The following is a 45,690-nucleotide window of genomic DNA, read 5'->3' on the forward strand; positions in this document are numbered from 1 at the left end:
GTCCGTGGGGGCGGGGTGGGCGGCCAGGGCCGCATCCAGATCGGGGTACCAGCGGATGGCGGGGTCGCCCTGGCGCGGCGGCAGCGGGGTCCGGTCCGCGGGCAGTCCGGCCAGTTCGAGTGAGCGCCCCTGTTCGGCCAGTCTCCAGGCGGCGGCGACCACGGTGTCGTGGCCCCAGGGGGACCATCCCTGCAAAGCGGACAGGTCCACGATCAGGACCCCCTCGCCGCGGGCCAGGGCCCAGCCGACCGCCCCGGAGAAGCGGGCGGCGGCCTCGCCGCCCAGGTATCCGGACAGCGACAGGACCCCCACGCCGGGTCGCTTTTCGTAGTGCCACTGGATGGTCATCCGCTTTGAGTTCTTCGCAGGAAGGAATTGAGGTGCAGGTCTGAGGGCCGGTCAGTGGTTGCGGCCGCCGAAGTAGAACAGCAGCATCACGAAGGCGGCGAAGACGTGGAAGCCGACGACGTAGATGAACGCCCGGATCCACACGCCCCGGTTGGCGCGCCGCCCGCCGCCCTCACTGCCGTCGTCGGCGTCCTGCCGGGCTGCCTCGGCTTCGGCGGCGGCAGCGATCGCTGCCAGGACCGTGGCGGCGTCCGGTGGCGGGACGACGGCGCGGACGCGCCTGGTGGCTTTGGTCGGGCTCCCGCCGACCGACTCGGGGGCCGTTTCCGCCGTGTCAATGGGGTCGGTCATGGTTGCGGGTCTCCTTCCGGTGCGTACCTGGCCCCTCAGGGCCCGGGGTCGGGGTGTGGGGGCGGATGTGCAGGCGCCCGCCGGTCGTTTCGGCCCTGGCCAGCAAGGCGGTGACTCCGGCCGCGTCGGTCACGGTGCGCACCGGGATGTCGTGGCCGGGCTGGTGCTGGGTGACCTCGAAGCGCACGGGCGTCTCCTCGGATCGTGGTGGACAGGGCTCAGTCGGGGGTGCGGGGCAGGGCTGCGTGGATCGTCTTGCCGGGGCCGGTGAAGTTCGGTTGCAGGTCCAGGTGGCGGCCGCACTCGTGCACCAGGTTCGCCACTGCCCGCAGCCCGCTGGGAGCGCTCGGCTGGGCGATCGGCACATGCTGCAGCACCACCCGCGCGGAGCCCGGCGCCGGCGCGCCGGCCGCGGCCCGGTGCGGACGTCGGGGGCGCGTCACCGGACCGTCCCTGCCGACACCGCTGTGTTCTGCGAGCTCATGCGCTCTTTGCCACCGCGTCCCGGTCGGCTTCCTGCAGTTCGGCCAGCAGGTCCTGCTGGCCTGCGAGCAGCTCGGTCAGGATCCGTCGGGCCGCCCGCATCAGGTCCGCCACATCCCCGCCGGCCAGGGCGTAGACCACGGTGTCGCCCTCACGGGTGGCCGTCACGATGCCCGAACGCCGCAGCACCGCCAGCTGCTGGGACAGGTTGGAGCGCTCCACCTCGATCTGCGCGAGCAGGTCGCGTACCGGCATGGGCCCGTCCTGCAGAAGCTCCAGCACCCGGATCCGAACCGGATGCCCCAGCATGCGGAAGAACTCCGCCTTCGCCTGATACAGCGGAACCGGTGCCACCATCAACCCCACTCCTGCTCGATCGCCACGTCCGTCTGCTCTGCGGGCACATCCACACCCTGCTGCCGTGCCGCCCGCAGTGCGTCCTCCAACTCGTCGACCGCCAGCGACACCGCGGCGGGATCATGGGCGGCAACCGCCGCCACCACCCCGGCCCGGGCCGTGCGCACCCTTTGAACGAGCGCACTCATGGACACGTCCATCCCAGCACCTCCCGCCGATCCCACAGATCCAGCATGTAGCAACATGAAGAATTCTTCAATTCTACAGGGCGAGGAGTCCAAACCGGGCGGCGCACTCGGGCCACGCCTCCACTTGGCGGTCGCGCCACGGGCCGAGGATCTGATTGCGCGCCGCCTTGCGTTGCCATGGCTCGTCCGCCGGCCTCGACTGGTCCGGCGGGATCGACTCGGGCGCCCGGAGCGCAGACGGCGCGATGGCGTCGTCTGAGGCTTCGGGTGTCGTCACAGCTCGAAATTCACGGTCACCGGGGCGTGGTCGGACCAGCGCTCGGGGTGGGTGGCGGCGCGTTCGACGTGGGCGGTGAGGGCTCGGGCGGCGAGGCCGGGGGTGGCCATCTGGTAGTCGATCCGCCAGCCGGTGTCGTTGTCGAAGGCCCGCCCGCGGTAGGACCACCAGGAGTACGGGCCGTCGACGTCCGGGTGCAGGCGGCGGACGGTGTCGACGTAGCCGGCCTCGTCGATGACGCGGGTCATCCAGGCGCGCTCCTCCGGGAGGAAGCCGGAGTTCTTCCTGTTGCTCCTCCAGTTCCTCAGGTCCGCCTCATGATGCGCGATGTTCCAGTCGCCGCAGACCAGGACCTCGCGGCCGCCCGCCGCGGTGCGCTCGCGCAGGGCCTTGAGGTGGTCCAGGAACTCGACCTGGAAGCGCTCCTTCTCCTCCTGGCGCGGAGTGCCCACCTCGCCGGAGGGGAGGTAGAGGCTGGCGACGGTCAGGCCGGGGAGGTCGATCTCGGCGTAGCGGCCGGTTCCGTCGAACTCGGCGGAGCCGAAGCCGATGCGGGAGTCCTGCGGTTCGGCGCGGGAGAGGACCGCGACGCCGGCCCGGCCCCTGGCGGCGGACGGCGCCCACAGCACGTGCCAGCCCTCGGGCTCGCGTACGTGCTCGGCCAACTGCGCGGGCTCGGCGCGGACCTCCTGCAGGCAGACCACGTCGGCCTCGGTCGCGGCCAGCCACTCGACATAGCCCTTGCCGGTGGCTGCGCGCAGGCCGTTGACGTTGGCCGTGGAGACGGTGAGCGTGCTCATGGTGCCGGTGTTCCCTGCTGGCTCGGGGTCGGAGGTCCGGTCCATTGTCCCCTACGGCTCGCACCGTCCAGCGCTGCGCGCCCAGTCGGCGACGAGCGTGAGCAGGCCGAGGCGCCGGTGCAGGGTCTCGGCGGGGGACCGGCGGTCGTAGGCGCGGGCCGTGCCGTCCTCGTCGAGGCGGCACAGCATCGCGGGGGCGAGCCAGCTGTACTTGGCCGCGCCGGTGGCGGCGACGGCGGTGCGGACGGCGGCCTCGGACCCGTGCCAGCCTCCGGCGCGCAGACCGCGCAGATAGGCCTCGGGGAGTTCGGCGGCGATCTCGGGCAGCAGGGAGGCGTCGATCAGACCGTCGGCGACCGAGTCCACGATCAGGTTGGAGATGTCCTCGCCGATCGCCCCGGCGCCGGTGAACGACCAGTCCAGCAGGACGGTCCGGTCGTCCGCCGCGATCAGGTTCATTGGCCAGAGGTCCAGGTGGCAGAGGGTCTGCGGGGCGGCTTCGGCGATCGTCAGCAGATGGCCGTGGTCGGCAGCGAGCGTGGCCAGCTCGGCGCGAAGTGGTGCGGGCCAGGCGGCGACGGCCTCCGGGCGCGACCAGTCGGCCCGGCAGCCGTCGCCGCCCGGTTGCGGTACGGCGGCCAGGTACTGGCGCAACCAGCGCTGGGAAAGCCAGGGCTGGTCGGGAGGCCGGGCCGCGCAGGCAGCCTGGGCGATGCCGAGGCGGTGGGCGAGATCCGCGAGTTCTGCGACGCCCCACTGCGGGCCCGGCGCACCCCGGACGTCCTCCAGCCAGAGCGTCAGCGCGCCGTCGGGGTGCTCCTCGGCGGCGATCAGGGCCGGGGCGCCGAGGCCCGCGTCGGCGTACACGGTGGCGGCGAACCCCGTGCTGTAGGCGAGGTACTCGCGGCGCCAGTGGTTCCAGTGCCGCGGATCGACGCTGGTGGACCAGCGGTCGGTGCCGCTGCCCGAGGGGGTGAGCCGCTTGCGGACGGCGCTGCCGTCCGGCCCCCGAACGCGATCGATGCCGGCTGTGGCCCTGTTGTTCTGATTGTGGGTCAGCGGGACTGTTGTGTAGGGGCCCGGGCCCAGCACGGCGGCAACGGCGGACGGGGGCGGGGCGGATGCCATCTGTCCCACGGTGTCTCAGGCCGCCTCAGGCCGGGGTGACGAAGAGGGTCTGGGCGGCGTGGCCGATCGTGGACTTCTCGTCGAGGAGCAGGGTGTGGGTGAGGCCGATGCCGGCCGGGTCGAGGGTGGTGCGGGAGCTGAGGCCGACCCAGTCGCCGACCGGGGGGCGGCGCAGATGTAGCGTCAGGTCGGCGTTGGTGTAGCGGTAGCGGGCCATGTCGAGCTCGCAACACATTCGCAGATGTAACCCTAGGGATGGCAGCAATCAATGCACCTACCAGGGCATATGTCGTTCGGTCTGGGCCGGACCGGCTCTCAGCCGCGTCCTCAGACCTGGGATCGATAGAAGATCTTCCCCTCGTGGGGCACCACGCCGAGTGCTTCGTAGAGGGCTACGGCTGCTGGGTTGTCGCGGTCGGCCGTCCACTCGACGCGTGAGCAGCCTGCGGACCGTGCCTCTCCGTTCACGGCCGTCATCAGCTCCCGTGCGACGCCGCGTAGACGGTGCGCCTCCCGCACGTACAGCTCCTTGAGGTAGAGGCTCGTCTCTGCCCCTGCGGCAGGCCACAGGAAGCACACGGAGGCCAGACCGACCACCTGTGCGCCGTCGCGGGCGAGCAGCACGGTAGCGGCTGGTTGCGGGCCGAACAGGGCATCGCGTACCTGCTTGACGTCGGGAACCAGGTAGGTGCCGCCGTAGTAGCGTTCGATCTCGCCGAGCATCTGCGCGATGGTCTCCGCGTCGCCTTCGGTCGCTTGCTCGATGGTCAGCCCCACGGGGGCCCCTTTCATCCGGCCGAGGGCAGCGCCAGCACGTTCCGCAGGTTCTGCACCTCGGGTAGCTGTGTACCCGTCCCGGTCACGCTATCTGCAAGATCACGCGCACGGTAGAGGATCAACGCGCTGCGGTATTCGACCGGCAGGGCCAGCACGCTGTCTGTCGCGAGTTGCACCCCGGCTGCGGCGTCGCCGTCCCAGGACAGGCAGGCGGCTCTGTCGAGAAGGATCAGGGTGCGGTCGGTGCGGTTCTCTTCGGGATACAGGTCCAGCGCTCGCTGTTGCTGCTCCCATGCCCGCTCGCTCTCGTGGAGCGATGTCCACGCGTTGCCTGAGTGGAAGGCAAGTTGCGCCTCGTCGTAGCCGAGAGCGGACGGCTGACGATCTTCTGGCGACAGGCGGAGGATGGCTCTCTCGGCTCGGCCGAGTGCGCTTTCGGCTTCGTCCCGACGGCCAGCCAAGGCATGGGCTCTGGCCTCCAATGGAGCGGCGAGAGCATCGGCCACGCAGGGGAGGCCGCCTGCAAGTTGCTGGGCGCGTACAGCCAGTTCAACGGCTCCGTCCCGATCTCCACCGTAGTAGAGCTGGTAGGACTCCTGGGCGTAGATCCATGCCAGGGTGGGCCGGTCCTCGGCTTGGGTGGCTGCTGCCCGTCCGGTGCGCCACCAGTCGCGTGCCCCTGGGTCGTCGAGCTTCAGCAAGGTGAGCGCCACCAGGCCGGAGAGGCAGGCGCACGCAGCCAGGAGCGCCTTGCGTGTGCTCGGCGGGTGGCGGTGGTTCAGCAGCGTTCGTAAGTCGCGGAAGTCTGCTAACAGGTCGGCGAGAAGCTCCCGCTCGGGGCGGTACCGGGTCGCGCGGCCGTGTCGGGCAACGGTGAACTGCCACTCGTCCAAGGAAGCTGATGTCATCGGCCCCGCTGCCAGCTGATCGGCGAATCCCGCCTGAAGGGCTGCGGCCTGCGCGGTCAACGACGCGCCTGGTGGGTGCGCGGCGAGGGTGATCAACAGGCCGTGGCAAGCGAGCGCTTCGTCAAGTGCCTTTGCTGTAGCGGCAGTTGGATGCCGCTTGCCGTTCTCAAGATCGGACACGACGGTCTTGCCGCAGTTGGCCAGCCGGGCAACATCGCGTATCGACAGGGTTCCGCGTAGGCGTCGCAGGGCCTGCCCGAATGTCTCCTCGTCCATGGAAAGCCCCCCGGTGTCCGCGCTGTCCGCAGCAGAGCGGACAGGGGCGGACACGAGTCCTATACCGCTGGCAGCTCCGTACATCGAGGCTACTCGTATCACAGCATTTCCGGTCAGCCGATCACGAGAGGCGTCACTCCGATGACTCAACAGTCTCCGTTGCCAACCGAAGTCCACTGGGACCGTGCGGCGTTGCGCTGGCGAGTCACCATCAACGGCGAACCGATGCTCGGCGACGACGGGAAACCGCTTGGGTGGGGCCGGTTCAACGATGCCTACGACGTGATGTCGATGGCCAAGGCGGGCACGCCGGAGAGTGCGATGGCTGTTCAGCGTCCGCCGGACCCGGAGATCGGCACGTGCGTGGTGGACACCCGCACCGAGCGCACGGCCGTGGTGACGGACGTCCGGGACGGCCGGTTGTACCTGCGTCCTCCGGGGTGGGGTGAGGAGTGGGAGGCCATGCCTGCGCATGTGCGTCTTGCGACGGAGCCGGAGCGGCTGTCTTCCCGCTTGGCGGAGCAGAACCTCAGGAGCCGGATGCGGGGAGTGTCATGACGGCGCGTGCTTCAGCTGCCGCCATGCGGATTGCGGCGCGGGGCTCAGTGTTCCGCTGCGGGTACTGCCGGGGGTGGGTGCGAGTGACTGCGGGGCGGGTGGCGACCGTGCGCAATGAGGTGCGCTTCGTCCACGCCTGGCACCCGATACGCCCCGGTGAGGGGCGGCTGATCCGCTGAGACTCCCGCGCGGGGCGGGAACAGAGCCTCTGCCTCGCGCGGGTCAACGTCCCCGGTCTCGGTCCTCCCGTCTGGGGTCGGGGACCTGTACGTCGATCAACAACCGAATGAGGTGCCGGACCACCCCCGACCTTGACGGGAGAGAGGGTGGTCCGGTGGGTGTTAACCCGGTGCCAATGGTACCCGGGTGCGCACGCATGTTCGTAGGCATCCCGCTTCCCAACGGCACCGTGACGGATGGTCTGATGCCTGGAAGGGGCTGGTACGGCAATGCGGGATGAAGACGCTGAGCTGTGGGAGCGTCAGTTCGATGACACGGATGCGGACTCCTGGGCGCTGCTGCCGGGGGCGGACTGTACGGCCGGTTCGTGGTGGGCGCGTGCGGCGGCGGCCCGGCTGAACGATGCCCTGGCGGAGTGCGGGTTCGAGATCTGGGAGATCGAGGCGGCGGGCAGCGTCACTGCGGACGGGCGGGGCCTGGTGCGGGTGGTCGGCTCGCCGCTGGCCGTGCGCCGCCTGGTGCGCATGCTGGAGCTGCTGGGCCCGTCCGGTGACGCGGACTGGAGGCGCGGCGCGGCATAGCGGCTCTGGCCTGGGCTTGGGCGGCGGTGGGCAATCGGCCGGCGGGGAGGCTCCGCAGGTACCACGACGGTGCCCGCTGCCGTCCCGGCTGCCGTCGACCCACACGTCAGTGGAGCGGGCTTGCCCCCGGGTGTCCAGGTGGAGCGCCCCACTGGACGACCGACCTGGACACCCGGGGGCAAGCCCGCTCGGCTCCGCTTGGGTCGACGGCAGACGGGACGGCAGCACCACGCCAGCCACCCACTACCGGGGCCCGCAGTCTGGGCCGTGGCCATCCCGGAGCCTGAGCGCCCCCGCCGGAGGCGTCCTCAGGGGCTGGCGGCGTACTTTGAAAGCGGCTCTGGCCGCGATTCCGCGAAAGTTATGGCTGGCTGCGACGGTTCGGTGTCCTGTTGGATGACCTGGTGGAATACATAGCTGCTGAGCTGTTCACCGATGCTGGCAATGGCGCTGTCGTGCGCCTGCCCCCGCGCAAGTTTCCGGGTGTGCTCATCCAGGGCGACTCACTGTCGATCATCCGCGCCGACGTGGCCGAGATCATGAGAGCCTGCGACCAGGGTGACATCGACGAGGCCCGCGAGGCTGCGGCAATTCTCCTCGTCGGCCTGGACGGCTTGCTGGCCCGCTATACCGCAGCATTGAAGGACCACGGCATCACCCGGCCCTACTGACCCCCGGTCCTACTCTCTGGTCCCGGAGCGCCTCGCCGAAGGGCTGGCTGGCACGTGTCCGTCCCTGGGGCTCCACTTGGGCCGTGCCGGGTGCGTGCCGGTGCTTCTGACGTTCATGGGGTGTGCGCGCCGCCCTTGAGTAAGTACAGAAGAGTTCCGCCACGCATGATCCAGGGGAGGGCTGTGATGGTGCGCATGTTGACGGGGTCGCGGGGCTGTGGCTTCGGCGCGGGCAGAGGGGTACGGTCCCTGCATGCTTGATCCGCGTGGGGGCGCAATGCGCAGTCGCATCGTGACTGGTGGCACCGTGGGGCTGATTGTCCTGGTGGTGGTCGTTCCACCGCTGGTCGTCGGGCGGCCGTTTGCTCAGTCGGTGGTGCTGCTGGTTCCTGGCTTGGCCACGGTTTTCGGTTGGGCTCTGCTGATGCAGTCCAAGACCGGCAGGTATTCCGACCGAGAGGTCAACGGTGATTGGCTCACGGTTCGGACCTGGACGGGCCCCCGGTCGATCAACCTGGTCTCGTTGGCGCGCGTGCGCTGCTGGGTGATGCACTCCAGGAACGGGCACCGCACCGTCATGTACTCGCTGGCTGACACGTTCGGCAACCACTTGTACTTCGACGAGGCTTTCAGTCGGATTGTCCGGGCAGCGATAGAGGAGACACGCGCTCAGCATGGCGTCCACAGCGTCCTGGTATCGGAGCGCAGCTCGTCCGAACTGGGCTTTGAGAGCCTGCCGAAGTCGGCTGCCCTACTCGGAGGCCTGCTGCTGGTCCTGTGGATTGTCGCCTTGTTTCTTTGCCCGATGATTGCCGCCGCGATCATCGCGCAGCGTTGACCCGAGTCGGTGTCTCTGTAGGTGATGCTCTGGCATGGCGGCAGCGGGCATCGACTGGGCCGCAGGCGATTGGGCCCTCTGTGCTGCAACCGTCAAGGGTCATGTGAGCTGCGGTCCTTGAAGATCTCAGGGTCCCGTCAGGGTCGGAATTTGTAGCGCACGATCGTGCGATTTGAGAGAATGTCAGTTGTCAGGACGTCTGTCGTCCGAACGGAAAACCGCCCGTGCCGGTGACCATGCCGGTGAAGCGGACTGCTGGGTGACTCCTCCCGGGTGGCACCGGTGAGCGCGTGGGTTATGGGCGTACCCGCCCCAAGGCTTCGCCAGCCGGCCAACATCAACTTCCTCGTATCCCTGGGCGCTCTGTGCCCGCATCCCTGCTCCGGCCGACCGCCGGTGATCTTGAGAGGTCTCGTCATGAGCACACCCCGAACCAGTGCACCGCAGTACGTCCCCCTGTTCCTGCTGCATGCCTGGAGGCTGCATCATGCCCGCCAACCCTGGCGGCGACTTGGGCCCCGCCCCGGTCACCCGTACCGAAAATCCAAACCCCGCTGTGGCAGCCCGCCGCGCGTGGCTGACCCGTAACGCCCGCCTGCGCTCCCTGTCGGACGTGGACCGCGACATCATCCGCCTGGCCAACAACCCCGGCTTCAAGCGGTGGCTGGAGCAGATCCACGACATCGGCGGCTGCGCCAACCCGATCTACCTGTCCGGCTGGACCCGCACCGTGGACCCGTCCACCGGTGAAGTCCTGCTCTCCTACTCGACGTCCGGCGAACCCGGGGAGCGGCTGGCGCTGCGCTGCGGCAACCGGCGTGCCACCCGCTGCGGCCCATGCTCGCGCCTGTACCAGGGCGACACGTTCCAGCTGGTGCGCTCCGGCCTGCTCGGCGGCAAGAGCGTCCCTGAGCACGTCGGCGCGCACCCGAGGCTGTTCGTCACGCTGACCGCCCCGTCATTCGGCGCGGTGCACCACACGACGCCACCAGCGCAGGGGCCCTGTCGGCGTCGGCGCGGGATCTGCCAGCACGGGGCCCGGCTCGGGTGCGGCCTGGTCCACTCCGAGGACGACCCGCTCATAGGCACGCCGCTGTGTGTGGCCTGCTACGACTACACCGAGCATGTCCTGTGGCACGCGCACGCGGGGCGGCTGTGGGACCGCTTCACCACCGGTGTGCGCCGCCACCTCGCCTCTGCCGTGGGCATCGCCCGCACCCGGCTGCGTGACCACCTGGTCGTCTCCTTCGCGAAGGTCGCCGAGTACCAGAAGCGCGGAGCCATCCACTTCCACGCCGTGGTGCGGCTCGACGGGCCGGAACCCTACGCGCCTCCCCCCGGCTGGGCTACCCCGGAGCTGCTGGACGCCTGCGTGCGGGCGGTGGCGGCCTCGGCCTGGGTGGATGCTTCGGACTGCGACGCGTACGGCTCCTACCGGCTGCGCTTCGGCGATCAGCTGTACGTGCGGGAGATTGCGGCGTTCGGCTCCGACGGGCAGGCGCTGACCGATGACGCGGTAGCCGGGTACGTGGCCAAGTACGTGACCAAGAGCGCGGAAGTCGCCGGTGCCATCGACTACCCGATCACCTCGGCCGAGAGCATCGCTCACCTGCCGGTGTCCACGCACGTGCGGGCCCTGATCGGGGCCTGCTGGAAGCTGGGCGCTCTGCCGGAGTCGGAGCCGCTGCGGCTGCGGGCCTGGGCGCACATGCTGGGCTACCGGGGCCACTGCCTGACCAAGACCCGGGCCTACTCCACCACCTACGGCGAACTACGCGCCGTGCGTGCCCGGCACCGCTGCGGGCCCCCGCTCCCCGGCGACCTGGAGACCGTCACCGAGTCCGCGTGGCGCTACATCGGACACGGCTACACCCCCGGCGAAGCAGAACTTGCCGCAGGCATCGCCGACAACATCACTCAGAACCGCGAGATCGCCCGTGAAGCCCTCGCCGACGAGAACGCCGGGGGGTGGTCGGATGGCGAAGCGTCGCGCTGATCCTCGCAAGGAGGAGGATGAGGATTGGGCCTGGGCCCGGAACTTTGCCCGGCGTTCCCCCCGATGGTCCGATGTCCGCTGGCGTCGGATGAACGAAGCCCTCGGGCTGAGGGTCACGACCAATGGGCAGGATTCCGAGGACTGAGAACCCTACGGGCCCGCTCAGTCTCGCTCTCAGTCTTCTTCGCGGGGGATCGGGGTCAGTCGGTTGCGGAGAGGCTGGTTTCGACCAACGGCGGGAGCGACTATGACCGCCGTCAAAGCTCGCTCGACGTAGGTGCGCTGGTCGATGAACTCCAGCTCCTTCCACGTGGAGCGCAGATCGACGGGCTTCCCACGCAAGGCGGCCTGCTTGCGTTGGAAAGCCGCGCGTTCGCGGTTCAACCGGCGCTCGGTCGCCTCGGCCTTGCCGAGGAATTCGAAGAACCGTTCCTTGGTCACCTGGCGGTCGGCGCGGGCCTGTGTCCACTCCGCGATGTCCTCCCGGACGCGAGCGAGTTCGTCCTCCTTGTCCCACTTGCCGGGGGCCTGCTGCGCCTCGCGATTGGCGGCCTCTTCCTCGTATTTGGCAATCACCATCTTGGCAATGAGTGCATCGGTGTCCGGGCCAGGGATCCTCACTCCGCCGCAGCCGCCGCCGCTGGAGTTCTTCCCTGGGCAGGTGTAGTAGAAGAACCCCTCCGGCTTACCCCGGGACGCCGGTGCCTTGCTGGCTCGAAGGTAGGCGTTGCAGCCGGCCTTTCCGCATCGCAGGGTGCCGGAGCAGAGGTACTTGCGCGCATTGACGCCGTCACCACGTCCCTGGGCCGTGCCGATCAATTCCACGACTGCTCGCCAGTCGTCTACCGACAGAATGGGGGTCCAGGTGCCTTTCACGAGTTCGCCGGACGCGTCGTCGGTGACGATTTCCATACGCCGGTTCTCTGCCCTGGTAGCGGGGTCGAATTCTGAGACATGGCGTGACCTGTAGCCGCACAGACGCGGGTTGCGCAGGACCTGCTTGAGCGTCTGCGGCTTCCACTGGTTGCCCAGGGTGCTGGTCAGGCCCTGACTGTTCCAGTCGGCAACAATGCTGCGCAGGGAGGCCCCGGCGAGTAGGCGCTTTGCGGCGGCGCGAATCGCCTTCGCTTCAGGGGGGTTGAGCGTGCGCTTGTCGTCCTGCCAGCCGAACGGGCGTCGGCTGCCGGTGGGTATCCCCGCCTGCTCCATCGCGCGGTGCTTGCGAGTTACACGACGCGCTGTGTCGGCTGACTGTTTGTTCGAAGTGGCGACCAGGATCCGGGCGACGGTGCGCCCGTTGTCGGTCAGCAGGTCGAGGGTGCCCGTGATGTCGATGATCGGGTGACGGAAGTTCTCCACTACCTCGATGGCGTCCTCAAGGTGACGATTGTCGCGCGTCAGTCGGTCCACGTCGGAGACGATCAGGCCGTCCATTCGGACCCCGTCCGGCGTGCGGCCTGCCTTGAGGTCGTTGAGTGCCCCCTCAAACACGGGGCGGACCACGCGATACGTCACGCGGCCGTCAGGTAGCCGTACGCGCTTGCGCTTCCACGCGGATGTGTCCGGCTCCTCGTAGGTGTGGACGTAGATGCCGCCCCGGGACTCCACGTAGCGGCGGTTGTCCTTCTCCTGCTCGTCGCGGCTCTTGATGTCCCGCCCGGTCAAGGGGTGGAACTGTCGATGACCGGAGGCTGTGTCAGGGACGGATCCGCCGGTCGTCAGTGGCTTCTCTTCGGTCTCGAACGAGAGCCGCGTGAGACCTGCCCAGTTCTGCCCGCTCAGATCACCTAAGTGGGCCCGCTGTACCAAGTCGTCTGCCATGCCTGGAGGTTACATCTGTTGATGTGCTGCTCGCCGGAGATGCCGTTGCCGGAGTCGGCGGCGATCAGGGTGCGGCACAGGCCGGAGGTCTCCTCGTCGGCGACCAGCGGGTGGCGGGGGCGGAACCAGCAGGTGGCCGGGCCGCGCTCGGTGAAGGAACCGGCCACGAAGCGGACCTCGACGGCGGTGTGGTAGCCCTCGTCCCAGCGGACCGGGAAGCTGCCCTCCGGAGCCTCCTGCGGGCCGGGGCAGGGGAGCGGCTGGTCCACGCCCGGGGCCGCGCCCTCCTCGGCGCGCATGAGCAGGGCGGTGGCGCGCATGGCCACCCGGCCGTCGGTGAGTCGGAGTTCGGCCTCGACCCGGCCGACGTTGCGACCCGACTCGGCGGCCCGGACCGCCACCTCGACCTCCGCGAGCGGGACCGGGCGCAGGATCTCGAAGGTCATCCGGACCACCCTCGCGCCGGGCCGCTGCTCGGCGGCGAACCGCTCGGCGGCACGCCCCAGCAGTGCCGCCGGGGGTCCCGCGTGCTGGGCGCCGGGGTCCCAGGGGCCGCGGGTGAGGGCGGTCGCGGTGAAGCGGCCCCCGGGGCCGGGGAGGTAGAAGGCGTGGGCGGAGGTCATTACCGAACAGTAATGCGTCGTGCACGCCGAAGTCCGCTTGAACCTGCGTCAGGTGGCTCTTCCGGACCGGCGGGGAGTTCGGCCATGCTGTCGTCTGACGCCTCGGGCGGGGTTGGACAGCCGGGGTGCGCGGAGGGCAGCAGGAAGGGAGTGAACGGCGTTGTTGACACGTACCCGTCTGTTCGGTGGACGGACCAGGGTGACGTTCCGGTTGGGCTCGGAGGAGCCGAACGGGACGGTGAGTGTGGTGGGAGACTTCAACGGATGGCAGCCCGGCGCGGCCGAGCTGGTCCGTCGCCGCAACGGGACCAGGACGGTCACGCTGACCTTCTCCCCGGGTGAGCACCGGTTCCGGTACCTCGCCACCGGCGGGCTGTGGTTCGACGACGACACTGCGGACCGGATCGACCCGCAGGGGAGTCTCATCAAGGTCGGTTGACGAATCAGCTCCGTTGGAATCAGCTCGGTCGACGGAGGACGGAGCCGTCGGTCAGCCGCTGGCCTCGCCGCCCGTGGCGGGACGGCGTCCGTGGCGCATGAGCACGGCCACCACCAGGCCGACCGCTCCCGCGCCCGCCGCGAACAGCAGGCCGTCGCGGTAGCCGTTGTCGGTGTAGAGCTGTGGAAGGGTGTTGTATCCGCCGGTCAGGGAGGCGGGCACACCGGGGATGGTGACCTTGAACTCGGCCGGGTTCGCGGCCAGGAATGCCGTCAGGACGGCGGTGCCCACTGACGTGGCAAGGCTGTTGACCACCCCCAGCATTCCCGCGCTGATGCCCTGTTGGCGGGCCGGGACGGCTTCGACGATCAGGTTGGGCGCGGCCGCGTAGAAGGAGCCGAAGCCGAGGCCGAAGACCACCGCGATCACCGCGTACTGCCAGGCCGAGTGCGAGAAGAACGCGTAGAGCAGGCAGGACAGGGTGAAGGTGCCCATCGCCACGATCAGCGGATACCGTGGCCCGACCTTGCGCGCCCACTCGCCCGCGCCGCCGCCGGCCAGCATCCCGGTGCCGCCCGAGAAGACCGCCGAGTGCAGTCCGTAGCCGAGCAGTGAGGCGCCCAGCCCGTAGGCCATCAGTCCGTTGAAGTTGAGGTGCACCATCGGCACCAGCGCCGGGGTGAGTCGGCCGTGCGAGGCGGCGACGACCTGGGCGGTGACCATCTGGGTCAGATGCGCCTTGTCGGGGGTCTGCAGCATGTAGGGGATCGAGTAGCCCTGGATGCCGATCACCATGCTGCCGAGCAGGGCGGCCAGCAGCACCATGATGACCTTGGGGGAGAACAGCAGCTCCAGGTCCATGATCGGCTGGGCACTGCGTCTCTCCACCGCGACGAAGGCGAGCAGCAGCGCGATGCCGCCGGCCAGCCAGCCCCAGGCGGTGGGGCGGCCCCAGCCCCAGGTCGCGCCGTTGGACAGGTAGAGCAGCACCAGCCCGACGCCGACCGCGAGCAGCACCGCGCCGCCCAGGTCCAACCGCTGGTGGGTGCGCAGCGGGGTCTCCGGGACGACCAGCACCAGCAGCGGGACCACCACGGCGACGAAGATCAGCAGGAACCAGAACAGCGAGCGCCAGGAGTAGTTGTCCAGCAGCCATCCGCCGAGCAGCGGCGCGACCAGCGCGGACATTCCCAGCCCGGTGGCGATCACGCCGATGGAGGCGGGGATGTAGCGGCGCGGCAGGATGTCGCGGAACAGCCCGTACGCCACGGTGGGCGCGCTGATGGCGACCGCCTCCAGGGCCCGGCCCACCAGGAACAGTGCCCAGGAGGAGGTGAGGGCGCAGATCAGGGTGCCGATGGCGAAGGAGGCCCCGGAGATCAGCATCATCCGGCGCTTGCCCCAGAGGTCGGACATCTTGCCGAAGATCGGGGTGGTGGCTCCGCCGACCAGGCCGAAGATGATGACCATCCAGCTGATGTTGGCGCCGACCCCCGGAAAGGTGGGGGCGATGTCACGGGCGGCCGAGGCGACCATCGTGTACTGCAGCGCGGCTATCTCGGCGAAGAGCACGACGACGCCGATGACGGCGAAGACGCGCAGACGGGAGGCCCCTTCGAGGCGAGCCGCGGGTGGCTCGGGGTCGGGGGCGGCGGTGTCGGGGACCTGTGCTTGGGTCACGGTGCGGCTCCTCGCGGCTGGTGGCGGAGGGCCCCTCACGGTCGTCCGCAGCATTTTCTAACAGACCGTCAGAAAGAAGGGAAGCCACAGGATGGGGCGGGTATCGGCGGAGGTGGCGAGGGGACGGCGAACGGCGCGGAGAGGGGCACTGCGGGCGGCGCGGCGGGCGGCACGGGGAGGGGACGGCGAGGGCCTTGGTGGGCAGCTGGCCGGGAGACGCTGTCCAGCCGGTCACGGTGTCTGGTTGAATGGTGCCCATGGAGCCGTATGCAGAGGACGCAGCCCGGAGCGGGGGGACGAGGCGCCATGCCCTCGACCTTGAGCCGTTCTGGCCGTCCCGGCAGCCGTTCCACTTCGACGAGACCTGTCGCCGCTCGACCGGCGCGCAGGTCCGTATCGAGACAGTAGGCCTCTGACCAGGCAGTACCCGACCCGGTGACCGGGTCGCGCTGATGCACTGATCAGGCATCTCGACCGCACCGCCGCGCGCAGACGACCGCCCATGTCGCTGTCCCCCTGCTTGCGCGAAAGCGAGTCCTGCCATGTCGAACGTCTCCCCGCTGGCCACTCCGCACCTCCGCACGGTCACCTCGGTGATCCCGGCCCCCGGCACCGCGCCCGATCCCCACGCCGGGGGACTGCTGCGGCTCCCCGAGGGGGCCGTCGTCACGCCCTGGCCGCAGACGGCGCTGGCGGCGCTGGCGGCCGCCCTGCCCGGGATCGAGGGGATCACCGGCGCTGACACCCCGATGGTCGGCTACCTGGTCCTTGTCCCGGCCGAGTCGGCGTCCGTGGCCGCCCGGACGGCGGCGGTCGCACCGGTCACCCAACTGCGGTCGGTGCAGCGCTCCGTCGCCCCCGATCCCGATGCGCAGCCGGCTGCGCAGCCTGACGCGGATCCTGATAGGGAGCCCTTCGCTGCGGAGGCGGCCGTCGCCGCTGACGCGACGGCACCCGCGGCAACAACCCCGGCGCAGCCGGTTCCGGCCCAGGGGCTGCACCTGGACGCGGACCGCCGGGTCGCCCACATCGACGGCGAGCCGCTGGAACTCACCTACCTGGAGTTCGAGTTGCTCACCCACCTCACCGCCAACCCGCACCGGGTGCACACCCGGGACCACCTGGTCACCGTGGTCTGGGGCTACGGGCACATCGGCGACGGCCGCACCGTGGACGTCCACATCGCCAGGCTGCGGCGCAAGTTGGGGGCCGACTACCGCCGGCGGATCGTGACGGTCCGCCGGGTCGGCTACAAGTACCTTCCGCCCAAGCAGGGCTGACGGGGCGTCACTGTCCCTGTGGACAGCGGCACCCCGCCGCCGGGCGGGTCAGCTCTCGCTGACCCGCCCGGCCTCGACCACGACCCGCCGGGTCGTGTCGACGGCCTCCAGCATCCGCCGGTCGTGCGTCACCAGCAGCAGGGTGCCGGTGTAGGAGGCCAGCGCCGACTCCAACTGTTCGATGGCGGCCAGGTCCAGGTGGTTCGTCGGCTCGTCCAGGACCAGCAGGTTCACCCCGCGGCCCTGGAGCAGCGCCAGCGCCGCGCGGGTGCGCTCGCCGGGGGAGAGGGTCGCCGCGGGGCGCAGCACATGGGCCGCCCGCAGGCCGAACTTGGCCAGCAGGGTGCGGACTTCGGCCGGCGGAAGATCGGGGACGGATGCGCCGAAGGCCTCCAGCAGCGGCTGCTCGCCGAAGAACAGGCCGCGGGCCTGGTCCACTTCGCCGACCACCACGCCGGGTCCCAGGGAGGCCTGGCCGGAGTCCAGCGGCAGCCGTCCCAGCAGCGCCGCCAGCAGGGTCGACTTGCCCGAGCCGTTGGCGCCGGTGATGGCGACCCGGTCGGCCCAGTCGATCTGCAGGTCCACCGGGCCGAGGGTGAAGTCCCCCCGCCGCACCCGGGCCTGGCCCAGGGTGGCCACCACCGAGCCTGAGCGCGGCGCGGCGGCGATCTCCATCCGCAGCTCCCACTCCTTGCGGGGCTCGTCGACCACGTCCAGCCGCTCGATCAGCCGCTGGGTCTGCCGGGCCTTGGCCGCCTGCTTCTCGGTGGACTCGGTGCGGAAGGCCTTGCCGATCTTGTCGTTGTCGGGGGCCTTGCGGCGGGCGTTCTTGACGCCCTTCTCCATCCACGCACGCTGGGTGCGGGCGCGCGCCTCCAGCGAGGAGACGGTGTCGGCGTACTCCTCGAACTCGGCGCGGGCGTGGCGGCGGGCCCGCTCGCGCTCCTCCAGGTAGGCCGCGTAGCCGCCGCCGTAGTGGTTGACCTGCTGCTGGGCCAGGTCGAGCTCCAGGACGCGGGTGACCGTACGGGTCAGGAACTCACGGTCGTGGCTGATCAGCACGGTGCCGGCGCGGAGACTGGAGACGAAGGACTCCAGCCGCTCCAGGCCGTCCAGATCCAGGTCGTTGGTGGGCTCGTCGAGCAGGAAGACGTCGTAGCGGCTGAGCAGCAGCGAGGCCAGGCCGGCCCGGGCGGCCTGGCCGCCGGAGAGGGCGGCCATCTCCAGGTCGAGGCCGACGGTCAGGCCCAGGTCGGCGGCGACCTCCTCGGCGCGCTCGTCCAGGTCGGCGCCGCCGAGGTCCAGCCAGCGGTCCAGCGCGACCGAGTAGGCGTCGTCGGCGCCGGGGGCCCCGTCCACCAGCCCTTGGGTGGCGGCGTCCAGAGCGGCCTGGGCGGCGGTGACGCCGGTGCGGCGGCCGAGGAAGGAGCGGACGGATTCGCCGGGACGCCGCTCCGGCTCCTGCGGCAGGTGGCCGACGGACGCGGTCGGCGGGCTGAGCCGCAGTGAGCCCGACTCGGGGGTGTCCAGTCCGGCGAGCAGCCGGAGCAGGGTGGACTTGCCCGCTCCGTTCACCCCGACCAGCCCGATCACGTCGCCGGGGGCGACGACCAGGTCGAGGTCGGAGAAGAGGACACGGTCACCGTGCCCGGCGGTGAGGTCTTTGGCGACGAGGGTGGCAGTCATCAGGCGCTGATCCTATCGGGGCGACGCGCGCTGAACGATTGTGTTTGGCTCTGACCGGTTGTCTGACCGGGTGCGGCATGATCTGAGCATGGAGACGACGACATCGACATCCGAATCGACATCCGCGGGCGCAGCCGCCGCCGCCCTCCGCGGCGAGGAGGCGGTGCGCTTCACCTCCGAGCTGATTCGCATCGACACCACCAACCGTGGCGGCGGCGACTGCCGCGAGCGGCCCGCCGCCGAGTACGCGGCCGAGCGGCTGGCCGAGGCGGGACTCTCACCGGTGGTGCTGGAATCGGCGCCGGGGCGGGCCAATGTGGTCACCAGGATCCGCGGCAGTGAGCCCGGCCTGCCGGCGCTGCTGGTCCACGGGCACCTGGATGTCGTCCCGGCCGAGGCCGCCGACTGGACCGTCCCCCCGTTCAGCGGCGAGATCCGTGACGGGGTGGTCTGGGGTCGCGGGGCGCTCGACATGAAGGGCATGGACGCGATGATGCTCGCGGTCGCCCGTGCCTGGGGGCGCGAGGGTCGCGCCCCGCGCCGGGACATCGTGCTCTGCTTCACCGCCGACGAGGAGGACAGTGCCGAGGCGGGCGCCGACTGGCTGGTCAAGCAGCACGCGGAGCTGTTCGAGGGCTGCACCGAGGCGATCGGCGAGTCCGGCGGCTACACCGTGCACACCGCGGCCGGGCAGCGGCTCTATCCGGTGGCCGCGGGGGAGCGCGGCACCGGCTGGCTGCGGCTGAGCGCGCACGGAACCGCGGGACACGGCTCCAAGCCCAACCCGGCCAACGCCGTGACCAGGCTCTCCGCCGCCATGGCCCGCATCGGCGAGCACCGCTGGCCGGCCAGGATCACCCCGACCGTGCGGGCCTCGCTACTCGCGCTGGGCGCCGCCACCGGCGTGCCGCTGACCGGGCCGGAGCTGGACGACCCGGCGTTCGACGTGGACGCGTTCGTGGCCCGGCTGGACCCGGCCGCCGCGCGGCTGGTGGCCGGGACGCTGCGCAACAGCGCCAACCCGACCGTGCTGCGGGCCGGTTACAAGACCAATGTCATCCCCGGCCTGGCCGAGGGCGAGGTCGACGGGCGGATCCTGCCGGGGCCCGGCCTGGCCGGCGAGTTCGAGGCCGCACTGGACCAGCTCACCGGTCCCGACGTCGAGTGGAGCTATCGGCACCGCTCGCCGGCGCTGATGGCACCGGTCGACGCCCCGCTGTTCACCGCGATCAGCACGGCGATGCTGGCGCACGATCCAGGCGCCCATGTCGTCCCCTTCTCCATGACCGGCGGTACCGACGCCAAGTCGTTCTCCGAGCTCGGCGTGCAGGCGTACGGCTTCTCGCCGCTGCGGCTGCCGCCCGGCTTCGACTTCCAAGGGCTGTTCCACGGGGTCGACGAGCGGGTGCCGGCCGAGGCGCTGGCCTTCGGCGCCACGGTGCTGGACGACTTGCTGAGCACGGTGGGGTAGGGAAGGCAGCGCGGCCGGGTCCGCCAGCCGGAACCTTCGCTACCGGTCGACCGTTTGCCCGACAGCGGAGCCGTGTGTCGGCAGCCGCCGTTGTACGCGTGGCACGGACGAGCAGGGCGCAGGAGAGGCGGCAGATTCATGGGGCGGACGCGGAAGCGAACGGCGGGTGCCGCGCTGGGGGCGGTCGCGCTCGGTGCGGTCGGGGCACTCGCCTGGGCCGCGCGCGACATGCCGGCCGCCTTCGGAGGTGATCCGACCAAGGGCGCGCGCGGCGACCGGATGCGCCTGTCGCCGCGCTACCGGGACGGGGTCTTCCACAATGTGCACGAGCCGGAGCCGGGCGTGCAGCAGGGCCCCGACGCCGCCGAGGGCCGGAAGATCGTCAAGGAGATGCTGTTCGGCGAGCAGAAGGACGCCAGGCGTCCGTCGCTGCCGATCCCTCTGGTCCACGGCGACATCCCGACCGGTCCTTCGGACGGGCAGCTGGCCGTCACCTGGCTCGGGCACTCGACCGCCCTGCTGGAGATCGAGGGGCAGCGCATCCTGCTGGACCCGGTGTGGGGCGAGCGCTGCTCGCCGTCCCCGTCGGTGGGGCCGCGCCGGATGCACGAACCGCCGGTCCCGCTGAGCGAGCTGCCCCGGGTGGACGCGGTGGTGATCTCGCACGACCACTACGACCACCTGGACATGCGCAGCGTCCGCGAGCTCGCCCGGGCCTGGCCCGAGCTGCGCTTCGTGGTGCCGCTGGGCGTGGGTGCGCACCTGGAGCGCTGGGGCGTCGGACCCGAGCGCTTCGACGAGCTGGACTGGGAGGAGGAGGTGCACCTCGGCGGCGTCCGGGTGGTCTCCACCTCGGCCCAGCACTTCTCCGGCCGCGGCTTCAGCAACGACGGGACGCTGTGGAGCTCCTGGGCCTTCCTCGGTGCGGAGCAGCGCGCCTTCTACAGCGGCGACACCGGCTACTTCGAGGGCTTCGCCGAGACCGGCGAGAAGTACGGCCCGTTCGATGTGTCGCTGGTTCAGATCGGCGCCTACAGCGACCACTGGCGTTCGGTGCACATGACCCCGGAGGAGGGCGTGAGCACCCATCTGGACGTCAACAGGCTCAGTGGTGACGCCGGGTCAGGACTGCTGGTGCCGGTGCACTGGTGCACCTTTGTGCTCGGGCTGCACCCCTGGTCGGAGCCGGTGGAGCGGCTCTGCGCGGACGCCGACGAGCGCCGGGTGCGGGTGGCGGTGCCGATGCCGGGCGAGCGGATCGAGGTGGCCCGGCCGCCGAAGCTGGACCACTGGTGGCGGACGGTCGCGTAGGGTCTGCGCGCCTCTGGCCTGGGCGCCTAGAGCCTGCCGACGGGCAGGGGCAGGGAGGCCCAGACCACCTTGCCGCCGCCCGCGGTCCGTTCGACGTCGCACACCCCGCCGGCCTCGGTGGTGATCGCCTTCACCAGCAGCAGTCCACGGCCGCCGGTGCGGCCGAAGTCGTTCTGCAGTGCCTTGGGCCGGTAGGGGTGGCTGTCCTCGACCGACAGCCGCACCCATCCGGAGCCGATCACGACCTCCACCACGATCTGCGGCGACAGCAGCGCCGCGTGCTTGACGGCGTTGGTGACCAGCTCCGAGATGATCAGCAGCATCCCCTGCAGCAGATCGTCGTAGCGCGCGTCCCCCAGCCCCTGCGCCTTCAGCAGGTCCCGGACGGCGTGCCTGGCCTGCGGGACGGAGGCGTCCACGGCGGGAGCGGCGAACCGCCAGACCCCTTCGACCCCGAGGATGTCAGGGGCCGAGCCGTAGCCGGGATCGGACGCAGGGGCAGTTTCGGAGCCGGAGTGGGATTCGGAGTCGGGAGGGACGTCTCCTCGGACATGCATGCTGTGCCGCCATCCTCTGCACTCTGCCGAGCGCCGACGCCTCCGGCCGGTCGCCGGCTGCCGACAGGGACTCGGTCGGCTCTTCCGATATGAGACCGCGCTGGAGCGGACCACGTCGGGCTCCAACCAGAAACTGTCGTTTTATCGCCGAAACATGATTGGCTCCGACCGAAGCCCTGTCTTTCCGCGTCACATCCCGACGTCGACCGGTCGCTCCGTTACCCGCCGGAACCCGGCCCACAGCCGGCCCCGGCCGCCGGATCGGGCGGTCAGAAGCACGTTGTTTTCTTGGTATTGTTTTCCCTGTCAGCGCGACGTAGACGGCGCGATGACCACCCGGTCCGGGTGGCGGAATGGCAGACGCGCTAGCTTGAGGTGCTAGTGCCCTTCGGGGCGTGGGGGTTCAAGTCCCCCCTCGGACACCACGGAGCACCGATGGAACCGGTTGTTCCGCACCGACGGAACTCGGTGCGGGGCGGCCGGTTCCTTCGGTTTCCCGGAAGAGGGACCATTCCTGCAGACGCCGGGGCAGGAACGGGTAGCGGCCAGCGGTCACCGCACCGCACCGCACCGCACCTCGTCGCCCTCGTCCTAGCCCGCGACCGCGTCGAGAACGGCCTCCTGGTCGAGCGCGACGAGACCGGCGCAGCCTGATCGCACGTCACCCGAAGCACACCGATGGACCGGCCACGCTCGCGTTCAGCGGCATGATCAGATCCAGCGCCTGGCCGTCGCCGATGGTGGCCACCTGGTGAATACCTACCCAATTGGCTAGGTTGCCCTCACCTCGTCCGATTCCCACAGGGGAGTGGCAGCCGTGCGGCATCAGCACAAGACCTTCCAGGCGATCGAGGTCGGCGACGGTGGCGACGGGCGGTGGGCCGCCTACGCCCGGGTCCTGTGGCAGGAGATGGCGGGCCTGCTGACCGCGGAGGGCCGGACTCCCAAGGGCGCGAACCGTGTTCTCGCGCTGTTCCGTGCGCACATGCCGGAACTGGTCCCGGTTCTGAACCGCCTGGCCGGCCAACTCGACCGGCCCGAGGCGGATGCCTTCCTCACCCACGCCGCACTGCGGCCGTTCTCCCCGGCCTGCACCCAGATCGGCCAGAACGGCACTCTGCTGCGCAACTACGACTTGCCGCCCGATCAGTGCGAGGGGACCATCGTCTCCTCCTGCTTCCTGCGCCCCGTAATCGGGATGCAGGACGTGCTGTGGGGCTTGCTGGACGGGATGAACGACGCCGGTCTCGCCATCTCGATCACCTGGGGCGGACGTTCCGTCTACGGACGAGGCTTCGCCATTCTCATAGTTGTGCGCTACCTGCTGGAGACGTGCGACAGTGTCGATGAGGCGGTCGGCAAGCTGCATTCCCTGCCGATCGCCGTCCCACAGAACCTCACCCTCGTCGATCCCGCGAAGGCGGTGACGGTGTTCGTGGGACCGGACATGTCACCGACGGTGGCGCCGGACGCCTGCGCCGCCAATCACCAGCACCTGCCGGTGACCGACGAGCAGGAGCGGGCCCTGCAGACGCAGGAGCGGCTGCGCGCGATTCGCGCCGCGGGTGCCGACGTGGCGGCGATGCTGAAGCCGCCGCTGTATCGATCCGTCGACGAGCAGGGGTCGAGAACGCTCTACACAGCCCACTACCGGCCCGTCGAGGGCCGTGTGACGTACTACTGGCCCGGCGAGTCCTGGCAGCAGTCCTTCGGTGACTTCACACCCGGATCCCGCACCGTCACCTTGGCCCGGGCCAACTGAGAGGTTTTCCGGACCCCCGCCCACCCCTGCACGAAGATCTTGCAGGAACGTGATGTCACCCGCCGCCGACAGGCCCCCACGCGCCGCGAGCCTCGCCCGTCGTCGGCACAAGGTACGGCCGTTGCTCACCCGGGCTCCTGCCGGTAGCGGGAGTCTCCGGCGATCATGAGGCGACGCCCTGCCCCGGGTTGAAGCTGTGCGGTCGCTATGAAGCTTTCAGCCCCGCGCCACCCCGCCGGGACCCGAAACCGCCGGTCATGCGGCGGACCGGGTCGCCTGGGACAGGGGCTGCTTGACCCGCTCGGCGGCCCCTGCGGAGCGTGGTGCTGACAACCCTCCGAGCGAAGGGATCCACGGATGTCCCAGCAGCGCTCCAGCAGACATCGGTTCCACGGCCGCCGCCTTCCCGGACCACGACCCCGCGGGCCACTGGGCCGGCCCGGCCGGGTGGCCGCCTGGAGCGCAGCCGCTGCCCTCGGCCTCGGCCTGGTGGTCAGCACGGACACCTCCGCGCGGGCCACGACCGGGTGCCAGGCGAGCTACACCATCTCCTCGCAGTGGTCGGGCGGCTTCACCGCCAACGTCTCGATCACCGATCTGGGCAGCGCCGTGACCTCGTGGCAGGTCGCCTGGACGTTCCCGGGCAACCAGCAGATCACCCAGATCTGGAACGCGACCGACAGCCAGTCGGGGCAGAACGTCACTGCCGCCAACGTCGCGTACAACGGGTCCGTCGCCACCGGCGGCAGTGTGTCGTTCGGCTTCAACGGCTCGTTCTCCGGGACCGATGCCGTCCCCGCACAGCTCTCGTTCAACGGAGTCCCCTGCACCGGCAGCGTTACGACGCCCACGCCCACGCCCACGCCCACGCCCACGCCCACGCCCACGCCGACCCCGACCCCGACACCGACACCGAGCCCCACGTCCACGACGCCGACGCCCGGCCAGGGCACCTGGCAGGCGGCGCCGGTCAACCCGTACACCGGCGGCCCGGCGACGTTCCTGTGGCTGATGACGGACGGTTCGATCCTGTCGAACGGCTCAAGTCTCAACCAGTGGGTACGCCTGGTCCCCGACGCGCACGGGAGTTACGCGAACGGCAGCTGGCAGCAACTGGCTTCGAGTCCCTACGCGATGGGTGCAGCGGAGGAGCACATCCTGCCGGACGGCCGCTTCTACCAGGCAGGCGGCGAGTACATCTACAGCTACCCCTCCGGCAGTTCGGCGAACGACCACAACGCGGTGCAGCTCTACGACCCGCTGACCAACAGCTGGTCGCTGGGGCAGGAGGGCCTCTACGGCAGTCTCGACGACAGCGGCAGCGCCACCCTCGCCGACGGCAGCATCCTGGCCGGGGACATCTCCGCCGCGCAGACCCAGCGCTTCAGCCCGAGCACCAACACCTGGACCGCAGCCGGCTCCAGGCCGTCGTCCGCGGGCGAGGACGGCTGGGTGACCCTGCCGGACGGCTCCGTCGTGTCCATGAGCGGCTACGGCCAGTACCGCTACAACCCGGCCACCAAGACGTGGATCACGCTGCCCGCCGCACCGTCCGGCTACCAGAACGGCAACGTGGACTCGGCGATGGTGACGCAGATGTACAACGGCAAGATCCTGGCCATGGGCAGCAACGCCTCCGGCGTCTACACGCCCGGCGCGACCGCGGGCTCGGCCGGCAGTTGGGCGCAGGGCCCCGGCCTGCCCCAGGGCAGCTATGTCGACGACTCCTACACCGATCCGGAACCGAACGGCAAGGTCCTGTTCGACACCATCAAGTGCAGCTGGATCACCAACGCCTGCGGCTCCGCCGCGGGCCCCGAACTCGTCGAGTACGACCCGTCAACGAACACGATGGCGCAGATCAGCGAGCCCCCGGACGGATCCGGACAGGCAGTGAACTTCATCAACCTCCCCAACGGCCAAGTCCTCGCCGCGGCCGGCGACCAGGACTGGATCTACACGCCGGTGGGCAGCCCGCAGAGCTCCTGGCGGCCGACGGTCACCGGAGTGAGCGCCAACGGCAACGGCTCCTATCACCTGACGGGCACTCAACTCACCGGTCTGGTGAGCGTCGGTGAGGACGACTACCAGGACCCGCAGAACTTCCCCGTCGTCTTCCTCAAGGACTCCGCGGGAGACGTGTACTACGCGCGCTCCTCCGGCTTCAGCACCATGGCGCCGAGCACGCCCGGCGAAGCCGAGTCGGCCGACTTCTCGCTCCCGTCGGGCCTGCCGCACGGAACCTACAGCCTGTACGTCTCCAGTTGCGGAGTCTCCTCCGCCGCCGGCTTCTCGTTCACCTATTGACCGGCCCGGTCACGGACACCGGTGGCGCCGGGGCCGGCCCCGGCGCCACCGGCACGTGAAGCACAGGCGGGCGGCCACGGCCCTCCGGCCGTCCGCCCGCACCCCCTTCGACCAGGCCCTCGCCCCCGTCGGCTGAGACCGTACGAGCCGCACCGGATGAGTTGGAGGGCTCTTCAGTGGTTCCTCCGCCGGGGATCGCGGGTGCCGTCGAGGAACACCGAGATGGCCGCCGCGCTGGCCCTCTCCACCCCGAGGCCTCCCTGCGTCGCCGTCACAAGCGCCGCCTCGATCAGACCGACGAACAGCGCGAGCAGCACCTCGGGTGGAAGGTCCTCGCGCAGGCTGCCGTCCGCTGCGCCGCGCCGGAACAGCTCACGGAGGGGTTCGCCGAGTCGGCGGTCCACCTCGGCGGGCTCGATCGGCTTGTGCCCGGATCGCATGAAGGCGATGTACTTGCTTCCGGTGGCGACGAAGGCGCGGGTCAGCCGGGCGAGGGCCTCGGGGTACGGGGCGGTGTCGAGACCGGCCTCGGCGAGCCGGTCGTCCAACTCCTGGACCGCGGCCCGGGCCAGGGCCTGGAGCAGTGCCTCGCGGTTGGGGAAGCGGCGGTAGAGGGTGGCCCGCCCGACCCCGGCCGCCGCGGCGATGTCGGCCATGCTCGCCGCCTCGCCGCGTTCGGCCAGGACGGCCGCTGCGGCGTCGAGGATGCCGGCCGCGATGTGGTCCTTGAGTGCTGGATTCCCGCTCACCGGGCCAGCCTACCCGGCGTCTCGGAGTGGTACATTGAAGTCCTGTTCCGAGACATGAGTGTCTCACTGGAGGTGTCATGGGAAGGTCCCGTGCGGTACTGGTGACCGGTTGCTCGTCGGGGATCGGCCGGGCGACGGCGCTGGCCCTGGTCCGGGCAGGACTGCCGACCTGGGCGTCGGCCCGCGACCCGGCATCCCTCGCCGACCTGGAGGACGCGGGCTGCCGCACCCTGCGTCTGGACGTCACCGACGAGGAGTCCCGACTGCGGGCCGTCGAAGCGGTGCAGGCCGAGCACGGCGCCGTCGCAGCCCTGGTCAACAACGCCGGGTACGCGCAGGTGGGTGCTGTTGAAGAGGTACCCCTGGAGGCCCTGCGGCGGCAGTTCGAGACCAATGTCTTCGGGCTGGTGAGGTTGTGCCAACTGGTGCTTCCCGGCATGCGTGAGCAGCACTACGGGACCATCGTGAACGTGGGATCGGCCGCCGGGCTGGTCACTCCGCCCGCGTCCAGTGCCTATGCGATGACCAAGTACGCCCTGGAATCGCTCAGCGACGCGCTACGCCTGGAGACGCGCGCTTTCGGGGTGCGGGTCGCCCTGCTGGAACCGGGCGCGGTCCGGACCCGGTTCACGTCCACCCTCGCCGCCGGTGCGCCACGGCGCGACCTGCCCGGCCCGTACGACACGCTGATTCGCAACGCCCTCGCGCTGGCCCAGCGAGAGGGCGCCGAGGGCCGCGGCCTCGCCCCGGAGCACATCGCCGAGGCCGTGGTCCACGCGGTGACCTCACGCCGCCCGAGGACCCGCTACCGCATCGGCGCCCAGGCCCGCCTCGGCCCGCCGGCCCGCCGCGCGATGGGCGACCGGCTCTGGGACCAGGTCCTCGGACGGGTCTGCCCATCGCAGTGACACACCTCGGGGCCCCTCTCCCAGGGCGTCGTCCGGATGACGTGACCAGTTTGATCACGTGATGCCGAGGGCGGGCAGCCCAGCCCGGCCACCGGCTGGTCATTCTGGGCAGTGACGTGACCAGGTGGTGAAGGGACGTAGGTCGGGAAAACAGGTCTTGCGTATCGTCAGACCGCGTTGCCGAGGTCCTCATCGAGTCCTGCGGCCAGGTCCTTCGTGCGCGCTGACCGATTCCTGGTGAGCCGGGTCAAGTGCGCTTCGAGGGCGTCGAGTTGTTCGGCTCCGATCTGGGCCGCCCAGCGGTTGCGCACCTCGGTGAACAGCGCCGCGCCTTGGGCCATCATGTCGTGGCCGCGGGCTGTGACGTGCAGTCGCTTGAGGCGTGCGTCCGTGGGGTCGGGCTCGCGTTCCACATATCCGAGTCGTTCGAGTGCGACGATCACTTTGGCTGCCGCCTGCTTGGACACCGAAAGGCTGCGGCCGAGTTCCGTGGCGGTGTCCGCACCCTCGTCGATGGCGCGGAGGGCGAACTCGTGGGATGCGCGCACGCCTTCGTGTCCGCGGCTGGCCAGTTCGCCGTGCACCTCGTCCACCATCGACTGGAAGCCGCCGAGCAGCAGGAGCGCGAGCTCGGCACCTGGTGAGCGTGCCATGGGACACATCATACGAGAGCCCTCCAGCGGGGGTCGACAACTGGGTTGTCGACCCGTAGATTGACAACCAGGTTGTCGATCAGATGGAGGAGAACACATGGATCCCACGACCCGCGGTGCCACCATCGCTGGTGTTGAACACCACCGCGTCAGTCTCAACGGCACCGAGTTGCACTACGTCTCGGCGGGAACCTCCGGAACTCCCGTCATGCTGGTCCACGGCTTCCCGGAGACCTGGTGGGTCTTCCACAAGCTGATCCCGCTGCTCAGCGCGCACCATCGGGTGTTCGCCCCGGACCTCCGGGGTTTCGGCGACTCCGCCACTGCGTCCGCGGAGCACGACAGCGCGACCGCGGCCCGGGACCTGAGCGAACTGATCAGCCGGCTCGACCTCGGCCCGGTCCACCTGACGGGCCAGGATGTCAGCGGTCCCACCACGTTCCGGGTCGCCGCCACCCGCCCCGACCTGGTGCGAAGCTATGCGGCGATCGAGACCGGCCTGCCCGGGTTCGGCGTCGAAAGGCTCGCGGACGTCACCCGCGGCGGCGCCTGGCACATCGGCGTCCTCATCGCCCCCGGCATCCCCGAGCTGCTGCTCGCCGGCCGAGAACGCGCATTCCTCGCCGAATACGCCCTGCCCTCCCTCTGCGCGACCCCTGACGCGTTCGCCGACCAGGACATCGACGAGCTCACCCGCTCCTATGCGCGGCCCGACGCATTCAGGGGTGCGGCCGGGCTCTACCGGTCGATGCTCCGCGAAGGCGAGGAAATCCGAGAACTGGCATCCCAGCCCCTCGCCACGCCCGTGCTCGCCGTCGGGGGCAGGTCGGGGGACTTCACGCCGGCGACGATGCGTCAGGTCGCCAAGGACATGACCTCCGCCTCGATCGACGGCATCGGCCACTATGTGGCGATGGAGGCACCCGACCGGCTCGCGGAGGCCCTTCTCTCCTTCTATCGGCAGATCGACTTCTATCGGCGAATCGACGGCCCGGAACAGCACGGGGCCGGCCGAGCGCAGAAAAGTGCGCCTCCGGAGGCGGCGGGCGGGGTGACCCTTTGAACTCCGCAGGACGGGAGTTCAGGCGTCCGGCTCCGGCTGGTTCGGCGGGCGGAGGCCGGCGATCGCCCGAGGGAAGTAGGACGCCAACGGCTCGCCATCGCCGTGCAGCCGCTGGATGAAGGCGCGGGCGTCGTCGACCACGGCCCGAGCGCTGTGACGGGTGGCGCCGTCCAGCTGCCCCTGGTCCGTGTAGTGGACCTCGTAAGCCACCTCCCTTCCGAGGACGACCACATCGGGCAGCGGCGCTGTGACGCCGAGAGCTGCGAGTCGGTCGGTGGTGAGGATGGACACGCCTTCGCCGTACTGGTCCTTGGTCTGGAGCAGGTGCAATTCCCACTGCAGGTAGGGCGTTACCGGCTCCTCGACGACCCGGGCCCGGTGATGCAGGAAGCCGACCGCTGAGATTCTGGCGTAGTAGGCCTCGAACTCCGACCGTTGCTCATGGAACAGGCGGAGGGAGCCGCTCCAGTCGCCCCGGCGAAACGCCTCCCAGCTCGCTGACTTGGTTTCCTGGTAGTCCTGGCGGCATTCGAGCTTCCAGAACCCCGCACTTCCAATGCGCCAGAATGCCCTGTCGAACTCGACAAAATATGTGGGGATGTCCACCTTCATCCCCTGGCTCTGCTCCAGGATTTCACGCATACCGAGGACACCTTCCCGGTGGGGATCCATCAGTTTCTTTATTTGCGTGGGAGTTGACATTGTCGTGACGGTGATGATGATTGGCAAGGGCAGGTCAAGGTGTGAACGAAGCTTCAGGGAGAATGCATATGGAACGCTCGGTCAAGGGCGCAAGCGCGTTGGCGGCAGCGGCGGCCATTCTGTCCGCGGGGGCCACCTCGGCCTCCGCCGCAACGGCCTCGCCCCACGTGTTCTGCCGGACCGGGGCAGCCAAGGCGTCGCTCGTCAAGATAAGCGATGAAGCCCTGGCCGTCGGTGCCGCTGCCTGCAGCGGTGAGTCGAACAGCTGATAACGGCTTGGGCTCCGAGGGGACGCGGGAGAACGGGGAACAAGGGGCAGTGGTTCTTGTATGCGTGAAGTAGATCTGCTTCAGTGGCGGCCCCGGCTCCGAGCCGGCCTGGTGGTCGAACGGGACGAGGCAGAACTCCTGTTCATCTCCACCTACGACCGTCGGGTCAAGCGGTTCGCGGCCACGGAGAGCGTGCTCCGGCTGATTCCGCTCCTCGACGGAGAAAACACGGTGGCGGAACTGGTCGAGTCACTGTGCGACGAGTCGGAGGAACTGGTCGGAGAGGTCTGCGGCGCTCTGCTCACACTCCGCGAGGAACGACTGCTGAGCAAGGTCGCCATCCCTGGAGGCGAGAGGCCGAACCGTGGACTGACGGATGCCCAGATTGGGCGTTACGACCGACAGATAGGACTCTTCCAGGAGTTCTGCGACTCGGAACTGGTCGACTACGACGAGGGGCTGGCCGCGCAGGAGCGGCTCGCCTCAGCCACCGTTCTCGTCTGCGGAGTCGGCGGACTGGGAAGCGTCGTAGCCTCGTCGCTGGCAGCGGCAGGCGTGGGCACGCTCATACTCTGCGACGACGACGTCATCGAAGAGAGCAACCTCAACCGCCAGTTGATGTACTCGGTCGACGACGTGGGGCGGAGCAAGGCGGACGTGCTGGCGGAGCGGCTGGCCGGCGTCAACCCGCAGGCCTGCCTGGTGCCCGAGCGGCGTCGGATCGGGCAGGCGTACGACATAGCAGACCTGGTCGAGAAGTCCGACCTGGTGATCGGCTGCGCGGATGAGCCCAGCGTGACCGTCATGGCCGAGATCACGACCACGGCATGCTGGCCCGACACCCCGCACATCATCGGGGGCAGCTACTCCTACCACGTAGGGATCCTGGGTCTGCTCGTCATCCCGGGGGTGACGGCCTGTTGGCACTGCCTGCTCGCGACCGTCGCGGGGGACCACGGTCGAGACCGGACCGAGCCGTTCCTTCGCAAGAACCGGCATACCGGAATCCTCGGCGCGCAGTCGGGAGTGATCGGGAACCTCATAGCCTGGGAAGCCATCCGCTTCATCATCGGAATGGCGACGGCACTCAGCAACCGATGGGTCGAACTCGACTACGGTCCGGTCTCGTTCAGCGAGCGGGTGATCTCCCGTCGTCCCGACTGCGACCGGTGCGGCGGAGGCTGACGGCAGGCCGACCGAGGACACGGTCCCTCTGCCGGGAAATCCGGTCGCCCGGTGAGTGCTGTCACCCTAGGGTTCCGCCATGGACTGGCGGAGCTGGCACGATCAGTACGACCGACCCGACTCGTCGCTGGTGCGGCGGTTGCGTGCCGTCCAGGCGCAGATCAGGGCCGCCTTGGACCGGAGTCCCGCCGGTCCCCTGCGGGTGGTCAGTCTGTGCGCCGGGCAGGGGCGCGACCTGCTGGAGGTGCTGGCCGACCATCCGCGCCGCGACGACGTCCGGGCCAGGCTGGTCGAGCTGGATCCGCGGAACACCGCGTTCGCGGAGGAACTGGTGCGGGCCGCCGGGCTGCACCAGGTGGAGGTGGTGACGGCTGACGCCTCCCTCACCGACCAGTACCGCGACATGGCGCCGGCGGACCTGGTGCTGGTCTGCGGCGTGTTCGGCAATGTCACCGACGCGGACATCGAGCGCACCGTCGACGCCTGCACCGCGCTGTGCCGGAACGGGGGCACCGTCGTCTGGACACGCCATCGCGGTGCTCCCGACCGGGTTCCGCTGGTCTGTGAGTGGTTCAGGACGCGCGGGTTCGAGTTGGAGTGGCTGTCGGAACCTGACGCGGGCTTCGGCGTCGGAGCGCACCGCTTCATCGGCGCACCCCAGCCGGTCGCCCCGGCCGCGCGTCTGTTCACCTTCGTCGGGTACGACGTGCTCAGGCGGACGGAGGAGCCGGCCGGGGACGGCTGACGTACGGCTGACGTCCACCGGGCCGCCGGCGTCGCGGCCGGGGCGCAGCCTCAGCGCACCGGGTTCCAGCCGTCCGCCCCGGCCAGGTAGGTCGCCGCCGTGTAGGCGGCGGCGGTGGTGCTGGTCAGTTGGGGGCGGGCGGAGTTGACGGTGGCTCCGGGGCCGGTGTCGGCGTACTCGTAGTGGCGGCCGGAGGTCCAGGCCGCCCCGGAGATGCCGGTCCAGGGGGCGGCGACGGTGATCGCCGCGGGGAGCGCGGTGTTGCGCACCACCATCTGCGGCACCGCCCCGGTGTAGGGGATCCAGGCGCGGCCCAGGCCCACCGTGTTGGCGGCGAAGGTGCTGGTCACCGTGGAGCCGGTGATCAGGATGCCGAACTTCTGGGCGCTGTAGGTGGCCGGGGCGGCCAGGTAGCCGCTGGTGTAGACGCCGTCGTCCAGCACCTTGATGTGCGACCGGTCCACGACCAGGGTGCCGTCGCCGAAGATGAAGTCCACGTCCCCCTCGACCTCGCCGCCGTAGACGTACTGCCGGATGTCGGTGCTGGGGGAGGGGCTCCAGGAGAGCAGGGTGTCCTGGTGGCCGTAGAAGACGCAGTCGACGTAGCTCTGCCGATCGCCCTCCATGGCCAGGGCCACCGCCTGGGTCGCGGTCACCGACGGGTAGCTGTTCCTGTTGAAGGTGTTGCGGAAGGAGAGGTACTCGGCGGTGAAGTTGCTCGCCGCGACGGTGACGGTGGCCGACCCCAGGGTGCCGTAGGCGGTCCCGGCCGAGGAGGTCTCCCCTGCGTAGCGGGCCCCGTCGATGTGGACGTCGGACGGGTTCCCGGTCGCCCCGAGCAGGGTCAGGTGCAGCTTGGTCGCCGGGACGGTGACGTACTCGTCGTAGGTGCCGGCGCCGATGGAGACGGTGTAGGCGGTGGACGAGTTGTCGGGGACGGCGTTCACCGCGGCCTGGACGGTGGAGTACTCGCCGCCGCTCTTGGCGACGGTGAGGGTGACCGCGGTGGCGGCGTGCGCGGCCGCGGGCCGGCCCAGGACGAGTGCGGCGAGCAGGACGGGCACGAGAACGGGCGCGAGAGCGGGCACGCCCCACAGCGTCCCGATGCGCCCGGTCACAGCGCGGGGAAGGCGGGGAAGGTGCAGCTGGGCGCGCTGCCGCTGCCGGTGAAGGTGCTGGTGGTGACACCGGTCCCGGACGGGGTCAGGGTGGTGTCGTACTCGGCGACGGTGGCGTACTGGGCGGTGTAGGAGTTGCTGTCGAAGCTGACGTCTTCCAGGGTCAGCCCGAGCGGGTAGCTCGCGCTGTATCCCTCCAGCACCGACTTGGCCCCCGACAGTGAGCTGAGCTCCGTCGCCTTGTAGACCACCACGCTCTTGTAGTACGGGTACGCGGTGCCGGTGCTGGACGAGTAGAACGGGTCGAAGTCCAGCGGGTACTTCAGCCCGGTCATGCAGGTCGTGTAGTAGTGGATGTTCTGGACGGTGCCGCCGACCGCCGAGTAGCTCTTGATCCGCAACCCCGCCGGGACGCCGCTGACGGTGCCGTTGCTGTCCGTGCCCTGGATGTAGTTGTGGTACACCAGCACGGAGTTGACGCCGTAGCTGGTGTCGCTGCCGATCGAGATGCCGTGCGTGCCGTAGCAGTGGTTGTACTGGAAGGTGATGTACGCGGCGGCGGCCTTGTTGGTGGTGACGGCCAGGCAGTCGTCGCCCGCCATCAGGTAGGAGTACTCGACGGTGGCGTTGGTCGAGGAGTCGATGTCGATGGCGTCGGTGTTGCGGGCGGTGTCCACCGTCTTGATCCGTAGGCCGTAGACGGTGATGCCGTCGTCCTGGCTGAAGAACAGGTGCTGCTTGGCCGCGTCCACCATGTTGACGTCGTAGACGGTGGTGTTGCTCACCCCGGTGGCCTGCACCAGCCGGGGGTTGACCTGGTCCTTGCCGTCGGCCTGGGCCGTGTCGGCCTGCTGCCACCAGGTGGTGGAGGTGCCGTAGATGTCCAGGTCGCCGCGGCCGTCGATGGTGCCCTGGGCGCCGCTGGAGCTCTGGGTGCCTTCGATGCCGGAGTTGCTGCCGGTGATGGAGATGAACGGGTTGCAGCCGGTGCTGCTGGTGGTGACGGTGCCGCAGGTGGCCTTGCCGGAGATCTGGTAGTCGCTCGCCTTGCGCGAGGCGAAGAGATGCACCCCGGTGTCGAGCACCAGGTAGACCCCGCTGCCGATGGTCAGCGGCGCGGACAGGAAGGCGGTGTCGCTGCCGCTCGCGGCCAGCACCACGGCCTTCCCGGTGCCGGCGCAGGAGGTCAGCGCGGCCTGGATGCGGGCGGTGTCCGGGGCCGCGCTCTCCTGCGCCGAGCTGAAGGTCCGGCTGGACGGGGTGGCCAGCGTCGAGGTCAGCGTGGTGCAGGTGGAGGGCAGTGTCGGCACCGCCACCGTCCGGGTGTCCCCGGTGGCGGCTTCGGCGGTGCCGGCCCCGGCCACGGTCAGGGCTGTGGCGCACAGAGCGCCCGCAGCCACCAGGGAGAATATATGACGGGGACTCAACTGCAGTGTCATATCAGGTCCTCAGGCTCGACAGGGTGGATGTCGTATGCGAGACAACCGGACGCTAGAACCATTGGCACTGGTAGGTCAATGACTTGACGCGTACTCATAAGACTGGCAAAGCTGATCACACATCATATATGAGATCTGGAAACGATGATCGAGAGCGGGAAGTGCGAGTCCAGGGGGCCCGGAGACGCGTCAGGGCCGACCCTTGCGGGCCGGCCCTGACGGTTGGTGCGCTACGGACGGATCAGCCTCAGCTGAGGTCGAAGCGGTCCAGGTCCATCACCTTGCTCCAGGCGGCGACGAAGTCGTTGACGAACTTCGCCTTGGCGTCGTCGCTCGCGTAGACCTCCGCGAGGGCGCGCAGTTCGGAGTTGGAGCCGAAGACCAGGTCGGCGCGGCTGCCGGTCCACTTGACCGCGCCGGTGGCGGAGTCGGTGGCCTCGAAGGTGCCGGCGTCGCCGGAGGTCGCCTTCCAGGTCGTGCCCATGTCGAGCAGGTTGACGAAGAAGTCGTTGGTCAGCACGCCGGGGGTGGCCGTGAGCACACCGAGCGAGGAGCCCTGGTGGTTGGCGCCCAGCACGCGCAGGCCGCCGACCAGGACGGTCATCTCCGGGGCGCTGAGGGTGAGCAGGTTGGCCCGGTCGATCAGCAGGTACTCGGCCGGGAGCCGATTGCCCTTGCCCAGGTAGTTGCGGAATCCGTCGGCGGTCGGCTCCAGCGCGGAGAACGACTCGACGTCGGTCTGCTCCTGCGAGGCGTCCGTGCGGCCCGGGTGGAACGGGACCTGGACGTCGGCGCCGGCGGCCTTGGCGGCCTGCTCGACGCCCGCCGCGCCGGCCAGCACGATCAGGTCGGCGAGCGAGATCTGCTTGCCGTCGGTCTGGGCCGCGTTGAAGGCCGCCTGGACGCTTTCGAGGGTGCGCAGCACCGTCGCCAGCTCGTCCGGGTTGTTGACCTCCCAGCCGCGCTGCGGCTCCAGGCGGATGCGGGCGCCGTTGGCGCCGCCGCGCTTGTCGCTGCCGCGGAAGGAGGAGGCCGAGGCCCAGGCGGTGGACACCAGCTGGGAGACGGACAGGCCCGACTCCAGCACCTTGGCCTTGAGCGCGGCCACGTCCGCGGCGTCGACCAGCGGGTGGGTCACCGCGGGCACCGGGTCCTGCCAGATCAGCGTCTCGCCGGGGACCTCCGGGCCGAGGTAGCGCACGATCGGCCCCATGTCGCGGTGGGTGAGCTTGAACCAGGCGCGGGCGAAGGCGTCCGCGAAGGCCTCCGGGCTCTCCAGGAAGCGCCGCGAGATCTGCTCGTAGGCCGGGTCCACGCGCAGCGACAGGTCGGTGGTGAGCATGGTCGGGGCGTGGGTCTTCGACGCGTCGTGGGCGTCCGGGACGGTGCCCGCGCCGGCGTTCTCCTTCGGCCGCCACTGGTTGGCGCCGGCAGGGCTCTTGAACAGCTCCCACTCGTAGCCGAACAGGATCTCGAAGAAGCTGTTGTCCCAGGTCACCGGGGTGTTGGTCCAGATGCCCTCAAGGCCGCTGGTGATCGCGTCGCCGCCGACGCCGGTGCCGTGGCTGCTCTTCCAGCCCAGGCCCTGCTGCTCCATCGGCGAGGCCTCGGGGTCGGCGCCGACGCTGTCGGCCGGGCCGGCTCCGTGGGTCTTGCCGAAGGTGTGGCCGCCGGCGATCAGTGCGACGGTCTCCTCGTCGTTCATCGCCATCCGGCGGAAGGTCTCACGGATGTCGCGGGCCGCGGCCAGCGGGTCCGGGTTGCCGTTGGGGCCCTCGGGGTTGACGTAGATCAGGCCCATCTGGACCGCGCCGAGCGGGTTCTCCAGCTCGCGGTCGCCGGTGTAGCGCTCGTCGTCGAGCCAGGTGGTCTCCGGGCCCCAGTAGACGTCCTCGTCAGCCTCCCACACGTCGGCGCGGCCGCCGGCGAAGCCGAAGGTCTTGAAGCCCATGGTCTCCAGGGCGACATTGCCGGTGAGGATGATGAGGTCGGCCCAGGAGATGTTCTGGCCGTACTTCTTCTTGACCGGCCACAGCAGGCGGCGGGCCTTGTCCAGGCTGGCGTTGTCCGGCCAGCTGTTGAGCGGGGCGAAGCGCTGCTGCCCGGCGCCGGCGCCGCCGCGGCCGTCGCTGATGCGGTAGGTGCCCGCGCTGTGCCAGGCCATCCGGATCATGAACGGGCCGTAGTTGCCGAAGTCGGCCGGCCACCAGTCCTGGGAGTCCGTGAGCACGGCCGCGATGTCCTGCTTGACCGCCGCCAGGTCGACGTTCTTGAACGCCTCGGCGTAGTCGAAGTCCGCGCCGAGCGGGTTGCCCACCGCGGGGTTGCTGGCGAGGATCTTCAGGTTGAGCCGGTCCGGCCACCACTGCCGGTTGCCGCCGCCCTGGGTCGGGTGCGGGGCCCGTCCGTGAGCGACCGGGCAGCCACCTCCGCCCTCCGTCTTCGCATCGGTGACGATTGCATCATGGTTGTCGGACATGGGAATCCTTCCGGATCTGGCGGATCACGCTGCTCAGGAGAACGGCTCAGGAGTACGGGTGGTGGAACGGCCCGGGCGACCGCCGGAGGGGTCTCCTGCCGGACTGGAGGCTTCCTGCCCCTTGGCTATCGCCGGAACCGATCCTACGATGGACAGAGTCTAAGTCAAGAAGCACGCCAAACCCACATCCGATCAGAACCCGGACATCTGTTGGTAAACTTCTGATACCCCGCCGAACCCTGAATAGGTGAACCCGAATGAGTGACCTGCTGGAGCGACTGCGAGGCCGGGGCTGGAGGATGACCTCCCAGCGGCGTGTCGTTGCGGAGGTCCTCGACGGCGACCACGTGCACCTGACGGCCGACGAGGTGCACGCGCGCGCGGCCGCGCGGCTGCCCGAGATCTCCCGGGCGACCGTCTACAACACCCTGCGCGAGCTGGTCACCCTCGACGAGGTGATGGAGGTCGCCACCGACGGCCGCGCCAAGCGCTACGACCCCAACGCCCACCGCCCGCACCAGCACCTGGTCTGCTCAACCTGCGGCACCATCCGCGACGTGCACCCCACCGGCGACCCGATGGCCGACCTCCCGGTGGAGGAGCGCTTCGGCTTCACCGTCACCGAGGTCGAGGTCACCTACCGGGGCCTGTGCCCGTCCTGCGCCCAGAGCGTGTCTTAGAACCAGTCGTGCCTGCACCCGCCCAAGTCTGCCCCGTCCGGACGTGGGCCGCGCCCCGGCGCGAGGGGTGTCGCATACGTCGCCGGAACGTTTCGGCGTCAGGGTCCGCGTCGGTCGCGGTGGGCCTGTGGGTGAGGCCGGTCCGTCGGCGACGGACCGGCCGGTGGGCCGTCCCCGGACATGCCGAGGCGGCGGGCTCCGGTCGGCAGCCCGCTTCGGCGGTGTGATCAGCCGCGCCGGGCTGATCACCCGCGCCTCGTCACGCTACGCGCAGGCCGAGCGCGCGGAGCGAGGGGATTGGGCGGCCGCCGTCGGCGACGGCGGTCAGCTCCGGTGGGTGGGGCGGTAGGCGCGGAGGACGGGGAGGGCCCGGTTGTCGAAGTCGAAGGCGGCCTGGTTCTCCCAGGCGTTGCCGGAGGCGGGGTCCGTCTCGTCCCAGCCGTTGCCGGGGACGGCGGTCCAGGTGCCCTCCCAGTAGAAGTAGCCGAGGCCGCGGTCGTTCGGGACGGCGGCGACGGTGTCGGCGAGGGTGCGGACCCAGGCCTCCTGGCCGGACGGGGTCGCCGGGAAGCCGGCCACCAGTTCGTCGGTGGAGTCGACCATGTTGGCCAGGGCGTCCTTGCTGTCCAGCCGGAACGGGTAGCCGGTCTCGGCGACCAGGACGTCCTTGCCGTAGCGGGCCGACACGTCGGCGAGGTTGGCCGCCAGGCCGGTCAACGGACCGTGCCAGTACGGGTAGTAGGAGGCCCCGATGACGTCGAAGGGGACCTCGTAGGAGACGGCGTTGTCGAACCACCACCGGTACAGCCCGTTGTCGCCGCCGTTGGCCAGGTGCAGCACGATCCGGGTGCGCGGGGAGACCGCGCGGGCCGCGGCGATGCCGGACTTCAGCAGGGCGGCCAGCTGCTCCCAGTGGTTCCAGTCGCCGTCCGGCCAGAGCATCCCGCCGTTCAGTTCGTTGCCGATCTGGGCGTAGGCCGCCGGGGTGCCCTGCGCGGCGAGCGAGCCGAGGACGTCGGCGGTGTGGTCGTACACCGCCTGCTTCAGGCCGTCCAGGTCGTAGTTCGCCCAGGCCGCGGGCTTGAACTGCTTGCTGGGGTCGGCCCAGGTGTCGGAGTAGTGGAAGTCGACCATCAACCGCACCCCGGCGGCGTGCAGGCGCCTGGCGATCGGCAGGATCCGGCGCTTGGTGTTGTACCCGTCCGCAGGGTCGACCCAGACCTTGAGCCGGGCGTGGGTGAGCCCGGCCTCGGCGAGGATGCGTATCGCGTCACCGCGCCGTCCGTCCGGGTACCGGTAGACGCCGCCCAGCGCCTCGCTCTTGGCGAGCGAGGAGATGTCCATGCCCCGGATCCGCAGTCCGCCGCCGCCCGACACCCCTGCGTCGGTCCCGCTCCCGGAGCCCGCGCCGCGCGCAGCCGCGAGGGCCGCGCCGGGGAAGGCCGTCGGCAGTGTCGTCGCGGCGGCGGCCGCCACCGCCTTGATCATGGTGCGTCGTTGCACGGGGGATTCCTTTCATCGCCAGGGAGCGCGTGAGACCCAGTGCTTCCTTGATTGGTTTTCCAACAAGGAGCAACAGATTCAAACGGAAGCTTGGGGCTGGCGACGGCCGGGGTCAAGAGCAGAGCGTGACCCATTTCGGCACAGTCGTGCACAGTCCGTGCACACCGCCGTGCACGGACTGGGAGGGACGCTGCGATGTGACGACCGGTCAGCTGCTGTGCGACACGGTCAGTCCGTAGAAGGCGACGCGGGCGCCGTTGGTGGTGCTGTTGGAGGAGGACTGGTTGTAGGAACCGGCCTTGAAGTACTGCTTGTAGGCGTCGAAGGACGACGGGATGGCGTAGTGGGTGGTGCTGCCGTTGACCGTCAGGTTGACGGTGTTGCCGCCGGAGACGCCGATCGTGTAGGTCCAGGTCTTGCCGATCGAGACGTGGCCGACGGTGTGCGTGGTCTGGCCGCCCGAGGGCGAGTTCTCCAGGCCGGCGACTATGTCGCCGTTGGAGTGGTAGTAGAGCTCGATCAGCGGCTTGGTGGACGAGCCGCCGCTGCCCAGGTGGATCTGGCCCACGCAGACGTTGGAGGTCACCGACACCACGCGGAGCGTCGCGCTCAGCTTGTGGGTGCCGCTGAGCGCCCAGTCGGCCGGGGTGCCGTTGGAGTTCATCTCGCGCAGCTCGGAGCGGGCGTAGTTGGAGTTGGGGGTGGTCACACCCTTCTCCGGGGCCCAGAAGGTCATCGCGCCGTCGCGGGTGTCGGTGTAGAAGTACGAGTCCTGGTAGCCGTTGGCGCCCTGGAGCTCGGAGGACGGGATCGTGGTCGGCGAGCCCGGGGAGCCGACGGGCTCCTGCAGCTCCCACACCGAAAGGTTGAAGTTTCCGCCGGGGGCGACCGTGGGGGAGGCCGCGTCGGCGTTGGCGCCCAGCAGGCCGACCGTGCCGGCCAGGCCCGCGGCGGCGGCTGCGGCGATGAGCTTGGAGCGGGTTTTCACGTGGGGGATCCTTCCGCTGTCTGGACCTGATTCATATATATGAACTAGGTCTAGTCCAATGATGCGTCAGGTCTGGATAGTACGGACGGTTCGCCCCGTCAACAATGCTTTTTGCCATGCACTTGGCGACTGGGGAACAACAGGCTGTCCATGTATATAAACCAGCTACTGACCGGGCCGGTCCACCGGATCGGCCGGGGCGGCGGCCCGCAGCAGCTCGTCGCGCTGCCGGTTCCACCGGTCCAGCAGTTGCGGCAGCTCGCGCCGGATGAAGGCGAAGAAGACCATCGACTCGCGCAGCCGCACCCCCGCCGGGCTGTCCGTGCCCAGCAGGGCGACCCCCTCGTCCATGCTGGACTCCCAGCGCGAGAGCACCTGGTCGCGGCGGAGCATCGCCTCGTGCCAGCCGTCGGTCAGCACCCGGTAGCGGTCCCGGCGCGAGCCGGGGTCGCGCTCGCGGGTGGCCAGGCCGACCTGGGTCAGGTAGCGCACCGCGCCGGACACCGCGGCCGGGCTGATCTCCAGCAGTTCGGCCAGCTCCGCCGAGGTCAGCCGGCCGGAGTCGCTGGACAGCAGCGCTGCGAAGACCCGCGAGGGCATCCGCGGGACGCCGCCGTCGCAGAGGACGCCCGCGAAGCGCTCGATGAACTCCCGCAGGCCGGTGGTCTCGTTGATCCCCATGGCCTCACACTATCCGGCATCAGCGGCTTCATAATATTCACAGAATTGTGAAACTAGTGTAGCTTCGTGCCATGGCAATGTCGATGTCCCCGGCTGTCTCGGTGTCCGGGCTGGTCAAGACCTTCGGGCGGACCCGCGCCCTGGACGGTCTGGAGCTGAGCGTCGCGCGGGGCGAGGTGCACGGCTTCCTCGGGCCCAACGGCGCGGGCAAGTCCACCACCATCCGGGTCCTGCTCGGCCTGATCCGCGCCGACTCCGGTACCGTCCGGCTGCTGGACGGCGACCCCTGGCGCGACTCGGTCGCGCTGCACCGCCGACTGGCCCATGTGCCGGGCGATGTGACGCTGTGGCGCAACCTCACCGGCGGTGAGGTGATCGACCTGCTGGGACGGCTGCGCGGCGGCCTGAACCCCGACCGGCGGGCCGAGCTGCTGGAGCGGTTCGAGCTGGACCCGACCAAGAAGGGCAACGCCTACTCCAAGGGGAACCGGCAGAAGGTGGCCCTGGTCGCCGCCTTCGCCTCGGACGCCGAACTGCTGATCCTGGACGAGCCCACTTCGGGCCTGGACCCGCTGATGGAGGAGGTGTTCCGCGGCTGCGTCGCCGAGGGGCGCGACCGGGGCCGCACCGTGCTGCTGTCCAGCCACGTCCTGTCCGAGGTCGAGGCGCTGTGCGACCGGGTGAGCATCATCCGGGCCGGACGTACCGTGGAGAGCGGTTCGCTGGCCGCGCTGCGGCACCTCACCCGAACCTCGATCGAGGCCGAACTCGGCGACGCCCCACAGGGGTTGGACCGACTCCCAGGACTGCACGGCGTCGACCTGGGCCAGGGCGACGGCGGCGGTGTCCACCTGCGCTGCCAGGTGGACACCGATCGGCTCGACGCCCTGCTGCGCGTCCTCTCCGCCGCCGGGGTCCGTACTCTGACGAGCCGTCCGCCCACGCTGGAGGAGCTGTTCCTGCGCCACTACGAGCAGCCGGCCGAATCCGCCCCGCAGGGCGTGACCTCATGACCGCCGGGCGCATGACCGCCGGGCTCGGCGAACTGCTGCGGCTGGCCCTGCGCCGGGACCGGATCATGCTGCCGATCTGGATCTACGCGTTGATCGGCTCGGTGGTCAGCACCCTGGTCTCGATCCGCCGTCTCTACCCGGACGACGCCTCCCGGGAGCAGTTGGCGCAGAGCATCAACGGCAATCCGTCCTTGCGCACGCTGTACGGTCCGGTGTACGACGCCCACAGCGTCGGAGCCCTCACCGCCTGGCGCATCCTGCCGTTCGGCGGGCTGATGATCGGGCTGCTCTGCGTCCTGCTGATCACCCGTCACACCCGGGCCGAGGAGGAGTCGGGACGGCTGGAGCTGATCGGCGCCGGGGCGGTCGGCCGGTCCGCGCCACTGGCCGCCGCCCTGGGCACGGCGCTCACCGCCTGCGTCACTGTCGCCCTGGCCGTACCGCTGCTGATGACGGCCTTCGGCGAGGACGCAGCAGGATCGTTCGCCCTCGGCCTCGCCTACGCCGGGGTCGGCCTGGTCTTCGCCGGCGCCGCGGCGCTCGCCGCCCAGGTCACCGGGACCGCACGGGCGGCCAACGGCATCGGCGGAGCGCTGCTGGGCCTGGCCTACGTGCTGCGTGCCACCGGTGACGCGTCCGGCAGCAGCGGACCGGAGTGGCTGGTCTGGCTGTCGCCGCTGGGCTGGGCCGAGCGGGTCCGGCCCTACCGCGACAACGCCTGGTGGCTGCCTGCGCTGATGCTCGCGGCGTTCGTCGTCCAGGTCGCCGGGGCGTACCTGCTGGCGGACCGCCGGGACCTGGGCAGCGGACTGCTCCCGCAGCGGCCCGGACCGCCGGCCGGCGCCCCCTCGCTGCGCAGCGCCTACGTGCTCGGCCTGCGGCTCCAGCGCGGCAGCCTCTACGGCTGGACGGCGGGGTTCCTCGCCGCCGGGCTGGTCTTCGGCGGTATCAGCCAGGGCATCAGGCAACTGCTCCAGGGCAGCGGCTCGGCGCAGCAACTGCTGGAGCGGATGGGCGGCACCCACGGGGCCGTCGACTCCTACCTGTCCACGATGGTCAGCACCTTCGGCATGGTCGCCGCCGTCTACGCGGTGCAGACCGTGCTGCGGCTGCGCGGCGAGGAGACCGGCGGACGGGCCGAGCCGGTGCTGGCCACCGGCGTGGCCAGGCTCACCTGGGCGTGGAGCCATCTGGTGTACCCGCTGCTCGGCTCGGCCGTCCTGCTGCTGGCCGCCGGCCTGGGGCTCGGCCTGGGCACGGGCGCGGTGCTGGGTGACCTCGGCGGCTGGACCTGGCGGTTGCTCGGCGCGGCGCTGGTGCAGCTCCCGGCGGTGTGGGTGTTCGCCGGGGCGGCCGTCGCGCTGTTCGGGCTGCTGCCGCGCTGGACCGCCGCGGCTTGGGGCATCGTCGGGGTGCTGCTGTTCATCGCCTATCTGGGGCCGCTGCTGAGTGCGGGTCAGTGGGTCCTGGACCTGACGCCGTTCACCCATGTGCCTCGCCTGCCCGGCGGCACGGTGACGCTGCAGCCGCTGCTCTGGCTGACGCTGGTCACCGTGGCGCTGGGCGGCGCGGGCCTGGCCGGGCTGCGCCGCCGGGACCTGGGCTGACGAGCGGGCCGGCGCCTGCGCGTCAGAGGTCCAGCATCAGGCGCCGACCGCGGCAGCGGGAGACGCAGATCATCATGGTCTCGTTCGCGGCCTGCTCCTCGGCGCTGAGCACCGAGTCCCGGTGGTCGGCCTCGCCCTCGACGATCTCGGTCTCGCAGGTGCCGCAGGTGCCCTCGGTGCAGGAGTAGAGCACCTGCACCCCGGCGTCCAGGACGGTCTGCAGGATGCTCGCCCCCGGTGCCACGGTGAGGGTCAGCCCCGATTCCTGCAGCACGAGTTCGAAGGCGTCCGAGACCGCGTCGGGGTCCGCGGGACGGGCGGTGAAACGCTCCGTGCGGAGAGTGCCGGGCGGTCGGGTGCGACAGCGGTCCTCGATCGCGTCGAGCAGTGGGCCCGGGCCGCAGCAGTAGACCAGGGTGTCCGGCCCGGCCGCGGCGAGCGCGCGGTCCAGGTCCAGCAGCCCGGTCTCGTCCTGCGGGGCGACGGTGATCCGGCCCCGGCCGCCGTCCAGGGCGGTGAGCCGGTCCAGGAAGGCCATCGACCCCCGGGTGCGCCCGCCGTAGAGCAGGGTCCACTCGCCGCCGGCCGCCTCGGCGGCAGCCAGCATCGGCAGCAGCGGGGTGATGCCGATGCCGCCGGCGACGAACAGGTAGCGGCGGGCCGGGCGCAGTTCGAAGTGGTTGCGCGGCCCCCGGACCTGGACCCGTTCGCCCTCCGTGAGCGTCGCGTGCACGTGGGCGGAGCCGCCGCGGCCGACGCCGTCCGGTTCGCGCAGCACGGCGATCTGCCAGCGGCTGCGGTCTTCCGGGTCCCCGCACAGCGAGTACTGGCGGGTGCGGGAGCCGTCGAGGAGGAGGTCGATGTGGGCCCCGGGCTGCCAGGCCGGCAGCTCCCGGCCGTCCGGGTGACGGAGCGTCAGGGAGACGACGCCTTCGGCCTCCTGGGTGCGGCCGCTGACGGTCAGTTCGGCCTGGTACTCGGCTGCGGTGTGCTGGGTGCTCATCGGTGGCTTTCCTCGTGGCGGTGTTCATGCGTGAGCATCCAGCCCCACATCTCCACCGGGTCGTCGTCGGTGTGCTCGGCCCCGCAGTGGCAGCTGCCGTGCAGCAGGTCGGTGCCGGGCAGCCAGTGGACGCGGTAGACCTCGCCGGCGGCGGGGCCGCTTCCGGTCGTCACTGCTTCTGCTCCGCAAGCCGGGCCAGGATGCGGCGGGCGGCCAGGCCGCCGGTGTCGATGTTGATGCTGAGCTCCTGGTAGCCGGCCGGTTCGGTGGCCAGCGCGCGCTGGAGCAGGTTGAGCGCGTCCACGTCCTGCATCACCACGGTGTGGTTGAAGTCGTGCAGGAAGGTGGTGACCTCCTCGTCGTCCCGGGCGAAGTCACGGGAGACGGCCCAGAAGTCGTAGACGCTGCCCTCCGTGGAGGGGGTGATCGCGTAGGTGATCTCGGTGTGGAAGGCGGGTGCTTCCTGGCCGGCCGGGGTGATCCGACTGTGCAGCAGGTAGAGGCAGGGGGCCAGGTACTCGATGTCCTGGTGCCGGGTGATCCGCCCCTCGATGCCGGTGGACCGGGCGTAGAAGGGCGGGCACTCGGCGTCGTCCATGTGCCGGGACACCCGGACGATCGCACCGGCCTCGTCGACCTCGGTGGTGATCGGCGTCTCGGCGACCTCGGGGGTGCCGATGTAGCCGCCGTGCAGATACGTCTCGTGCGAGAGGTCCAGCAGGTTGTCGACCAGCAGCCCGTAGTCGGCGTCGATCGGCTCCATCCCGCTGACCGAGGTCCAGTTCTCGCCGTCGGCGAGGTGCGGGGCCCGGGGGACCGCGGCGCTGTCGGCGAGCTCGGGGTCGCCGATCCACACCCAGACGAAGGTGTCCTGCTCCACCACCGGGTACGAGTTCACCCGGGCGGTACGCGGTATCCGCCGCTGGCCGGGGACGTAGACGCAGGTGCCCGTCGTGTCGTAGGTGAAGCCGTGGTAGCCGCAGACGACCCGGTCGCCGTCCAGCCGGCTCTCGGAGAGCGGGAAGCGGCGGTGCACGCAGCGGTCGGCCAGGGCGACCACCCGCTGCTCCTCGTCCTCGGTGCGGTAGAAGGCGATGGGCTCGCCGAGGACGGTCCGGGCGAGCAGGTCGCGGCCGACCTCGCGGCCGTAGGCGGCGACGTACCACTGGTTGCGGGCGAATGCGGTCATGGCGGTTTCCCTCGGCGCTGGGGGATGGGGGACGGGGGCAGGAGCGGGGCAGGGCTGCGGAC

At 70.3% G+C, this 45,690-nt stretch carries 47 protein-coding genes and 1 tRNA gene; 20 read left to right on the forward strand and 28 right to left on the reverse strand.

Going from position 1 to position 45,690, the window contains the following annotated elements:
• The 11 genes from TR46_RS09485 to TR46_RS09540 form a co-directional block, all read right to left on the reverse strand.
• On the reverse strand, positions 1-348 hold a 348-nt coding region (locus TR46_RS09485), incomplete at its 3' end, for an STAS domain-containing protein (RefSeq protein WP_063770559.1).
• Between the two features lie 51 nt (positions 349-399).
• Complete coding sequence (locus tag TR46_RS44085) at positions 400-699, reverse strand: DUF6126 family protein (RefSeq protein ID WP_042396777.1); 300 nt, start codon at positions 697-699, stop codon at positions 400-402.
• Positions 683-886: a DUF8834 family protein gene (locus TR46_RS09495; RefSeq protein WP_042396780.1), complete on the reverse strand. Its 204-nt coding sequence runs from the start codon at positions 884-886 to the stop codon at positions 683-685. The genes TR46_RS44085 and TR46_RS09495 overlap by 17 nt, the downstream gene beginning before the upstream one ends.
• Before the next feature lie 31 nt (positions 887-917).
• Positions 918-1,142 (reverse strand): hypothetical protein, encoded by a 225-nt coding sequence (locus TR46_RS09500; protein WP_042396782.1) that lies wholly within the window; start codon positions 1,140-1,142, stop codon positions 918-920.
• Between the two features lie 37 nt (positions 1,143-1,179).
• Positions 1,180-1,539: an ArsR/SmtB family transcription factor gene (locus TR46_RS09505; protein WP_042396785.1), complete on the reverse strand. Its 360-nt coding sequence runs from the start codon at positions 1,537-1,539 to the stop codon at positions 1,180-1,182.
• Positions 1,539-1,727, reverse strand: a complete 189-nt coding sequence (locus TR46_RS09510; protein ID WP_236655271.1) for a hypothetical protein — start codon at positions 1,725-1,727, stop codon at positions 1,539-1,541. Before TR46_RS09510 ends, TR46_RS09505 begins: the two co-directional genes overlap by 1 nt.
• A gap of 273 nt (positions 1,728-2,000) precedes the next feature.
• Positions 2,001-2,804, reverse strand: a complete 804-nt coding sequence (locus tag TR46_RS09520; protein WP_042397083.1) for an exodeoxyribonuclease III — start codon at positions 2,802-2,804, stop codon at positions 2,001-2,003.
• 51 nt (positions 2,805-2,855) lie between these two features.
• Positions 2,856-3,932, reverse strand: coding sequence for a protein kinase family protein (locus TR46_RS09525; RefSeq protein ID WP_152626379.1), 1,077 nt, complete (start codon positions 3,930-3,932; stop codon positions 2,856-2,858).
• 25 nt (positions 3,933-3,957) lie between these two features.
• On the reverse strand, positions 3,958-4,167 hold the full coding sequence (locus TR46_RS09530; protein ID WP_152626380.1) for a thioesterase family protein: 210 nt from the start codon (positions 4,165-4,167) through the stop codon (positions 3,958-3,960).
• A 92-nt stretch (positions 4,168-4,259) separates the two neighbouring features.
• Entirely contained in the window at positions 4,260-4,709 is a 450-nt protein-coding gene (locus TR46_RS09535) for a GNAT family N-acetyltransferase (protein ID WP_042396794.1), read from the reverse strand.
• An 11-nt stretch (positions 4,710-4,720) separates the two neighbouring features.
• Complete coding sequence (locus TR46_RS09540; RefSeq protein ID WP_236655272.1) at positions 4,721-5,893, reverse strand: helix-turn-helix domain-containing protein; 1,173 nt, start codon at positions 5,891-5,893, stop codon at positions 4,721-4,723.
• Positions 5,894-6,034: 141 nt separating this feature from the next.
• Here TR46_RS09540 and TR46_RS40850 point away from each other — a divergent pair, with 141 nt between their 5' ends.
• From TR46_RS40850 to TR46_RS09565, 5 genes are all read left to right on the forward strand, one after another.
• Positions 6,035-6,451 (forward strand): hypothetical protein, encoded by a 417-nt coding sequence (locus tag TR46_RS40850; RefSeq protein ID WP_152626381.1) that lies wholly within the window; start codon positions 6,035-6,037, stop codon positions 6,449-6,451.
• A gap of 449 nt (positions 6,452-6,900) precedes the next feature.
• The gene (locus TR46_RS09550; RefSeq protein ID WP_052432663.1) at positions 6,901-7,212 is read left to right on the forward strand and encodes a hypothetical protein; all 312 of its coding nucleotides are present in this window, start codon (positions 6,901-6,903) and stop codon (positions 7,210-7,212) included.
• 404 nt (positions 7,213-7,616) lie between these two features.
• Entirely contained in the window at positions 7,617-7,883 is a 267-nt protein-coding gene (locus TR46_RS09555; protein ID WP_042396799.1) for a DUF6959 family protein, read from the forward strand.
• A 253-nt stretch (positions 7,884-8,136) separates the two neighbouring features.
• On the forward strand, positions 8,137-8,721 hold the full coding sequence (locus tag TR46_RS09560) for a hypothetical protein (protein ID WP_152626382.1): 585 nt from the start codon (positions 8,137-8,139) through the stop codon (positions 8,719-8,721).
• 556 nt (positions 8,722-9,277) lie between these two features.
• Positions 9,278-10,717: a replication initiator gene (locus TR46_RS09565; protein ID WP_042396806.1), complete on the forward strand. Its 1,440-nt coding sequence runs from the start codon at positions 9,278-9,280 to the stop codon at positions 10,715-10,717.
• 174 nt (positions 10,718-10,891) lie between these two features.
• Here TR46_RS09565 and TR46_RS09570 read toward each other — a convergent pair whose 3' ends face one another.
• On the reverse strand, positions 10,892-12,538 hold the full coding sequence (locus tag TR46_RS09570; protein ID WP_042396812.1) for a recombinase family protein: 1,647 nt from the start codon (positions 12,536-12,538) through the stop codon (positions 10,892-10,894).
• Positions 12,505-13,161, reverse strand: a complete 657-nt coding sequence (locus TR46_RS09575) for a thioesterase family protein (RefSeq protein WP_052432664.1) — start codon at positions 13,159-13,161, stop codon at positions 12,505-12,507. Before TR46_RS09575 ends, TR46_RS09570 begins: the two co-directional genes overlap by 34 nt.
• Before the next feature lie 238 nt (positions 13,162-13,399).
• On the opposite strand from TR46_RS09575, the gene TR46_RS09580 reads away from it, so the two are divergent.
• Positions 13,400-13,600: an early set domain-containing protein gene (locus tag TR46_RS09580; RefSeq protein ID WP_304941269.1), complete on the forward strand. Its 201-nt coding sequence runs from the start codon at positions 13,400-13,402 to the stop codon at positions 13,598-13,600.
• A 51-nt stretch (positions 13,601-13,651) separates the two neighbouring features.
• Here TR46_RS09580 and TR46_RS09585 read toward each other — a convergent pair whose 3' ends face one another.
• Complete coding sequence (locus tag TR46_RS09585; RefSeq protein WP_042396821.1) at positions 13,652-15,280, reverse strand: MFS transporter; 1,629 nt, start codon at positions 15,278-15,280, stop codon at positions 13,652-13,654.
• A gap of 542 nt (positions 15,281-15,822) precedes the next feature.
• Here TR46_RS09585 and TR46_RS38805 point away from each other — a divergent pair.
• Positions 15,823-16,560, forward strand: coding sequence for a winged helix-turn-helix domain-containing protein (locus tag TR46_RS38805; RefSeq protein WP_042396826.1), 738 nt, complete (start codon positions 15,823-15,825; stop codon positions 16,558-16,560).
• 48 nt (positions 16,561-16,608) lie between these two features.
• Here TR46_RS38805 and TR46_RS09595 read toward each other — a convergent pair whose 3' ends face one another.
• A complete protein-coding gene (locus TR46_RS09595; RefSeq protein ID WP_042396832.1) occupies positions 16,609-18,246 on the reverse strand; it encodes an ABC-F family ATP-binding cassette domain-containing protein in 1,638 nt (545 codons plus the stop codon).
• A gap of 88 nt (positions 18,247-18,334) precedes the next feature.
• On the opposite strand from TR46_RS09595, the gene TR46_RS09600 reads away from it, so the two are divergent.
• Complete coding sequence (locus tag TR46_RS09600) at positions 18,335-19,717, forward strand: M20/M25/M40 family metallo-hydrolase (RefSeq protein WP_084718174.1); 1,383 nt, start codon at positions 18,335-18,337, stop codon at positions 19,715-19,717.
• 138 nt (positions 19,718-19,855) lie between these two features.
• A complete protein-coding gene (locus TR46_RS09605; RefSeq protein WP_042396842.1) occupies positions 19,856-21,028 on the forward strand; it encodes an MBL fold metallo-hydrolase in 1,173 nt (390 codons plus the stop codon).
• A 26-nt stretch (positions 21,029-21,054) separates the two neighbouring features.
• On the opposite strand, the gene TR46_RS09610 is transcribed toward TR46_RS09605, so the two are convergent.
• Entirely contained in the window at positions 21,055-21,585 is a 531-nt protein-coding gene (locus TR46_RS09610) for an ATP-binding protein (protein ID WP_084718176.1), read from the reverse strand.
• 339 nt (positions 21,586-21,924) lie between these two features.
• Between TR46_RS09610 and TR46_RS09615 the strand changes: the two genes are divergently transcribed.
• The 3 genes from TR46_RS09615 to TR46_RS43610 all read left to right on the forward strand — a co-directional run bounded on the left by TR46_RS09615 (position 21,925) and on the right by TR46_RS43610 (position 25,654).
• A tRNA-Leu gene (locus tag TR46_RS09615) sits at positions 21,925-22,010 on the forward strand.
• Between the two features lie 392 nt (positions 22,011-22,402).
• Entirely contained in the window at positions 22,403-23,347 is a 945-nt protein-coding gene (locus TR46_RS09620) for an acyl-CoA--6-aminopenicillanic acid acyltransferase (protein WP_042396844.1), read from the forward strand.
• Between the two features lie 447 nt (positions 23,348-23,794).
• Positions 23,795-25,654, forward strand: a complete 1,860-nt coding sequence (locus tag TR46_RS43610) for a cellulose-binding domain-containing protein (protein WP_052432665.1) — start codon at positions 23,795-23,797, stop codon at positions 25,652-25,654.
• 173 nt (positions 25,655-25,827) lie between these two features.
• Here the strand turns inward: TR46_RS43610 and TR46_RS09630 are convergent, their stop codons facing one another.
• Positions 25,828-26,403: a TetR/AcrR family transcriptional regulator gene (locus TR46_RS09630; RefSeq protein ID WP_042396846.1), complete on the reverse strand. Its 576-nt coding sequence runs from the start codon at positions 26,401-26,403 to the stop codon at positions 25,828-25,830.
• Positions 26,404-26,480: 77 nt separating this feature from the next.
• Here TR46_RS09630 and TR46_RS09635 point away from each other — a divergent pair, with 77 nt between their 5' ends.
• The gene (locus TR46_RS09635; protein ID WP_042396848.1) at positions 26,481-27,311 is read left to right on the forward strand and encodes an SDR family NAD(P)-dependent oxidoreductase; all 831 of its coding nucleotides are present in this window, start codon (positions 26,481-26,483) and stop codon (positions 27,309-27,311) included.
• A gap of 167 nt (positions 27,312-27,478) precedes the next feature.
• On the opposite strand, the gene TR46_RS09640 is transcribed toward TR46_RS09635, so the two are convergent.
• A complete protein-coding gene (locus tag TR46_RS09640; RefSeq protein ID WP_236655274.1) occupies positions 27,479-27,964 on the reverse strand; it encodes a MarR family winged helix-turn-helix transcriptional regulator in 486 nt (161 codons plus the stop codon).
• A 97-nt stretch (positions 27,965-28,061) separates the two neighbouring features.
• Here TR46_RS09640 and TR46_RS09645 point away from each other — a divergent pair, with 97 nt between their 5' ends.
• Positions 28,062-29,027, forward strand: coding sequence for an alpha/beta fold hydrolase (locus TR46_RS09645; RefSeq protein WP_084718180.1), 966 nt, complete (start codon positions 28,062-28,064; stop codon positions 29,025-29,027).
• An 18-nt stretch (positions 29,028-29,045) separates the two neighbouring features.
• Here TR46_RS09645 and TR46_RS09650 read toward each other — a convergent pair whose 3' ends face one another.
• Positions 29,046-29,669, reverse strand: a complete 624-nt coding sequence (locus TR46_RS09650) for a DUF6879 family protein (RefSeq protein ID WP_042396853.1) — start codon at positions 29,667-29,669, stop codon at positions 29,046-29,048.
• A 128-nt stretch (positions 29,670-29,797) separates the two neighbouring features.
• Here TR46_RS09650 and TR46_RS09655 point away from each other — a divergent pair, with 128 nt between their 5' ends.
• The 3 genes from TR46_RS09655 to TR46_RS09665 all read left to right on the forward strand — a co-directional run bounded on the left by TR46_RS09655 (position 29,798) and on the right by TR46_RS09665 (position 31,928).
• The gene (locus TR46_RS09655; protein ID WP_042396855.1) at positions 29,798-29,998 is read left to right on the forward strand and encodes a hypothetical protein; all 201 of its coding nucleotides are present in this window, start codon (positions 29,798-29,800) and stop codon (positions 29,996-29,998) included.
• Positions 29,999-30,058: 60 nt separating this feature from the next.
• Positions 30,059-31,183, forward strand: a complete 1,125-nt coding sequence (locus TR46_RS09660) for a HesA/MoeB/ThiF family protein (protein ID WP_084718182.1) — start codon at positions 30,059-30,061, stop codon at positions 31,181-31,183.
• Between the two features lie 79 nt (positions 31,184-31,262).
• Positions 31,263-31,928, forward strand: coding sequence for a class I SAM-dependent methyltransferase family protein (locus TR46_RS09665; protein WP_042396860.1), 666 nt, complete (start codon positions 31,263-31,265; stop codon positions 31,926-31,928).
• Between the two features lie 50 nt (positions 31,929-31,978).
• Here the strand turns inward: TR46_RS09665 and TR46_RS09670 are convergent, their stop codons facing one another.
• From TR46_RS09670 to katG, 3 genes are all read right to left on the reverse strand, one after another.
• A complete protein-coding gene (locus TR46_RS09670; RefSeq protein WP_042396863.1) occupies positions 31,979-33,016 on the reverse strand; it encodes a pectinesterase family protein in 1,038 nt (345 codons plus the stop codon).
• Between the two features lie 26 nt (positions 33,017-33,042).
• Positions 33,043-34,485: a glycoside hydrolase family 28 protein gene (locus tag TR46_RS09675; protein WP_042396867.1), complete on the reverse strand. Its 1,443-nt coding sequence runs from the start codon at positions 34,483-34,485 to the stop codon at positions 33,043-33,045.
• A 247-nt stretch (positions 34,486-34,732) separates the two neighbouring features.
• Positions 34,733-36,964, reverse strand: coding sequence for a catalase/peroxidase HPI (gene katG, locus TR46_RS09680; protein ID WP_042396869.1), 2,232 nt, complete (start codon positions 36,962-36,964; stop codon positions 34,733-34,735).
• A 257-nt stretch (positions 36,965-37,221) separates the two neighbouring features.
• Between katG and TR46_RS09685 the strand changes: the two genes are divergently transcribed.
• Positions 37,222-37,644: a Fur family transcriptional regulator gene (locus TR46_RS09685; protein ID WP_042396873.1), complete on the forward strand. Its 423-nt coding sequence runs from the start codon at positions 37,222-37,224 to the stop codon at positions 37,642-37,644.
• A 324-nt stretch (positions 37,645-37,968) separates the two neighbouring features.
• On the opposite strand, the gene TR46_RS09690 is transcribed toward TR46_RS09685, so the two are convergent.
• From TR46_RS09690 to TR46_RS09700, 3 genes are all read right to left on the reverse strand, one after another.
• Positions 37,969-39,147 carry a glycoside hydrolase family 53 protein gene (locus TR46_RS09690; protein WP_236655275.1) on the reverse strand — a complete coding sequence of 393 codons (1,179 nt, stop codon included), beginning with the start codon at positions 39,145-39,147 and terminating at the stop codon, positions 37,969-37,971.
• Positions 39,148-39,355: 208 nt separating this feature from the next.
• A complete protein-coding gene (locus tag TR46_RS09695; protein ID WP_042396880.1) occupies positions 39,356-40,135 on the reverse strand; it encodes a polysaccharide lyase family 7 protein in 780 nt (259 codons plus the stop codon).
• Positions 40,136-40,300: 165 nt separating this feature from the next.
• Positions 40,301-40,816 carry a GbsR/MarR family transcriptional regulator gene (locus TR46_RS09700; RefSeq protein WP_042396882.1) on the reverse strand — a complete coding sequence of 172 codons (516 nt, stop codon included), beginning with the start codon at positions 40,814-40,816 and terminating at the stop codon, positions 40,301-40,303.
• 83 nt (positions 40,817-40,899) lie between these two features.
• Here TR46_RS09700 and TR46_RS09705 point away from each other — a divergent pair, with 83 nt between their 5' ends.
• Together TR46_RS09705 and TR46_RS09710 are read left to right on the forward strand one after the other, a co-directional pair.
• Entirely contained in the window at positions 40,900-41,829 is a 930-nt protein-coding gene (locus TR46_RS09705) for an ABC transporter ATP-binding protein (protein ID WP_042397107.1), read from the forward strand.
• The gene (locus tag TR46_RS09710; RefSeq protein ID WP_042396887.1) at positions 41,826-43,436 is read left to right on the forward strand and encodes an ABC transporter permease; all 1,611 of its coding nucleotides are present in this window, start codon (positions 41,826-41,828) and stop codon (positions 43,434-43,436) included. Before TR46_RS09705 ends, TR46_RS09710 begins: the two co-directional genes overlap by 4 nt.
• 22 nt (positions 43,437-43,458) lie before the next feature.
• On the opposite strand, the gene TR46_RS09715 is transcribed toward TR46_RS09710, so the two are convergent.
• From TR46_RS09715 to TR46_RS09720, 3 genes are read right to left on the reverse strand one after another with little or no spacing between them, the layout of a single operon-like run.
• Positions 43,459-44,439: a PDR/VanB family oxidoreductase gene (locus TR46_RS09715; protein ID WP_042396890.1), complete on the reverse strand. Its 981-nt coding sequence runs from the start codon at positions 44,437-44,439 to the stop codon at positions 43,459-43,461.
• Positions 44,436-44,612, reverse strand: a complete 177-nt coding sequence (locus tag TR46_RS43060; protein WP_169790640.1) for a hypothetical protein — start codon at positions 44,610-44,612, stop codon at positions 44,436-44,438. The genes TR46_RS09715 and TR46_RS43060 overlap by 4 nt, the downstream gene beginning before the upstream one ends.
• Positions 44,609-45,628, reverse strand: coding sequence for an aromatic ring-hydroxylating dioxygenase subunit alpha (locus tag TR46_RS09720; protein WP_042396892.1), 1,020 nt, complete (start codon positions 45,626-45,628; stop codon positions 44,609-44,611). The genes TR46_RS43060 and TR46_RS09720 overlap by 4 nt, the downstream gene beginning before the upstream one ends.
• Positions 45,629-45,690 lie beyond the last annotated feature (62 nt).

This window comes from Streptacidiphilus carbonis, from assembly GCF_000787775.1.
GTDB classification, from domain to species: Bacteria; Actinomycetota; Actinomycetes; order Streptomycetales; family Streptomycetaceae; genus Streptacidiphilus; species Streptacidiphilus carbonis.

Coding starts and splice junctions, on each gene's coding strand:
- TR46_RS09710 (WP_042396887.1), top strand. CDS start 41,826: ATGACCGCCGGGCGCATGACCGCCGGGCTCGGCGAACTGCTGCGGCTG.
- TR46_RS09715 (WP_042396890.1), bottom strand. CDS start 44,439: ATGAGCACCCAGCACACCGCAGCCGAGTACCAGGCCGAACTGACCGTC.
- TR46_RS09575 (WP_052432664.1), bottom strand. CDS start 13,161: ATGACCTCCGCCCACGCCTTCTACCTCCCCGGCCCCGGGGGCCGCTTC.
- TR46_RS09505 (WP_042396785.1), bottom strand. CDS start 1,539: ATGGTGGCACCGGTTCCGCTGTATCAGGCGAAGGCGGAGTTCTTCCGC.
- TR46_RS44085 (WP_042396777.1), bottom strand. CDS start 699: ATGACCGACCCCATTGACACGGCGGAAACGGCCCCCGAGTCGGTCGGC.
- TR46_RS09635 (WP_042396848.1), top strand. CDS start 26,481: ATGGGAAGGTCCCGTGCGGTACTGGTGACCGGTTGCTCGTCGGGGATC.
- TR46_RS09595 (WP_042396832.1), bottom strand. CDS start 18,246: ATGACTGCCACCCTCGTCGCCAAAGACCTCACCGCCGGGCACGGTGAC.
- TR46_RS38805 (WP_042396826.1), top strand. CDS start 15,823: ATGTCGAACGTCTCCCCGCTGGCCACTCCGCACCTCCGCACGGTCACC.
- TR46_RS09610 (WP_084718176.1), bottom strand. CDS start 21,585: ATGCATGTCCGAGGAGACGTCCCTCCCGACTCCGAATCCCACTCCGGC.
- TR46_RS09605 (WP_042396842.1), top strand. CDS start 19,856: ATGGGGCGGACGCGGAAGCGAACGGCGGGTGCCGCGCTGGGGGCGGTC.
- TR46_RS09645 (WP_084718180.1), top strand. CDS start 28,062: ATGGATCCCACGACCCGCGGTGCCACCATCGCTGGTGTTGAACACCAC.
- TR46_RS09700 (WP_042396882.1), bottom strand. CDS start 40,816: ATGGGGATCAACGAGACCACCGGCCTGCGGGAGTTCATCGAGCGCTTC.
- TR46_RS09570 (WP_042396812.1), bottom strand. CDS start 12,538: ATGGCAGACGACTTGGTACAGCGGGCCCACTTAGGTGATCTGAGCGGG.
- TR46_RS09550 (WP_052432663.1), top strand. CDS start 6,901: ATGCGGGATGAAGACGCTGAGCTGTGGGAGCGTCAGTTCGATGACACG.
- TR46_RS09655 (WP_042396855.1), top strand. CDS start 29,798: ATGGAACGCTCGGTCAAGGGCGCAAGCGCGTTGGCGGCAGCGGCGGCC.
- TR46_RS09520 (WP_042397083.1), bottom strand. CDS start 2,804: ATGAGCACGCTCACCGTCTCCACGGCCAACGTCAACGGCCTGCGCGCA.
- katG (WP_042396869.1), bottom strand. CDS start 36,964: ATGTCCGACAACCATGATGCAATCGTCACCGATGCGAAGACGGAGGGC.
- TR46_RS09650 (WP_042396853.1), bottom strand. CDS start 29,669: ATGCGTGAAATCCTGGAGCAGAGCCAGGGGATGAAGGTGGACATCCCC.
- TR46_RS09665 (WP_042396860.1), top strand. CDS start 31,263: ATGGACTGGCGGAGCTGGCACGATCAGTACGACCGACCCGACTCGTCG.
- TR46_RS09510 (WP_236655271.1), bottom strand. CDS start 1,727: ATGAGTGCGCTCGTTCAAAGGGTGCGCACGGCCCGGGCCGGGGTGGTG.
- TR46_RS09525 (WP_152626379.1), bottom strand. CDS start 3,932: ATGGCATCCGCCCCGCCCCCGTCCGCCGTTGCCGCCGTGCTGGGCCCG.
- TR46_RS09705 (WP_042397107.1), top strand. CDS start 40,900: ATGTCCCCGGCTGTCTCGGTGTCCGGGCTGGTCAAGACCTTCGGGCGG.
- TR46_RS09675 (WP_042396867.1), bottom strand. CDS start 34,485: ATGACACTGCAGTTGAGTCCCCGTCATATATTCTCCCTGGTGGCTGCG.
- TR46_RS09685 (WP_042396873.1), top strand. CDS start 37,222: ATGAGTGACCTGCTGGAGCGACTGCGAGGCCGGGGCTGGAGGATGACC.
- TR46_RS09660 (WP_084718182.1), top strand. CDS start 30,059: ATGCGTGAAGTAGATCTGCTTCAGTGGCGGCCCCGGCTCCGAGCCGGC.
- TR46_RS09540 (WP_236655272.1), bottom strand. CDS start 5,893: ATGGACGAGGAGACATTCGGGCAGGCCCTGCGACGCCTACGCGGAACC.
- TR46_RS09720 (WP_042396892.1), bottom strand. CDS start 45,628: ATGACCGCATTCGCCCGCAACCAGTGGTACGTCGCCGCCTACGGCCGC.
- TR46_RS09560 (WP_152626382.1), top strand. CDS start 8,137: ATGCTTGATCCGCGTGGGGGCGCAATGCGCAGTCGCATCGTGACTGGT.
- TR46_RS40850 (WP_152626381.1), top strand. CDS start 6,035: ATGACTCAACAGTCTCCGTTGCCAACCGAAGTCCACTGGGACCGTGCG.
- TR46_RS09600 (WP_084718174.1), top strand. CDS start 18,335: ATGGAGACGACGACATCGACATCCGAATCGACATCCGCGGGCGCAGCC.
- TR46_RS09530 (WP_152626380.1), bottom strand. CDS start 4,167: ATGTGTTGCGAGCTCGACATGGCCCGCTACCGCTACACCAACGCCGAC.
- TR46_RS09640 (WP_236655274.1), bottom strand. CDS start 27,964: ATGGCACGCTCACCAGGTGCCGAGCTCGCGCTCCTGCTGCTCGGCGGC.